This window comes from Streptomyces sp. NPDC004539 (genome assembly GCF_040610055.1).
Lineage (GTDB): Bacteria > Actinomycetota > Actinomycetes > Streptomycetales > Streptomycetaceae > Streptomyces.
On the sequence record NZ_JBEXLS010000030.1, the window covers coordinates 1 to 57,138 of the forward strand.

General features: G+C 70.6%; 52 protein-coding genes, 8 tRNA genes, 1 other RNA gene and 1 pseudogene (1 of these 62 only partly in view). 42 read left to right on the forward strand and 20 right to left on the reverse strand.

Annotation, left to right across the window (positions count from 1 at the left end; translation table 11 throughout):
• The first annotated feature begins 509 nt into the window (after nt 1-509).
• Entirely contained in the window at nt 510-962 is a 453-nt protein-coding gene (locus ABZX85_RS41290) for a GntR family transcriptional regulator (protein ID WP_355881306.1), read from the forward strand.
• Entirely contained in the window at nt 959-1,861 is a 903-nt protein-coding gene (locus ABZX85_RS41295) for an aminoglycoside phosphotransferase family protein (protein WP_355881309.1), read from the forward strand. The genes ABZX85_RS41290 and ABZX85_RS41295 overlap by 4 nt, the downstream gene beginning before the upstream one ends.
• Before the next feature lie 5 nt (nt 1,862-1,866).
• On the opposite strand, the gene ABZX85_RS41300 is transcribed toward ABZX85_RS41295, so the two are convergent.
• Nucleotides 1,867-3,237, reverse strand: coding sequence for a hypothetical protein (locus ABZX85_RS41300; protein WP_355881312.1), 1,371 nt, complete (start codon nt 3,235-3,237; stop codon nt 1,867-1,869).
• A 581-nt stretch (nt 3,238-3,818) separates the two neighbouring features.
• On the opposite strand from ABZX85_RS41300, the gene ABZX85_RS41305 reads away from it, so the two are divergent.
• From ABZX85_RS41305 to ABZX85_RS41390, 18 genes are all read left to right on the forward strand, one after another.
• Nucleotides 3,819-4,109 (forward strand): hypothetical protein, encoded by a 291-nt coding sequence (locus ABZX85_RS41305; RefSeq protein ID WP_355881692.1) that lies wholly within the window; start codon nt 3,819-3,821, stop codon nt 4,107-4,109.
• Nucleotides 4,106-4,558, forward strand: a complete 453-nt coding sequence (locus tag ABZX85_RS41310; RefSeq protein ID WP_355881315.1) for a Pycsar system effector family protein — start codon at nt 4,106-4,108, stop codon at nt 4,556-4,558. The genes ABZX85_RS41305 and ABZX85_RS41310 overlap by 4 nt, the downstream gene beginning before the upstream one ends.
• Nucleotides 4,558-4,845, forward strand: a complete 288-nt coding sequence (locus ABZX85_RS41315; RefSeq protein WP_355881318.1) for a hypothetical protein — start codon at nt 4,558-4,560, stop codon at nt 4,843-4,845. Before ABZX85_RS41310 ends, ABZX85_RS41315 begins: the two co-directional genes overlap by 1 nt.
• Nucleotides 4,842-5,108: a hypothetical protein gene (locus tag ABZX85_RS41320; protein WP_355881320.1), complete on the forward strand. Its 267-nt coding sequence runs from the start codon at nt 4,842-4,844 to the stop codon at nt 5,106-5,108. The genes ABZX85_RS41315 and ABZX85_RS41320 overlap by 4 nt, the downstream gene beginning before the upstream one ends.
• Nucleotides 5,105-5,752, forward strand: coding sequence for a GGDEF domain-containing protein (locus ABZX85_RS41325; RefSeq protein WP_355881323.1), 648 nt, complete (start codon nt 5,105-5,107; stop codon nt 5,750-5,752). The genes ABZX85_RS41320 and ABZX85_RS41325 overlap by 4 nt, the downstream gene beginning before the upstream one ends.
• Nucleotides 5,749-6,897, forward strand: coding sequence for a conjugal transfer protein (locus ABZX85_RS41330; protein WP_355881325.1), 1,149 nt, complete (start codon nt 5,749-5,751; stop codon nt 6,895-6,897). The genes ABZX85_RS41325 and ABZX85_RS41330 overlap by 4 nt, the downstream gene beginning before the upstream one ends.
• On the forward strand, nt 6,894-7,310 hold the full coding sequence (locus ABZX85_RS41335; protein WP_355881327.1) for an RRQRL motif-containing zinc-binding protein: 417 nt from the start codon (nt 6,894-6,896) through the stop codon (nt 7,308-7,310). Before ABZX85_RS41330 ends, ABZX85_RS41335 begins: the two co-directional genes overlap by 4 nt.
• Nucleotides 7,311-7,322: 12 nt before the next feature.
• Nucleotides 7,323-7,502 (forward strand): DUF6257 family protein, encoded by a 180-nt coding sequence (locus tag ABZX85_RS41340; RefSeq protein ID WP_355881330.1) that lies wholly within the window; start codon nt 7,323-7,325, stop codon nt 7,500-7,502.
• Between the two features lie 100 nt (nt 7,503-7,602).
• Entirely contained in the window at nt 7,603-9,684 is a 2,082-nt protein-coding gene (locus ABZX85_RS41345; RefSeq protein WP_355881333.1) for a cell division protein FtsK, read from the forward strand.
• A gap of 147 nt (nt 9,685-9,831) precedes the next feature.
• Complete coding sequence (locus ABZX85_RS41350) at nt 9,832-10,110, forward strand: hypothetical protein (protein ID WP_355881336.1); 279 nt, start codon at nt 9,832-9,834, stop codon at nt 10,108-10,110.
• The gene (locus ABZX85_RS41355) at nt 10,101-10,289 is read left to right on the forward strand and encodes a hypothetical protein (protein ID WP_355881339.1); all 189 of its coding nucleotides are present in this window, start codon (nt 10,101-10,103) and stop codon (nt 10,287-10,289) included. The genes ABZX85_RS41350 and ABZX85_RS41355 overlap by 10 nt, the downstream gene beginning before the upstream one ends.
• 22 nt (nt 10,290-10,311) lie before the next feature.
• A complete protein-coding gene (locus ABZX85_RS41360) occupies nt 10,312-10,812 on the forward strand; it encodes a hypothetical protein (RefSeq protein WP_355881342.1) in 501 nt (166 codons plus the stop codon).
• A gap of 13 nt (nt 10,813-10,825) precedes the next feature.
• A complete protein-coding gene (locus ABZX85_RS41365; RefSeq protein ID WP_355881345.1) occupies nt 10,826-11,116 on the forward strand; it encodes a hypothetical protein in 291 nt (96 codons plus the stop codon).
• 20 nt (nt 11,117-11,136) lie between these two features.
• Complete coding sequence (locus tag ABZX85_RS41370; RefSeq protein ID WP_355881348.1) at nt 11,137-11,367, forward strand: hypothetical protein; 231 nt, start codon at nt 11,137-11,139, stop codon at nt 11,365-11,367.
• 90 nt (nt 11,368-11,457) lie between these two features.
• Complete coding sequence (locus ABZX85_RS41375; RefSeq protein ID WP_355881351.1) at nt 11,458-12,327, forward strand: bifunctional DNA primase/polymerase; 870 nt, start codon at nt 11,458-11,460, stop codon at nt 12,325-12,327.
• Nucleotides 12,328-12,330: 3 nt separating this feature from the next.
• Entirely contained in the window at nt 12,331-13,806 is a 1,476-nt protein-coding gene (locus ABZX85_RS41380) for an ATP-binding protein (RefSeq protein ID WP_355881354.1), read from the forward strand.
• 440 nt (nt 13,807-14,246) lie between these two features.
• A complete protein-coding gene (locus ABZX85_RS41385; RefSeq protein ID WP_355881357.1) occupies nt 14,247-14,459 on the forward strand; it encodes an excisionase family DNA-binding protein in 213 nt (70 codons plus the stop codon).
• A gap of 83 nt (nt 14,460-14,542) precedes the next feature.
• The gene (locus ABZX85_RS41390) at nt 14,543-15,826 is read left to right on the forward strand and encodes a site-specific integrase (RefSeq protein ID WP_355881360.1); all 1,284 of its coding nucleotides are present in this window, start codon (nt 14,543-14,545) and stop codon (nt 15,824-15,826) included.
• Nucleotides 15,827-15,891: 65 nt separating this feature from the next.
• Here ABZX85_RS41390 and ABZX85_RS41395 read toward each other — a convergent pair.
• Nucleotides 15,892-15,976: transfer RNA gene (locus ABZX85_RS41395), tRNA-Ser, on the reverse strand.
• Nucleotides 15,977-16,083: 107 nt separating this feature from the next.
• Between ABZX85_RS41395 and ffs the strand changes: the two genes are divergently transcribed.
• From ffs to ABZX85_RS41410, 3 genes are all read left to right on the forward strand, one after another.
• Nucleotides 16,084-16,180: signal recognition particle sRNA small type (ffs, locus tag ABZX85_RS41400), an RNA gene on the forward strand.
• Between the two features lie 192 nt (nt 16,181-16,372).
• Nucleotides 16,373-16,765 (forward strand): hypothetical protein, encoded by a 393-nt coding sequence (locus ABZX85_RS41405; protein ID WP_355881363.1) that lies wholly within the window; start codon nt 16,373-16,375, stop codon nt 16,763-16,765.
• The gene (locus tag ABZX85_RS41410; RefSeq protein ID WP_355881366.1) at nt 16,766-16,900 is read left to right on the forward strand and encodes a hypothetical protein; all 135 of its coding nucleotides are present in this window, start codon (nt 16,766-16,768) and stop codon (nt 16,898-16,900) included.
• Nucleotides 16,901-17,385: 485 nt separating this feature from the next.
• Here the strand turns inward: ABZX85_RS41410 and ABZX85_RS41415 are convergent.
• Nucleotides 17,386-17,883: pseudogene (locus ABZX85_RS41415) on the reverse strand (histidine phosphatase family protein); the annotation flags it as partial.
• 203 nt (nt 17,884-18,086) lie between these two features.
• Here ABZX85_RS41415 and ABZX85_RS41420 point away from each other — a divergent pair.
• The 5 genes from ABZX85_RS41420 (at nt 18,087) to ABZX85_RS41440 (ending at nt 27,868) form a co-directional block, all read left to right on the forward strand.
• Nucleotides 18,087-20,456 carry a DNA polymerase III subunit gamma and tau gene (locus tag ABZX85_RS41420; RefSeq protein ID WP_355881369.1) on the forward strand — a complete coding sequence of 790 codons (2,370 nt, stop codon included), beginning with the start codon at nt 18,087-18,089 and terminating at the stop codon, nt 20,454-20,456.
• Between the two features lie 614 nt (nt 20,457-21,070).
• On the forward strand, nt 21,071-22,324 hold the full coding sequence (purD, locus tag ABZX85_RS41425; RefSeq protein ID WP_355881372.1) for a phosphoribosylamine--glycine ligase: 1,254 nt from the start codon (nt 21,071-21,073) through the stop codon (nt 22,322-22,324).
• A gap of 303 nt (nt 22,325-22,627) precedes the next feature.
• The gene (locus ABZX85_RS41430) at nt 22,628-25,021 is read left to right on the forward strand and encodes a hypothetical protein (protein ID WP_355881375.1); all 2,394 of its coding nucleotides are present in this window, start codon (nt 22,628-22,630) and stop codon (nt 25,019-25,021) included.
• Between the two features lie 203 nt (nt 25,022-25,224).
• A complete protein-coding gene (locus tag ABZX85_RS41435; RefSeq protein ID WP_355881378.1) occupies nt 25,225-26,886 on the forward strand; it encodes a N,N-dimethylformamidase beta subunit family domain-containing protein in 1,662 nt (553 codons plus the stop codon).
• A gap of 79 nt (nt 26,887-26,965) precedes the next feature.
• Entirely contained in the window at nt 26,966-27,868 is a 903-nt protein-coding gene (locus tag ABZX85_RS41440; RefSeq protein WP_355881381.1) for a phosphoribosylaminoimidazolesuccinocarboxamide synthase, read from the forward strand.
• 195 nt (nt 27,869-28,063) lie between these two features.
• On the opposite strand, the gene ABZX85_RS41445 is transcribed toward ABZX85_RS41440, so the two are convergent.
• The 8 genes from ABZX85_RS41445 to ABZX85_RS41480 form a co-directional block, all read right to left on the reverse strand.
• Nucleotides 28,064-28,139, reverse strand: a tRNA-Gly gene (locus ABZX85_RS41445).
• Nucleotides 28,140-28,162: 23 nt separating this feature from the next.
• The gene (locus tag ABZX85_RS41450; RefSeq protein ID WP_355881384.1) at nt 28,163-28,771 is read right to left on the reverse strand and encodes a response regulator transcription factor; all 609 of its coding nucleotides are present in this window, start codon (nt 28,769-28,771) and stop codon (nt 28,163-28,165) included.
• Complete coding sequence (locus ABZX85_RS41455; protein ID WP_355881387.1) at nt 28,768-29,970, reverse strand: histidine kinase; 1,203 nt, start codon at nt 29,968-29,970, stop codon at nt 28,768-28,770. Before ABZX85_RS41455 ends, ABZX85_RS41450 begins: the two co-directional genes overlap by 4 nt.
• Nucleotides 29,971-29,983: 13 nt before the next feature.
• Entirely contained in the window at nt 29,984-30,766 is a 783-nt protein-coding gene (locus ABZX85_RS41460) for an ABC transporter permease (protein ID WP_355881390.1), read from the reverse strand.
• On the reverse strand, nt 30,763-31,701 hold the full coding sequence (locus ABZX85_RS41465; RefSeq protein WP_355881695.1) for an ABC transporter ATP-binding protein: 939 nt from the start codon (nt 31,699-31,701) through the stop codon (nt 30,763-30,765). The genes ABZX85_RS41460 and ABZX85_RS41465 overlap by 4 nt, the downstream gene beginning before the upstream one ends.
• 137 nt (nt 31,702-31,838) lie before the next feature.
• Nucleotides 31,839-31,911: transfer RNA gene (locus ABZX85_RS41470), tRNA-Gly, on the reverse strand.
• An 80-nt stretch (nt 31,912-31,991) separates the two neighbouring features.
• A tRNA-Gly gene (locus tag ABZX85_RS41475) sits at nt 31,992-32,063 on the reverse strand.
• A gap of 135 nt (nt 32,064-32,198) precedes the next feature.
• The gene (locus ABZX85_RS41480; protein WP_355881393.1) at nt 32,199-32,516 is read right to left on the reverse strand and encodes an Lsr2 family protein; all 318 of its coding nucleotides are present in this window, start codon (nt 32,514-32,516) and stop codon (nt 32,199-32,201) included.
• A 292-nt stretch (nt 32,517-32,808) separates the two neighbouring features.
• Here ABZX85_RS41480 and purS point away from each other — a divergent pair, with 292 nt between their 5' ends.
• The 3 genes from purS to purL are packed head-to-tail and all read left to right on the forward strand — an operon-like array spanning nt 32,809 to nt 36,004.
• Nucleotides 32,809-33,072: a phosphoribosylformylglycinamidine synthase subunit PurS gene (gene purS / locus ABZX85_RS41485; protein ID WP_007383088.1), complete on the forward strand. Its 264-nt coding sequence runs from the start codon at nt 32,809-32,811 to the stop codon at nt 33,070-33,072.
• Nucleotides 33,069-33,749 (forward strand): phosphoribosylformylglycinamidine synthase subunit PurQ, encoded by a 681-nt coding sequence (purQ, locus tag ABZX85_RS41490; protein WP_355881397.1) that lies wholly within the window; start codon nt 33,069-33,071, stop codon nt 33,747-33,749. The genes purS and purQ overlap by 4 nt, the downstream gene beginning before the upstream one ends.
• Nucleotides 33,746-36,004: a phosphoribosylformylglycinamidine synthase subunit PurL gene (purL, locus tag ABZX85_RS41495; protein ID WP_355881400.1), complete on the forward strand. Its 2,259-nt coding sequence runs from the start codon at nt 33,746-33,748 to the stop codon at nt 36,002-36,004. The genes purQ and purL overlap by 4 nt, the downstream gene beginning before the upstream one ends.
• A 39-nt stretch (nt 36,005-36,043) precedes the next feature.
• Here purL and ABZX85_RS41500 read toward each other — a convergent pair whose 3' ends face one another.
• On the reverse strand, nt 36,044-36,502 hold the full coding sequence (locus ABZX85_RS41500; RefSeq protein ID WP_355881403.1) for a hypothetical protein: 459 nt from the start codon (nt 36,500-36,502) through the stop codon (nt 36,044-36,046).
• A gap of 243 nt (nt 36,503-36,745) precedes the next feature.
• On the opposite strand from ABZX85_RS41500, the gene ABZX85_RS41505 reads away from it, so the two are divergent.
• The 5 genes from ABZX85_RS41505 to purM all read left to right on the forward strand — a co-directional run bounded on the left by ABZX85_RS41505 (nt 36,746) and on the right by purM (nt 42,694).
• Nucleotides 36,746-37,081, forward strand: coding sequence for a hypothetical protein (locus ABZX85_RS41505; protein ID WP_355881406.1), 336 nt, complete (start codon nt 36,746-36,748; stop codon nt 37,079-37,081).
• Nucleotides 37,078-39,084: an esterase-like activity of phytase family protein gene (locus ABZX85_RS41510; protein ID WP_355881409.1), complete on the forward strand. Its 2,007-nt coding sequence runs from the start codon at nt 37,078-37,080 to the stop codon at nt 39,082-39,084. Before ABZX85_RS41505 ends, ABZX85_RS41510 begins: the two co-directional genes overlap by 4 nt.
• Nucleotides 39,085-39,114: 30 nt before the next feature.
• The gene (locus tag ABZX85_RS41515; RefSeq protein WP_355881411.1) at nt 39,115-39,900 is read left to right on the forward strand and encodes a sterol carrier family protein; all 786 of its coding nucleotides are present in this window, start codon (nt 39,115-39,117) and stop codon (nt 39,898-39,900) included.
• Nucleotides 39,901-40,065: 165 nt separating this feature from the next.
• Complete coding sequence (gene purF / locus ABZX85_RS41520; protein WP_355881414.1) at nt 40,066-41,595, forward strand: amidophosphoribosyltransferase; 1,530 nt, start codon at nt 40,066-40,068, stop codon at nt 41,593-41,595.
• A gap of 31 nt (nt 41,596-41,626) precedes the next feature.
• Nucleotides 41,627-42,694, forward strand: coding sequence for a phosphoribosylformylglycinamidine cyclo-ligase (gene purM / locus ABZX85_RS41525; RefSeq protein ID WP_355881417.1), 1,068 nt, complete (start codon nt 41,627-41,629; stop codon nt 42,692-42,694).
• Between the two features lie 137 nt (nt 42,695-42,831).
• On the opposite strand, the gene ABZX85_RS41530 is transcribed toward purM, so the two are convergent.
• Both ABZX85_RS41530 and ABZX85_RS41535 read right to left on the reverse strand, forming a co-directional pair.
• Nucleotides 42,832-43,095: a DUF3073 domain-containing protein gene (locus ABZX85_RS41530; RefSeq protein ID WP_355881420.1), complete on the reverse strand. Its 264-nt coding sequence runs from the start codon at nt 43,093-43,095 to the stop codon at nt 42,832-42,834.
• Between the two features lie 293 nt (nt 43,096-43,388).
• Nucleotides 43,389-44,480: a Glu/Leu/Phe/Val dehydrogenase dimerization domain-containing protein gene (locus tag ABZX85_RS41535; RefSeq protein WP_355881423.1), complete on the reverse strand. Its 1,092-nt coding sequence runs from the start codon at nt 44,478-44,480 to the stop codon at nt 43,389-43,391.
• 218 nt (nt 44,481-44,698) lie between these two features.
• On the opposite strand from ABZX85_RS41535, the gene ABZX85_RS41540 reads away from it, so the two are divergent.
• On the forward strand, nt 44,699-45,541 hold the full coding sequence (locus ABZX85_RS41540) for a hypothetical protein (protein ID WP_355881426.1): 843 nt from the start codon (nt 44,699-44,701) through the stop codon (nt 45,539-45,541).
• 547 nt (nt 45,542-46,088) lie between these two features.
• Nucleotides 46,089-46,295 carry a developmental transcriptional regulator BldC gene (gene bldC / locus ABZX85_RS41545; RefSeq protein ID WP_003949541.1) on the forward strand — a complete coding sequence of 69 codons (207 nt, stop codon included), beginning with the start codon at nt 46,089-46,091 and terminating at the stop codon, nt 46,293-46,295.
• A gap of 703 nt (nt 46,296-46,998) precedes the next feature.
• On the opposite strand, the gene ABZX85_RS41550 is transcribed toward bldC, so the two are convergent.
• The 6 genes from ABZX85_RS41550 to ABZX85_RS41575 all read right to left on the reverse strand — a co-directional run bounded on the left by ABZX85_RS41550 (nt 46,999) and on the right by ABZX85_RS41575 (nt 53,016).
• Nucleotides 46,999-47,073, reverse strand: a tRNA-Asp gene (locus ABZX85_RS41550).
• A 98-nt stretch (nt 47,074-47,171) separates the two neighbouring features.
• Nucleotides 47,172-51,149 (reverse strand): ATP-dependent RNA helicase HrpA, encoded by a 3,978-nt coding sequence (gene hrpA / locus ABZX85_RS41555; RefSeq protein ID WP_355881428.1) that lies wholly within the window; start codon nt 51,147-51,149, stop codon nt 47,172-47,174.
• A 116-nt stretch (nt 51,150-51,265) separates the two neighbouring features.
• Nucleotides 51,266-51,339: transfer RNA gene (locus ABZX85_RS41560), tRNA-Phe, on the reverse strand.
• A gap of 26 nt (nt 51,340-51,365) precedes the next feature.
• Nucleotides 51,366-51,440 (reverse strand) — tRNA-Asp (locus ABZX85_RS41565).
• Nucleotides 51,441-51,476: 36 nt separating this feature from the next.
• Nucleotides 51,477-51,549, reverse strand: a tRNA-Glu gene (locus tag ABZX85_RS41570).
• A gap of 81 nt (nt 51,550-51,630) precedes the next feature.
• A complete protein-coding gene (locus tag ABZX85_RS41575) occupies nt 51,631-53,016 on the reverse strand; it encodes a metallophosphoesterase (protein WP_355881699.1) in 1,386 nt (461 codons plus the stop codon).
• 104 nt (nt 53,017-53,120) lie between these two features.
• On the opposite strand from ABZX85_RS41575, the gene ABZX85_RS41580 reads away from it, so the two are divergent.
• The 4 genes from ABZX85_RS41580 to ABZX85_RS41595 all read left to right on the forward strand — a co-directional run.
• Nucleotides 53,121-53,471, forward strand: a complete 351-nt coding sequence (locus tag ABZX85_RS41580) for a metallopeptidase family protein (protein ID WP_355881431.1) — start codon at nt 53,121-53,123, stop codon at nt 53,469-53,471.
• Between the two features lie 124 nt (nt 53,472-53,595).
• The gene (locus ABZX85_RS41585) at nt 53,596-54,078 is read left to right on the forward strand and encodes a hypothetical protein (RefSeq protein ID WP_355881434.1); all 483 of its coding nucleotides are present in this window, start codon (nt 53,596-53,598) and stop codon (nt 54,076-54,078) included.
• 223 nt (nt 54,079-54,301) lie between these two features.
• Nucleotides 54,302-56,422 carry a DEAD/DEAH box helicase gene (locus tag ABZX85_RS41590; protein ID WP_355881437.1) on the forward strand — a complete coding sequence of 707 codons (2,121 nt, stop codon included), beginning with the start codon at nt 54,302-54,304 and terminating at the stop codon, nt 56,420-56,422.
• A gap of 195 nt (nt 56,423-56,617) precedes the next feature.
• On the forward strand, nt 56,618-57,138 hold the start of the coding sequence (locus ABZX85_RS41595) for a helix-turn-helix transcriptional regulator (protein WP_355881440.1). It continues 727 nt past the right edge of the window; 521 of the gene's 1,248 nt are visible here — the first part of the coding sequence; it begins with the start codon at nt 56,618-56,620; the stop codon falls past the right edge of the window.

The window sequence follows — 57,138 nt, forward strand, 5'->3', positions numbered from 1 at the left end:
ACAGACCACCGCCCTGCGCATACCTCATAACAGACGGCGTACCGCGAGGATCAAGCTCTGTCAGCAGCTACGACAACCCGAGTTCAAACTCAGTAGCCCCGCAACCCCCGCGCCACCCCGCCCTCTTGCCCGCCCGATGCGGCGATCTCCGCCCACCAACGTCGAAGGGCCCCACCGCGAACGGTGGGGCCCTTCGACATCGTGCCCGGTGAGGCACTGGCGGAGGATACGAGATTCGAACTCGTGAGGGGTTGCCCCCAACACGCTTTCCAACTATCCGTAGGGCCGTCCGTGGGCGTTCGTGGGGGTCCGCGCGGCAGGTCAGAGGGGGTGCGCGTACGGCGGTGAACGGTGGCGGTCGTCGGCGTACTGGACAAAGACCAGGACAACGAACGGTGGCGAACGGAGTGGTGGGAGGCGAGGCCATGTGCCGGTTTCAGGGGGCGTGGGAAGCTGGAGACAGTGAGGCGCCACTGAGACGCCGGCGAGGTCAGAGAAGGGGAGGCCACGTGCCGCAGGGCAGTCCGCGAGGTACGTACCTTGAGGTCTCGGAACGGCTCCGCGAGAAGATCAGGAAAGGGAAGATCACTGAGGCGTTGCCGTCTCAGGCGGCGCTCGTGAGCGAGTACAACGTGAGCCGCAGCACGATCGAACGGGCACTTGCCGCCCTCAGGGCTGAGGGCGTTGTCGAGTCGGTGCAGGGCGCCGGGTGGTTCGTCGCCGGCAGCGGCGACCGTCGGCCGTTGGTCGAGAAGGTGACCGACCTGTTGCGTGCCGGCGGGGTCAGCGTCGGCGACCGCTTCCCGACGGAGAAGGAGCTGTGCGAGCGCTTCGGGGCGTCGCGGACGGCCGTCCGTTCCGCCATCGCGCAGATGGAGGGGCAAGGGCTCATCGGCAAAGGCGCCGTGCGTGGGCGCGAAGTACGTGCGTTGCCGGTCGGACGGGGTACTCAGACGGCATGACGACTACTGAGCGAACCGAATTCGACGCTGACGCGGCGGGTGCCATCTTGCGTAAGGCGTGCGAGGTCGCGGACGTGGACCCGGACGGGATCGAGATGCTGCGGTTCGGCGACCATGCGGTGTTTCGTTTGGATGGCGGCCGAATCGTCTCGCGGGTCGGCCGTAGTCCCGATCGGCTTCTGTCCGTCCGCAGGGAAGTGGCTGTCGCGGAATGGCTCGAATCCGAAGGTTATCCGGCGGCACGACTCGTCACGACGGCCGAACAGCCGGTCGTCGTTGAGGGGCACCCGGTGACCTTTTGGGAATGTCTTTCCGACGGAGATACGTACGCGAGCACGGGGGAGATGGGTGTACTGCTGCGGCGACTTCACGACCTGGAGCCGCCGAATTTTTCAATTCCGCCTCTTAAGCCTTTCGAAAGAGTTGCGGAGCGTTTAAAGAGCGCTGCTATTCAGGAATCCACCCGCGCTTACCTACAGTCAATGGCCATCGATTTGGCGGCTGAGTATGAGAGCCTCCGGTTTGAGCTTCCGGCGGGGCATCTTCATGGTGACTTCAACGTGGGGAACGTCCTGCGTGATGCGGCTGGTCGTCCGAAGGTAATCGACTTGGACGGTTTCGTTACGGGGTGCCGAGAGTGGGACCTCATGCAGACTGCCATGTACTACGACAGCTTTGGTTGGCACACTGAAGCCGAGTACGCCGATTTCGTCGATGGATACGGGTTCGACGTGCGGGAATGGTCTGGGTACACGGTTCTGCGAAGCGTCCGGGAGCTTCTGATGGTCACGTGGCTTTCCCAGAATGCTGGCACCAATGCACGCGCGGCCGAAGAAGTGGAGAAGCGGGTTCGAAGCCTACGATCGGGTGGGTCCCGACGAGATTGGGCGCCGTTCTAGTAGCGTCATGCCTGTTGCCAGAGGCGGAATCCACGGGCTTGTTCCTCGAACATGTGGAACTCCGTGGCCCGCCTCATCCCGCCCGTGACGCGGCCCTGAAACTCCCGCACATACTGAATGCAGCGTGCGGACTTCAAACCTTCGCCCATTTGCAGTGCGCTCAGTGCGATTTCGAATCCACGGCCGATCTCCCCTTGATTGATGTATGTCTCGGCCTGAACCATCGTCGCGAAGAAGTCGCTTCGGTTGTTCAGGCCGTCACCGAATATGGAAACTCCTCCCCTCTGGGCAGATTCGACGGAACGTCCTAGGTCGCGAAAACAGTGGCCGATCTCCGCAGCAAGCTCGATTTCGTCGAAGTACGCGATATACGGCGGGTCACTGTCGGCCGTCCGCTGGTTGAGCTTGCGTTCCGCCTCTGCGAGGGCGAGGTCACAGCCGCGTTCATCTCCGAGTCGGGCCAGTGCCCGAGCCTCCATCGCGCGGAACTGCGCGGCCATCGTAGGGCCCAGTGCGGGACCGGGACCGGTGTACGCGGCGCGGGCGAGGGTCGCGGCGTCCTGGTACCGGCCCAAGAACGTGGCCTGATGGCTCATGGCGGACAGGATGCTTCCGCCGAGAAGCCGGTCACCAGCCGCTTGCGTCATGCGCAGTGCCTGGATGAGGTACCGCTGAGCGATGCCGTGAAGGCCGCTGTCGTATGACATCCAGCCGGCGAGTAGGAGCGCCTCCGCAACGGCTGAGTGCAGTTGCCTGCCCACGTCGTCGGAGTACTTCCCATCGAGCATGGGCCGGACATCCGTGTGCAGGTACTGAATCAGCGCCCGCCGGGCATGGCCACCGCCGAACTTGCCGTCAAGCATGCTGAACGCGTCGGCTGTTGAGCGCACCATGTCCACATCCACCGCGCCGACCGCACGAGTGCCGGACCGCGTCAGCTCCCCGTCCGGAGGGGCCACGATCCAGCGGAGGGAAGCCGTGTTCCAAGCGGCGGAATCCGGCAGGGCCCGAACCAGCGTCTCAGCGTCCGCGAGGTCGGCACGCCACAGGTCGGCCACGGTCTTGGCCGCGTACTCCGGCCTGTCCGCGAAGTCGAGTCCCAACTCCGGCTGTACGGCGGACACGGCCGCGCCGCCCATCCCGATGTCGTCGATCGTGAGGCGGCGCCCCACCTTGCGCCCGATCGCGTCGGCGATGAACTGCGGCATGTTGCCGCGCGGGATGGAGCCCTTGAGCCACCTGGTCACGTAGGTGTGGTCACAGGTGACGTCCTCACCCGACTGGGCGGCAGCGGTGACGACCGCGCGAGCAAGGGACTTGTGGGAGAAGTCGGCTTCTTGCATGAGCGCGGCCAGTCCGGCGTTCCGGTCTGCCATCGGACCCCCAAGGAGCGGGTGTAGTACCAGCTTGACTCAACGTCACTCTACGCAGGTCAGGGCGTCGGTGTGGAGGGGGTGCACATAGGAGTGCACGAGTGCACCCCCTAGTACACGCTCCCGAAGTGCTGGCTGTCTGGCGACAGTTGAACCACCACCGCACGAGACGGCCGGCGGGTCCGATTCGAAAGCCACGGGTTGACGACACGGAATCCATCTGCCAACGTGAGTGGTAGGTAATACACACCACGCAGAAATGCGGGGTGTGTACGCCGACCGTGTAGCGCACGGAGGAAAGCCCGAGGGGGTGAGTACGAAGGAAGCGCCGGTTCCTTGAGAACTCAACAGAGAGCTTTGAGAACGACGGGGTTTGACCCCGTCCCCGTGACGGCCGGGTGACGACCGTCGGTCCCGGTATCCAGCCGTGAGGGCGCGGAATCGACTTCCGTCCGGGACCACTGGCCCGCCGCTTCCTGCGGTGTTGGCCCGGATGACCGGTGCGGCGCACTCCCGGACAAGGACAACGCGCTGCTTACCGGTCTCCCCATCCCGACGAATCAGAGGAGAGACGCACCATGCGTATGCGCATGTTCGTCGCCGGCCAAGAGGCGCACGGTGACTTCGAGTTCGCGGAACTGGCGCTCGGTATCGACGCCGAGCTGTTCCGGGGTCCGCTGGAGTCCGAGACGGACGACGAGCGGGCCGCACGTGAGGACGCGGCCCGTGACGTCCTCGCCGACCTGCGGGCGGACGCGGACGCCGGTGACGAGATCGCCGGTTGGGACGCCCTTTACGCCGACGCGCTGACCCGCACGGTGCCGTTCCTGCGGTCCGTTCGTGGTCTGCGGTTGGGGACGGGGGAAGCGGCATGAGCGAGACGCTGAAGGCTGTTGAGGCCGCGCACGCCGAGGTCAAGGCGGAGATCACGCGGACGGACACGAAGACCGGGCTGTTGCTGGCGTTCGTCGGCGCGGTTCTGGCGGGTGTGTGGACGGTCGCCAAGGACATCCCCCTGAACGTCCCCGCGTACGTGGTGGGCGGGTTCGGGGTCGCGGCGCTGGTCGGGGCGGCGGGTCTGCTGCTGCGGTCGACGCGCCCGAACCTCAAGGGGCGTCACGGGTTCCCGCTGTGGGCCACGCTGACCGGTGAGGAGATCACCACCGCCCTCGCGGCGCGGGACATGGCTGCGGACGTCGCCGGTTTGTCGCGGCTGGCGGTCGTGAAGTTCACGTGCCTGCGCCGCGCGGTGGACCTGACGTTCGTCGGGTGTGTGCTGCTGGTCGTGGCGGGGGTTCTCGCCGGGGTCGGGGGTGTTGTGTGATGGGCCGCCGGTTCAAGGACATGCGGACCCCGGAGCAGCAGTGGGCCGCGCAGCAGGCGCCGCGCTTGCGGCAGATGGCGCACGAGGCCGACCGTGAGGCGCAGCGGCAGCAGATGACCGCCGACGTCTACGGGCGCCAGGGGCGTGACTACAGCGACCCGGCCAGGGCGGCCGGTGCGCAGCGGGAGGCGGACCGGCAGCGCGGGCGCCGTGACGGACTGAGGGCCACGGCCGACCGTGCGGAGCAGGCGGCCACCCCGCCGAAGAAGCGGGGGTGGCTGTGGTGAACGACGACATCCGTGAGTTCCTGGCCGCTGTGCTGGAGGCGATCCGGCTTCCCGCCCCGGCCACGGCCGGCGAGCGTGAGGCGTACCGGCTGCTGCTGGAGGACCGGGCGTTGGACGCGGTCGTGGCCCTGACCGGTGCCCTGGGTGAGCCGCCGTCCGCCGACTGGGGACTCGGCTGGCACACCGCGTACCTGCGCAAGCGGCTCGCGACGAAGCCGCCCACCACCTACCGCCACCACGGCACGGACGGGGGCGCGGCATGAGTGAGGTTCTGTTCGCTGCTGTCGCTGGTCTGCCGTTGGCGGCCGGCTGGTCGGTGCACGCGCTGTTGCTGGGCCGCAAGGTAGAGGCGGCGCGGCACGATCCGTTGACCGGGCTGTGGACGCGGGACGCGTTCGAGGACCGCGCCCACAAACTCCTCGCCAGGGGCGAGGGGCGGGCGGTTCTGCTGCTGGACCTGGACGGGTTCAAGGAGATCAACGACACGTTCGGGCATGCGGCCGGTGACGCGGTGATCCGCACGGTCGGCATGCGGCTGGGCGCGTGGGCCGCCGGGTACGGCGGGGTGGCGGGTCGGCTGGGCGGTGACGAGTTCGCCGCCGTCGTCGACGCCGGTGAGGGGCTGGGCGGCCATGTGCTGGAGCTGGTTGGCAGCATCGAGCGGCCGGTCCTGTCCCAGGGCCGTCCGGTCGACGTGTCCGTGTCGGTCGGCGTCGCCCGGCACACCGGCCGTGGCGGGGACCTGTCCGCGCTGCTGCGGGTGGCCGACGAGCGGATGTACCGGATCAAGCGCGAGGGCGGGGGCGCGAGCATCGCCCCCGACGGCGCGACGCTGCCCGTGCTGCCGACGGTCCACGGCCGTCGCTTCGGCCGGCCCGGCACCACCGGCAGGGAGGCGGTCCGATGACCTCCCCCAAGCCTCTGACGCGTGTTCAGATCGGTGTGTTGTCGGCCGCGTTTGTGCCGATGCTGGCCACGGGTGTGGTCGGTGGGATCGGCACGTACAGCAACATCGGCCACGCCTACGGACGCGGTACCGCCCTCGGTGCCCTGGGTGCCGGTGAGGGCGCGACCGCCGTCCTCGCCCTGGTCCTGCTGGGCTTGACGATGCTGGGCCAGTCCTCGCCGCGCATCGTCCGCGCCGGCCTGTGGGCGCTGCCGGCCGCCGCCGCCGTCATGGGCGCCATGGCCGCGCCGGACGCGGGGCGGACGGTCGTCTACGCGCTCACCCCGATGGGCATGTCCGTCTCCGCCGAGGGCATGGCGTTCCTCGCCCGCCGCATCGTCGTCCACACCGACGGCCGCGACGCGGAGAACGAGCGCCGCACCGCCGACGTCGTGCAGGCCCTCGCCTACCACCGCGCCCGCGCCGCCAACCACCCCGACCCCAAGGTCCGCAAGCGATCCGACCGGACGTCGTGGCGCCTCGCGCGCAAGGTCGGGATCGGGGACGCGGAACTCGGATCGAGGCTGCTCGATGTGCAGCGCGAGCGGATCACCGCCGGCGCGGACGCCTCCCTCGGCTCGATGTTCGGGGGCGTCACCCCCGATCCGGCACCCAATCCCACCTCGATCGCGAATGCGGAGGAATCGACCGATCCCGTGAGGAATCGGTCTATGGCTGACCTGCGGGAATCGACCCCCGCGCCGTCGGTCACGTTGACTCGATTCTCGGTGCCCGATCCGGTCGCGATCGATCTGGGCAAGTCGATTCCCCCGCTGAAGCCGTTCACCTCTGTACCGACCCCGATCGCCCCGCCCCCGCCTCCCCTGCCGGTTCCGGCGGTGCGGGCGGTTCCGGCGGCATCGAGCCGGACGCGTCGGGCGACCGGACGCGTCCCCCAGGTCGCCCGATCGCCGCGTCCCCGGCGTACGGCGGATCAGTTGCTCGCCGAAGCACGGAAGCTGACGAACGGCTGGGCGGACGACCGGATCACCGGTGAGGGCATCCGCCGGGAACTGCACACCTCGCCGGCGAACGCCCGGCTGCTGCGGGACACGATCCTCGCGGAACGCGCCACCGCCACCGCCGCCGGCGCCGTCGCCCCGTGAACCGGCGGTTGACGCTTGCCGACTGCTTCGACCCGGCCGGCGAGCGCTTCGGCATCCCCACCTACCCGTGGCGCATGGCGCCGGACGGGTACGCCACCCGCCGACAGCTGCGCGTACGCGGACTGCGCCCCGGCGGACAGTGCGTCGCAGGTCAGGTTCTGCGCCCGCGTCGCCGGCGTGAGCCGCTGACGGCGTACCTGTACCGGGTCGACCTCGCCCGCCCCGTGCGGCCGATGAGCGAGGGCATGTGGCGGGCGCATCACGCGATGATGCGCGCCCGCCGCACCTGCCCCGACTGCCGGCGCGACGCCGGATACGTCATCCCGCCGTCGCTCGGGGCGTGCGTGCCCTGCGCTTTCCCCGACACCGCTCACACCCCGAACCCCCGCTTTCCCGAGCACGACCGACTGTAAGGACTGCTGACCATGGCCGACGACATCAGGTTCTCCGACTTCACGACCGGCGAGAAGGTGCGCATCGCCGCCCTCACCGCCCGGATGGCCAAGCGGGGCATCGCCGGTGACGGCGTCGACCTCTCCGACCTGAAGCGCCGCATCGAGCGCATCGAGAAGACCGCCGCGCGCCGCCGCGACGGCAAGAAGTAGCAACGCCCCGGGGGCGGTCGTCCCGGCCAAGGAAACAAGGCCGCCCCCGGGTTTTCGCCCCGCCACCCCGATTTCCGCGAAGCAGCAGGGAGTACCCAGCATGACGGACACCACGACGGGCCCGCACCTGCATCCCGTGCCCGAAACCCGCCCCGACGACGACACCCCCGCCCCGCCTGTGGCGGTGGACAATCCGGCGCTGCCGGAACCGGGCGTGCGGATCGACAAGCGCAAGCCGGTGCTTGCCGGATGGCTCACCAACCGGCGTGACTTCCTCGCCACCGCCCGGCACGCCGGCGCGAACGCCGGATACGCCGCCCTCTACCACGGGGTCCGTGTCCCGGTGTATGCCGGACGCCTCGCCCTGATGTCCCCGCGGGGCGCCTGCCGGTTCGTCTCGTCCACCAACCGGTGGGTGTGGGACCGCGAGGCCGCCCCGCTGCGGGACTTCGCGGTCCGCACCGAGGACGTAGAGGAATACATGCGCCTGTCCCGGCTGCGCGCGGGACGCATCCGGCTGCGGGGCCTGGTCACGCTGGTCGCGGCCGTGTTCGGCCTCGGCTTCGCCCTCTACCTCTACGTTCTCGCGCCCGAGTTCCTGTACGCGTTCGCGTGCGGCGGGGTGCTGCTGCTCGGCATGGGCGGGCAGCAGCCCGACGCCCCGGTCGTCGGTCCGGCGGTGCTGAAGACCGAGGTGCAGAAGCTCACCGGCTCGATCGTCCTGCGCGGTCTCGACTCGATCGGGAACACGAAGGTCACCGCCGCCATCAAGAAGGGCGGGGACATGAACGGGCTGCGGTTCGTCTCGGAGATCGTCCGTGACGGGCCCGGCTACCGCGCCGATCTCGATCTCCCCTACGGGGTGACGCCCGAGGACATCATGGAGGCCCGTAAGCCGCTCGCGTCCGGCCTGCGGCGCAAGACCGGCTGTGTGTGGCCCGCCCCCGACCCCGAGCAGCACGAGGGACGGCTTGTGCTGTGGGTGGGGGACAAGCCGATGAACGAGACCACCAAACCCGCCTGGCCCCTGGCCAAGTCCGGCACGGTCGATCTGTTCAGGCCGGTGGTGTTCGGCAATGACCAGCGCATGCGCGACGTGTCCGTCACCCTCATGTTCGCGTCCGTCGTCGTCGGCTCGATCCCCCGCATGGGCAAGACGTTCCTCATGCGGCTGCTCCTGCTGATCGCCGCTCTCGATCCGCGCGCGGACCTCTACGCGTTCGACTTCAAGGGCACCGGCGACTTCGGCGCCCTGGAACCGGTCTGCCACCGCTACCGCGCCGGCGAGGAGGACGACGACATCGCCTATGTCGTCGATTCGCTGCGGGAGCTGAAAGACGAGTTGCGGCGGCGGGCGAAGGTCATCAAGTCCCTGCCCCGTACGCGCTGCCCGGAGTCGAAGGTGACGCCGGAGCTGGCCGGTGACAAGAGTCTGGGGCTGCACCCGATTGTGGTCGGCTTCGACGAGTGCCAGGTGCCGTTCGAGCACGAGGAGCACGGCAAGGAGATCGAGGCGATCTGCACCGACCTGACCAAGCGCGGTCCCGCGCTGGGGATCGTGGCCATGTTCGGCACCCAGCGGCCCGACGCGAAGTCCCTGCCCACCGGCATCAGCGCGAACGCCGTCCTGCGGTTCTGCCTCAAGGTCATGGGCCAGCCCGCCAACGACATGGTGCTCGGCACGTCGATGTACAAGTCCGGGTACCGGGCAACGATGTTCTCCCGCTCCGACCGGGGCATCTGCTGGATGGCCGGCGAGGGCGACGACCCCCGCATCGTCGCGTCCGCGTTCGTCGACGCGGTCGCCGCCGAACGCGTCGTCGCCCGCGCCCGCACCGCCCGTGAGGCGTACGGCAACGTCACCGGCCACGCCGTCGGCAAGGGCCCGGAGAACACGACGACCGGGTCGGACATCCTCGCCGACGTCCTGGACGTCATCGCGGACGACGAGAAGGCCGTGTGGTGCGAGCGCATCGCGGTCCGCCTCACCGCCTCCGACCCCGCCACGTACGCCGGGTGGCAGGGCGAAAACGTCACCGCCGCCCTCAAGCCCTGGGGGGTCAAACCGGGCCAGGTGTGGGGCACCACCGACGACGGCGAGGGCGCCAACCGGCGCGGCATCAAGCGCGCCGACATCACCGCCGCGATTACACGGCGTAACGCCGATCGGGCCGCCGCCTAGCCCGAGCACCGCTGCTAGACCTAGCGGCTTCCGCTGCTAGGTCTAGCACGTCTACTAGCACCCCGCAGGGCCGCTGATCAGCTCACTAGCGTCTAGCGGCCCACCTGCGGAAACACCCCGGAACTACCCTGAGAGGGGATGTGAGCCGTGCTGGCTCTCGCTAGCCTCGCCGTCTTCCTGACCGCCGCCGGTTACGCAGTGTTGTGTTTCGTGCAGCCGTTCGCCCCGTGCCGGAAGTGCTCCGGCACCGGCATCCGCCAGGCCCGCCGCACGGTCAAACTCTGCCGCCGCTGCCACGGACACCGCTACCGCCTCCGCACCGGCCGCCGTCTGCTCAACACCGGCCGCGCCGTCCACCACGACGGCACCCGACCCCACCGCCCCCGCCACCGCGACACCGACCCGGAGTACCCCACATGGCCGTGACCCTCTCCCTCGTCCTCCTCTTCGGACTCGTCCTGTTCTTCCTCTTGCGCGGCCACAGCCTCACCCCCGGCGCCGCGTTCATCGCCGTCATGTTCGGGTTCTTCCTCGCCGCCACCGGCGCCGCCGAACCCATCAACAGCCTCACCACCGCCGTCATCCACGCCATCCCCAACCCCTGACCCCAGGAACGAGGTTCCCGTCATGCCGCCCGACACCACCCCCACCCCGGCCGGCGCCGCGCTGAGCGAGGCCGCAGCCGAAGCCGAGGCCGCGCGGATCATCGCCGACGCCTACCGCCCCGCCCCTGCCGTCCCGACCTCCTACCGGGACACCAGCCCCCTCCCGGCTCACGGCGACACCCCGCCCGTGGCTCAGCCGGGCATCCCGCCGATGTCTCAGCGGGCGGTCGACGCGTCCCGGCTCATGCTGACCGCCGGACTGGCCACCGTCCCCCCGGGGCTGGTCGCGATCGGCATCCTGGTCGCCTCCCGGCAGGCCGACCCCACCGTCATCGGCATGATCTGCGCCGCCCCCGCCGCCGTCGCCGTGCCCGTCCTCGCCCTCGCCCGACTCTTCACCCGCGCCCGCGAGGCCGCCCCGGACACGCACCACCACCACTACGACGGACCCGTCTACCAGGACCAGCGCACCACCCACACCCGGACCGCCGGCGTGTGGGCCAAGACCGACAACCACGGCTAGGAGACCCCCGCCCATGCTCCGACTCCGCCTCAAGGTCGTCTGCGCGACCCACCGCGCCCTGGCCCTCACCGACACACCCCGCCCCCACTGCCCCGACTGCCAGGGCGAGGGCGGTCACCACCACGACTACGGCGACCACAACGGCGAGTACGCCGGCACCGAATGGATTCCCTGCGACTGCTGGAACCCCAACCGGTGCACGGTCCTGCTGCCCCTCCCCCGCCGCCCCCGATTCCTGCGTCGCCGCGACACCGCCCGCGACCCCTGGGGTTCCGGCGGCTACAGCGACGAACCCCCCTTCTGAGCAGAGGAGCCGACGGACCCATGCACCACCGCGCCAACGACCCCGTCTCGGACGGACCCCTCGACACCGCACCGTTCGGCTACCTCCCGCACGCCGCCCAACGCGATGTGCTGCTCGCCGAACTCGACCGCGCGGGTGTCGAACTGGGCGCCTACGACCGGCTGATCGTCGACTGGATCGCCGGATGGGACTACCCCACCGTGGCCACCATCGCGAGCCTCATCCGCCGCGCCGGCCACACCCCGCAGTAGCTACGCCCGAGGGCGGCGGCTCCCGGACAAGGACAACACGCCGCCCTCGGTCTCCCCATCCCGACTGAACAGAATCAGGAGACCTACAGCATGACCCAACCCATGCCCTTCCCGCGAGTAGGCGTGACGCCCCTGAGTACCGCCCTCGCCCTCGCGGCGGCCGGTGTCCCCGTGCTGCCCCTGCGGGCGGGCAAAGTCCCGTTCGGCAACTGCCGGACCTGCAAGGACAACGCGTGCGGCGGGCGCTCGAACATGAAGACGCCGGGCCCCTGCGCGTGCGCGCTGCCGTGCCACGCGTGGGCCGCCGCAACCACCAACCCGTGTGTCCTCGCATCGCCCGCATGGGCGCCGGCATGGCGGGAAGCCGCAGCGGTCGCGTACCACCCCGGCGGCGCCGGACTCACCGTCGTCGACCTCGACGACGAGGCGGCCGTCACGTGGGCCCGTGCCACCCTGCCCGCGACGCGGACCGTGCCGACGACGCGCGGCGAGCACTGGATCTACCAGGGCACCATGCCGTCCTCGAACGCCGTCCGGCCCGGCGTCGACATCAAGTCCCTTATGGCATACGCCCGTTGGCTCGGACCCGGCACCGGCCCCACAGCCGTTCTCCCGCCCGTTGTCCGTGCGCTGGCAGTAAAGGAAGCATCCCCGGCCCCCAGGGCGCCACAACGGCTCTCAGTGCCTCTGAGGGGCCACGGGGGCGAATGCCCGCACCGCATGCCCGCCTATCTGGAACGCGGGATCGCCATGGCGGAACAGCGGATCAGCGACGCCCGCAGCGCGGTGCACGCCACCGTCTACCGGACGTTCCTCGCCGTGCTGGCCGCACACGGGGCATGCGGCTGCCTCACCGACACCCACGTCAACCGGCTGTTCACCGCCGCACAGGCCAAGGGTGAAACCCCCCGGCACTGCACCGACGCATGGGCCAACGCCCTCGCCCGACTGGGGATGTGACCCGTGGCGGACGACGACAAGAACCCCGCACGCGAGGTCATCACCGACTACGCGCAGTCCCACTTCCGGTACTTCCGCACCCCCGACGGGACCGTGTACGCGCAGCGCAACGGCCACCCCGTGGCCCGCCCGATCCGCTCCCAGGGAACGGCCGGCAGCCACCGGCAGGAACTCATGGTCGGCCTCTTCCGCGACGGGATCGGCGTGTTCAACGGGACCGCGCTGAAGGAAGCGCTGGACTTGATCGAGGCGCTCGCGATGACAGACGACGTGCAGCCCGTGCACATCCGCGTCGCCCCCGGGTCCGACGGGGCCACCTGGCTGGACCTCGGGCGCGACGACGGGCAGTCCGTGCGCATCCACCCCACCGGGTGGGAGATCACCGTTCCCGACCCGCAGGAAGTGTGCTGGCGGCGCACCCAGCTCACCGGCGAACTCCCCCTCCCGGCCCGGGACACCGACGGCAAGGGCATCGACCTCCTATTGGGCCTGTGCAACTTCGCCAACGCGGCGACCGAGTGCCTGGCGATCGCCTGGCTGATCGGCTGCCTCGCGCCGTCCATCCCCGTCCCCGCCCCGTTCCTCACCGGCCCCCAGGGCGCCGGCAAGTCGACCGGCGGGCGGATGCTCGTACGCATCATCGAGGGCATGAGCGGCGACCTGCGCCGCGCCCCGAAGGACGAGGAGAACCTGATCACGGCCGTCGCCGCCGGATGGGTCACCGCGCTGGACAACCTCTCCCACATGACACCGGAACTCTCCGACGCCATGTGCTGCATCGTCACCGGCGCCGAGAACGTCAAACGCGCCCTGTTCACCGACGGCGACGTCTTCCGCGTCGGCTACCGCCGCCCCCTGCTCATGACCGGCATCGACGTCGGCGTCATCCGCCCCGACCTCGCCGAACGCCTCCTCCCCCTGCGCCTGGAACGCCCCCGCGTCCGGCGCACGGAGACAGAGTTGTGGACCGACTACGCGGAAGCGCTGCCGGTCGTCCTCGGATCGCTGCTCGACCTTACGGTCAAGGTCCGCGCGGTCGACGCGCAGACCCCGACGGACCTGCGCATGGCCGACTTCGCGCACCTGTGCGCCCAGCTCGACGCAGCCACCGGCCTAGGAGCGCTCCCCGCGTACCGGGCCAGTCTCGACGACCTCAACGACGACGTCATCGAGGGCGACCTGTTGGCGCAGACGGTTCTCGCGCACGCCGCGAGCATCGAGCCGGGGGGAGCGCAGCGGATGACGTCGTCGGAGTGGCTGCACTGCCTCTCCCGCCAGTACACCGGCGACGACTTCCGCCCCCTGCCCAAGGGCTGGCCGACCACCGGCAAGGTCCTCTCGGACCGCCTCAAGCGGCTTCAGCCGACCCTCGCCGCGAGGGGTGTCGTCATCGACTCCGGCCGCAACTACGCGGGCCGGTACATCGAGATGAGCCGCGTACCCGGCCCGCCTCTGCCCGAGCAGCAGCCCGCGTTCTGAACCGGCACCGCCGCGACCGCTCACAAGCAAGAAGAGCACCACCGGCCAGGCGTGCTCTTCTTGCTGTTCGGCGCTCGCGCCGCCCAAAGACGCGCCGCCGCGCGGCTCCTTCTTCACGCCCTGAGCCGCACCGCACCACCACAGACACCCCCTCTTTTTCCTAAGTAGGGGAACGCTGCGTCATGTGCGTCATACGGACGGCAAAACGGCCCCCGGCCTGCACGAACGACCATGACGCAGACGGCCGAACCTGCGTCATCCCTGCGTCATGTACGTCATGCCATGACGCACCCCCATGACGAACCATGACGCAGACCCGAACCCCTGCGTCATGCAAAACCCCAGCTCAAAGCCACCGCATGACGCACATGACGCAATGACGCAGAAATCCGAACCTCGGACACACACGCCCCCTCCTGAACCGAAGGAGTGCCCCGCCCATGGAAACGGCCCACCCCGCCGAAGACGCGACCCTCGTACTCCTCAAGGTCGAAGAAGCCGCCCGCCGACTCCGCATCGGCCGAACCCTCTGCTTCGAACTCATCCGCACCGGAGAACTGGAGTCCGTCATGGTCGGCCGACTCCGCCGCGTTCCCGCCGACGCGCCCGCCGCCTACGCGGCCCGTCTCCGAACCGCCCAACGCGCCGCTTGACGACGCCGGGGCGGCGGCTCCCGGACAGGACAACCCGCCGCCCCGGTCCCAATCCCGACACGCACGAAAGCAGGAGCCTGCCTGTGGCAGAGGAAAAGAAGCGGACCCGCCGCGCCAACGGCGAAACGGCGATCTACCTCGGGGCGGACGGCCGTTGGCACGCCCGCGTCCCGATGGGCTACAAGGACGACGGGGAGCCCTACCGCAGGCACATCACCCGCACCACGGAAGACGCCCTGAAAGAAGAGGTCAAGCGGCTGGAGAAGCAGCGTGACCAGGGCACGGCCCAACAGCCCGGAAAGCTGTGGACGGTCGGAAAATGGCTGCTCCACTGGGTCGAGAACATCGCCAAACCGACCGTCAGCGAGAACACGTACGACGGCTACGAGGTCGCCGTCCGCGTCCACCTCGTTCCCGGCGTCGGCAAGCACCGCCTTGACCGCTTGCAGCCCGAACACCTGGAAAGCCTGTACCGCCGGATGCAGGCCAACGGGGAGCGTAAGGCCGGTACGGCTCACCAGGTCCACCGCACCGCGCGAACCGCGTTGGGGGAGGCGGTACGGCGTGGCTACGCGGCGAAGAACGCCGGGTCGTTGGCGAAGCCGCCCCGGATGGAAGAGGACGAGAACGAGGTAGAGCCCTACTCCGTCGAAGAAGTCCAGTGCCTGTTGCTCGAAGCCAACAAGCGCCGGAACAGCGCCCGTTGGGTGCTGGCACTCGCGCTCGGTCTGCGTCAGGGCGAGACCCTTGGACTGCGTTGGGTGGATGTCGACCTGGATAACGAGTACCTCAAGCTCCGCCGGAACCGCCTGCGCCCTCGGTACAAGCACGGGTGCCCGGAGTCCTCGCCGTGCGGCAGGAAGGCGGGGTACTGCCCGAGCAGGGAGCAGACCCGCCGCGAGACCAAGAACACCAAGTCCCGCGCCGGCCGTCGCGCCGTCCCCCTGCCTGGCCCGCTGGTCGCCATGCTCCGCGCACACGCCGAGATCCAGAAGCGCGAGCGCCAGGCGGCCGGTGACCTGTGGACCGAATCGGACTACGTGTTCACCAAGCCCCTGGGCGGCCCGCTCAGCCCGAACACGGACTACCACGACTGGAAGCGCCTGTTGGACGACGCCGGCGTCCGGGATGCCCGGCTGCACGATGCCCGGCACACGGCCGCCACCGTGCTCATGCTGCTCGGTGTCCCGGACCGCGTCATCGACCAGATCATGGGATGGGAGCCGGGCACTTCCGTGAGCATGCGGGCGCGCTACCTGCACGTGCCGGACGCCATGCTCAAGGACGTCGCCCGGAAGATCGCCGAAGCGATCTGGGGACCCCCGGAAACGCCCCCTGTGGACAAAAACCAGAACAACGAGGGCTAAGGACAACGACGAGGGGTCCCGCTGCAAACCAGCGGGACCCCTCGTTTTGCCTGTTCAGGCAAGTGCGGAGGATACGAGATTCGAACTCGTGAGGGGTTGCCCCCAACACGCTTTCCAAGCGTGCGCCCTAGGCCACTAGGCGAATCCTCCGGTCGGAACATTACATGACGTCGGAGGGTGGTTGCGAACTCGTTCGGGGAGGGGGAGAGGGGGAGGGAGGCGGGAAGGAAGGGGGTGGGGGATCGGGTAGGCTGGGGGGTAGCCCCTCACGCGGCGCTATCTGACTGAACTCCCCCAGGGCCGGAAGGCAGCAAGGGTAGGTCGGCTCTGGCGGGTGCGTGGGGGGTCTTACGTTGCCCCGAAGCCGAAGCCGAAGCCGAAGCCGAAGCCGAAGCGCCGGTGAGCGGGGTCGAGGCGGACACCCCCCTGTGATGCGCCCAGAGGAACACGCGCTCGTCCGCGTAGATCCCCAGGAAGAAGACGAGGGCGACCCCCAACCCCACGACCGAAGGATGCCGCCCCGTACTGGGCGCCACCACCGCCGTCATGGCGAGCCAGAGGAAGACGTTGGGCGTGCTCTGGGTGATGAACAGGTCACGTCCGACCCCCGAACCCCGCGGACCCGACAGCCCCGCCCCCCACGGCCCCGACCCCGACGACCGGCGCAGGAACAGCACCGCCAGCAGCCGCAACCCCACGAGCCCGACCCCCGTCACCAGGATGGCCAGCGCCAGGCTCCGCACCAGCGCCCAGTCCCACCCCGCCCCCGCCCCCGGCGTCAGGGCGAACGTCGCCACCCCCGCCAACGGCACCAGAGCGAACCCCCCGACCCACCCCCAGTTCGTACTCAACGCCCCGGCCCGGATCGGGTCCCGCCCCCGCAGCACCCGCGCCCCCACCCCCGGCACGACGAGCGCCGACACCAGCACCCCGCCATAGGTGAGCAACGCCGGCCACAACGCCGAGATCTCCACGACGCCCCCACCGAACAGCGCGGGAACGGCGAGCCCGGCCAGCAGCACCGCGGGCAGCGCGAGCGACGCCGCCACGGTGTGCCGTACCGCGAAGAAGTAGTCGCCGCCCCACAGCAGGGACAGTGTCGGCGCGATGAGGGCGGGCGGCAGGAGGAGGAACAGCCCGGCCAGCCGGAGCAGCACGCTCCCGTGGTCCGACCACAGCAGCACGAGCCCGAGGACGACCCGAGGCACCAGCAACGGCCACGCCGTACGCAGACTCCCGACCGGATCGCGCAGCGTCCCCGGCGCCACCCGCAGCATCGCGAAGAACGACCCCACGGCGAGCAGCCCCGTGAGGACCACGGCGAACACCACCGGGGGAACGCGTACGCCGACGGCGAGCTGAACGGCGACCCCGGCGACGGCCGCGCACGCGACCAGCAGCGGGAGGCGGATCTCGACGACCTCGCCGAGGTCGTTGAGGAGGCCCGTCGCGGCGGGAGCGGCGACCGCGCGCCGCAGATTCGCCTCGGACAGCGGACGGGCGTTGGGGATCTTGAAGTCGCGGTACTCCCGAGGCGAGGCCCCCGCGACGACCAGCGCGAACATCTCGACGACGTACTTGTGGGCGACGACCAGAATCGTGCGCCCCGCGCGCGAGGCGGGCAGCAGCACCTCCCGGTAGTAGGCGTCCACGCGCGCGTGCATGTCCGCCCAGTCCTCGCCCCCGGGAGGCCGCCCGGTCGGCGAGTGGAACGCCTCGGTGTAGCCGGCGAAGCCGATCGTCTTCTTGACGAGGCTCTTGTTGTGCCCGCTGAAGACCCCGAAGTCGCGCTCGGTGAGCGCCTCGTCGGCGGTCACCCGGGAGGGCGGCCGAGGCAGCCGCGCGACGACCGTCCGGGCGGTGTCCCGGGCGCGGCGAAGGGTGGAGGTGTGTACCTCGTCGATGTGTACGCCGCCTGCCGCGAGGGCGGCGACGCGGTCGGCGGCCTGGGCGGCCTGGCGGTGGCCGAGGGAGGTGAGGGGGGTGTCCAGACGTCCAGCGAATCGATTCTGCTCGTTGGCCTCGGACTCGCCGTGCCGGAGGAAGTAGAGGGGCATGGGGGCTCCTCGCGCGTGGGGGAGTGGGGTTCCCGCGACGGTGGGGGGAGGGGAGCGGGGAGTCCCGCGGCGATGGGGGAGCGCTCCCAAGACGCTTGAGGTTTCAGATAAGCATGAGAACCGCGAGATCTCCGTGAGCTGGATCTCACCCCCCGCCCCGCTCGCGGTCCGCGTTGTCAGTGGGCGCCTATAACCTCGTAGGCGTGTCGTCTCTCGCGCTGTACCGCCGTTATCGCCCGGAGTCGTTCGCCGAGGTCATCGGGCAGGAGCATGTGACAGACCCGTTGCAGCAGGCGCTGCGCAACAACCGGGTCAATCACGCGTACCTGTTCAGCGGCCCGCGCGGCTGCGGGAAGACGACGAGCGCGCGCATCCTCGCGAGGTGCCTGAACTGCGAGCAGGGGCCGACGCCGACGCCGTGCGGGGAGTGCGAGTCCTGCAAGGACCTCGCGCGCAACGGCCCGGGGTCGATCGACGTCATCGAGATCGACGCCGCGTCCCACGGCGGCGTGGACGACGCGCGTGACCTACGCGAGAAAGCGTTCTTCGGCCCCGCCCGCAGCCGCTACAAGATCTACATCATCGACGAGGCCCACATGGTCACGTCGGCCGGTTTCAACGCGCTGCTGAAGGTCGTCGAGGAGCCCCCGGAGCACCTGAAGTTCATCTTCGCGACGACGGAGCCCGAGAAGGTCATCGGCACGATCCGTTCGCGTACGCATCACTACCCCTTCCGCCTGGTCCCGCCGGGCACCCTGCGCGACTACCTCGGTCAGGTGTGCCAGAAGGAGGCCATCCCCGTCGAGGAGGGCGTCCTGCCGCTCGTCGTGCGCTCGGGCGCCGGTTCCGTGCGGGACTCGATGTCGGTGATGGACCAGCTCCTCGCGGGCGCCACCGCCGAGGGCGTGACGTACACGATGGCGACCTCCCTCCTCGGGTACACGGAGAGCTCGCTGCTCGACTCCGTCGTCGAGTCGTTCGCCACGGGCGACGGCGCGGCGGCCTTCGAGGTCGTCGACCGAGTCATCGAGGGGGGCAACGACCCGCGCCGCTTCGTCGCCGACCTCCTGGAGCGGCTGCGCGACCTCGTCATCCTCGCGGCCGTGCCGGACGCCGCGGAGAAGGGCCTCATCGACGCCCCGGCGGACGTCGTCGAGCGCATGCAGGCCCAGGCCGGCGTCTTCGGCGCGGCCGAGCTCAGCCGCGCCGCCGACCTGGTCAACGAGGGGTTGACCGAGATGCGCGGCGCGACCTCCCCGCGCCTCCAGCTGGAGCTGATCTGCGCGCGCGTGCTCCTGCCCGCCGCCTACACCGACGAACGCTCCCTGATGGCCCGCCTCGACCGCGTCGAACGCGGCGTGAGCAACGCCGCCGCGAGCGTCCCCGCCGGCATCCCCGTCTCCTACGCCCCCGCCTCCGACGCCCACATGCCGGCCCCCCAGGGCGGCGGCGCGGCAGCGGCCCGAGCAGCGGTCCGCGGCGGCCCGGCCCCGGCGGGCCCCGGCATGGGTACGTCCCCGGCGGGCTTCGGCGCGGGCACGCCCGGTACGACACCGGGGGCCCCCGGCATGGGTACGACGCCGGCGGGCCCCGGCGCGGGCCTGCCCCCGGCCGGTACGGCCCCGGCTCCGGCACCCGGCGCGACGGGCACGCCGCAGACGCCGACGTCGTACACCCCTCCCGCCCCGGCCCAGACGCCCGCGTACGCCCCACCGGCCCAGCCCGCCGGGTACGCCCCGCCCGCCGAGCAGCCGTCCGCACCCCCCGCCCCCGAAGCCCCCGGCGCCTGGCCCACCCCCGCGCCCACCGGTGCCGGCCGCAAGCCCGGTGGCTGGCCGACGGCGGCGCCGCCCGGCAGCGCGGCCCGCGCGGCCCAGCCCCCGGGACAGCCCGGCGCTCCGGCGCCCGCGCACGGCGGACCCGCGTACGCCCCCGGCCCCCCGGCCGACCAGGGCGGCGCCTACGCCCCTCCGGCCGGCGGCATCGACCCCCGCATGCTCTGGCCCGACATCCTCGAAGCCGTCAAGACGCGCCGCCGCTTCGCCTGGATTCTCCTCAGCCAGAACGCGCAGGTCGCGGGCTTCGACGGCTCGACGCTCCAGCTCGGCTTCGTCAACGCCGGCGCCCGCGACAAGTTCACCAGCAGCGGCAGCGAGGAGGCCCTCAAGCAGGCGCTGGCGGAGCAGTTCAACGTCCAGTGGAAGATCGACGCGGTGGTCGACCCCACGGGCGGAGGCGGCGCCCCCATGAGCGGCGCCATGGGCGGTCCCATGGGCGGCCCCCCGCAGGGCTACGCCCCCCCGCCCCCGGCGTACCAGCCCCCGCCCCCCGCCGCCCCCGCCTACCAGTCGGCCCCCCCGACCCCCACCCCCCAGCCGACCCCACAACCCACCCCCCGCCCCACGGCCCCCACCCCGCCCCCACCACCCCCGGCCCACCACGACATCGTCGCCCCCGAGGACGACACCCCCGAGGACGACGACCCCGACCTCAACGAATCAGCCCTCTCCGGCCACGAACTGATCGTGCGGGAGCTGGGGGCGACGGTGATGGAGGAGTTCACGAACGAGTAGGGGAGGGCGTGCGGGGCTCGGGGGCCGGAACCTCCGGGTCTGAGGTTCCGGAGACTCCGAGCCGGGGTTTCGAGCCGGGGCTTCGAATCGGCCGGTGCTCGGAATCAGCCCTGACCGCGAAGCTCTGGTACCTCCGAATGCCGGGACCCCGAACCCTCCCGGGCTTCGAAGCTTCCGGAACCGCGAATCCTTGGGGCACCTCCGACCTCCGGTGACTGCGAATCCCCCCGGACTTCCGAAGCTCCGGGCCCTCGAATCCGACGGGGCTCTGAGTCCGCCGACATCCCGAGCCCCGCGGCACCCCGAGTCCTGGTACCCCAAATCCCCGAAGCCGCCCCAGAACCCCCGGGCCGACGGCCTCGGAACCCTCTGCCCATCCTCTGCCCAACCCCTCCTCCCCCACCCCCTGCCACCCATCCAGCCCGTCCGGCGTTTGAGGACAAGGCCCGTTCAGGGCCGGAGCGGGGGCCGGGGGGCGCAGCCCCCAGGGGTGGGTGCCTCGGAGGCGAGGTGTGGTCGGCCTCCCCGAACCCGACCCCCGCCCTCCACCCCCCTCCCTTTGGAGGAACCTCCACCCAATCCGACCCCCCGCGCTCAGCGGTTACGCTGACCCCGTGAACGTCCTCGTCATCGGAACCGGCGCCCGCGAACACGCCCTGTGCCGTTCCCTGTCCCTCGACCCCGCCGTGACGGCGCTGCACTGCGCCCCCGGCAACGCCGGCATCGCCGAGGTGGCGGAGTTGCACCCGGTGGACGCCCTGGACGGCGCGGCGGTGGCGGCGCTGGCGAAGGCGCTGGACGCGCAGCTGGTCGTCGTGGGGCCGGAGGCGCCGCTGGTGGCGGGCGTCGCCGACGCCGTGCGCGAGGCGGGGATTCCGGTGTTCGGCCCGTCCGGCGAGGCCGCCCAGCTGGAGGGCTCGAAGGCGTTCGCGAAGGAGATCATGGCGGGGGCGGGCGTCCCGACGGCCCGTTCCTACGTGTGCACGACCCCGGAGGAGGCCGCCGAGGCGCTGGACGCGTTCGGCGCCCCGTACGTCGTGAAGGACGACGGTCTCGCGGCCGGCAAGGGCGTCGTCGTCACCGACGACCTGGCCGCGGCCAAGGAGCACGCGGCGGCCTGCGAACGCGTCGTCATCGAGGAGTTCCTGGACGGCCCCGAGGTCTCCCTCTTCGCGATCACCGACGGCGAGACGGTCGTCCCCCTCCAGCCCGCCCAGGACTTCAAGCGCGCGCTGGACGGCGACGAGGGCCCCAACACCGGCGGCATGGGCGCGTACTCCCCCCTCCCGTGGGCGGACCCGAAGCTGGTGGACGAGGTCCTGGAGAGCGTCCTCCAGCCGACGGTCGACGAGATGCGCCGCCGCGGCACCCCCTTCTCGGGCCTGCTCTACGCCGGCCTGGCGATCACGAGCCGGGGCGTACGGGTCATCGAGTTCAACGCCCGTTTCGGCGACCCGGAGACCCAGGTCGTCCTGGCCCGCCTGAAGACCCCGCTGGCCGGCGTCCTGCTCGCCGCCGCGAACGGCACCCTCGCCGACCTGCCCGCCCTGCGCTGGAGCGAGGAGGCCGCCGTCACCGTCGTCGTCGCCTCCCACAACTACCCCGGCACCCCCCGCACCGGCGACCCGATCACCGGCCTCGACGAGGTCACCGCCGAGGACGCCCCGCACGCGTACGTCCTGCACGCGGGCACCCGGCGCGAGGGCGCGGACGTGCTCAGCGCCGGCGGCCGGGTCCTCTCCGTCACCGCCACCGGCGACACCCTCACCCACGCCCGCGCCCGCGCCTACACGGCCGTCTCCCGCATCACCCTCGACGGCTCCCAGCACCGCACGGACATCGCGGCGAAGGCGGCGGCGGAGGCGTGACGACGCCCTGAAGTGAACCCGGAAGGCCCCGCGTCCGTCTCAGGATGCGGGGCCCTTTCTTTTCCTGATCCCCCGCGCTTCCGTCAGCCACCTCTCCCCAAAGCCATTCCATCGAGTGACCGTCGCGCCATCCGGCTGACGGGGCTGTCCGCCCCAACTAGGGTGCGGCCCATGTGTTCAGGCGCCTGGCGCGGTTCCGGCACTTGGCCCACCGGCATTGCGATGTCAGTGGTGGGTGCCACAGTGGGGGAGTGAGCAGAGGCAGGCGGAAGCGAGCGAGCCGGGAGGGGGAGTGATGCGGGCATGAGCGGCGGTTCGGTCGGTGTGGAGGCGGGTGCGCAGGCCGCGCGCGCCCGGGCTCTCGCGGTGCTGCGGATGCGCGGGCGCGCGCTGGGCGCGGCGCTGCTGCCGGCGGCTGCGGCCGTGATCCTGCTGGCCGGGGGAGCGACGGACCATCTGGTCGGCCCCGGCTGGGATCTGGCCCGCTGGATCGTCTCCGGTGTCGCCGTCGTCGTCCTGCTGGCCACCGCCGCGATCGCGCTCCTCGTCGCCCGCGCGCGTCCGGCCCTGAGCCCGACGGTTCCGGTGCCGGAGTCCGCCGCCCCCGACCTCTACCGCCTGGTCCGCGACCTCGCCGACCGGCTCGACGTCCCCGCGCCCTCCGCGATAGCCCTGACGCCGGACTGCGACAGCTGGCTGGAGGACCGCACGCACCGGGCGCACGGCACGCCGCCGCCCCCCGCTCGTGACGAGGTGGCGGGCGCGGGCGCCGACCACCCGAGGCGGACGCCGACGGCGCCGGTCCTCGTCATCGGCTCCCCCTTCCTGTGGTGGATGCGGGTCGGCGAGCTGCGCGCGGTCCTCGCCCCGGTCGTCGCCGGTACGGGCCCCTCTGCCCACCCGGACATAGCCGCCGCCCGCCGCTTCGTGCGCGGGCTCGACGCGGCGGTCGCGGTCACCGCCGACCGCTCCCCCCGCCTGCTGTTCGCGGGCGTGGGCCATGCCGTACGACTCCTGCTGCGCGGCTGCCGGGTGCATGCGGCGGAGATGGAGCGGGGGGTCGCCGCAGCCGCCGCCGAGCGGGCGCAGACGGTGGACTACGGGCTGCGGATCGTCGCCCAGGAGCAGGTCGGTCTCGCCTACGCGGGCTGGGACCGCCTCCTGACCCGGGTCGCGCTCCCTGCCTGGCGCATGGGCCGCTGGCCCTCCCGGCTCGACGCGGGCGTGGTCGCCGCCCTGACGGAGCTCTCCCGCCGCGACCGCCTCGCCGAAGGGTTCGCCTCCCGCCTCGGTGAGCGCCCCGCCTGCGACCTCCTCGAAGAGCCCGGCACGATCGACGAAGCGGCCTCTCTCCTCGCCGCCCGCCTCTTCCACGGCGGTCCCGCCGAACCCGGCCCCGACTGGTCCCCGGTGACCTGGCAGGACTACCCGGACGAGGTGGTCGACCGCACCTGGCGCACGAACGCGTCCCGCCTCCACCGCACCCTCGACGCCCTCGGCGTCCGCCGCTCCCGCCCGACCGAGGGCGACACCCACGCACCCACGCTGGCCCGGGTACTGGAGCATCTGACGGAGGGCGAGGACAGCAGCCGAGAGGGGACCGAGGAGCTCCAGAGCTTCGAGAACACCGGGGCCCACCGGGGTTCCGAAGAGGCCGAGGGGGCACGCGGGTTCGGGAGCGCCGGGGAGACCGGCGAGCCCGGGGACGCGGAAGGTTCGGAGGAGTTCGACAGGGCTGGGGCCTCCGGGGGGTCCGGAGACACGGAGGGACTGGAAGCCGCCGGGGACCTGGCGGGTGCCGAGGGCTCCGAGGGCGCGGAAGACTCAGCGGGCTTCGGCAAGTCCGGCTCCCGGCGCTCCGGCGAGGCCGAGGGCTCGGGGGAGTTCGAGGGGGCTGGAGTCTCCGGGCGTTCCGGCGGGTCCGGGGACGCGGAGGGTCCGGAAGTCGCCGCGGACCTGGCGGGTGCCGAGGGCTCTGAGGGCGCGGAGGCCGCCCGGGACTTCGCGGGTGTTGGGGACTCCGGGAGTGGTGAGGGTTCCGTGGATGCCAGGAGCTCCGGAGGGGGCCGGGCGGGGAGTGCGGCCGGTGGTCTCGCCGAGGGCTTCGTGGACGGCGTCCCGGTGGCCGGCCCCGGGCGGGTGCTCGGCGCCGGGGGCCGGGAGGTCGAAGGCGGCGAGTTCCCTCGTACCGAACTTCCCGTTCCGCTTCTCGGCGAGGCGGAGGCGGAGATCGGCGTGGATGTGGACGCCCTCTACCTCGGTGACGCGGACCTGTACCCCGAGGAACCCCCCGCCCTCTCCCCCCGCACCTCAGCCCTGGCCGCCCGGCTCAGTGCCGAGGTGGCGCGGGACGAGGCGGTGGCGCCCCGCTCGTCCGCCCCCGGTGCCGCCGCCGGCCCCGATACGGCCCTGTGGGACGACGCGCTGCCTCTCTTCCCGCTCCAACCCCCGCGCACGGAGCGGGAGTTGCTGGCGGATCACGTCATCGCGATGGTCTGCTGCGCGGCGATGGACACGGCAGGCGCGACCCCGGGCCTGGACTGGCTGGACGGCCCGGTGCTGCTGATCGGCGGCGAACGCGCGCCCGACCTCACCCCCCGGGTCCTGAGCCTCGTGGAGGACGGCGACCCGGACCCCCTCCGCGTCTGGCTCGTGGAGCTGGGCATACGCCCGGAGAAACCCCTCCGCCTGGTCTGAACCACCGCCACGCTGAAGAGAACCCACCTCATCCGTACCGGAGTTGTGCATTCCTCTTCAAGCCAATTCGCAACGAATAGTGACTACCTGCGCGCGTTATGTGATGTGCTGGGACCGATCGGAGCCCATGGCAAGGGCCCCCGACATAGGACAAGAACACCGCAAGAGGCGCGAGCACGGGGGCGAGCGGGAGGGGAGCGACGATGGCGGAGAACCCGGAGAAGGAACGCGCACCCGAAGAACCACCGCGACCACCCACGAACCTCAGGGGCGCGGGGAACCGCGCGAAAACCCCCGACGCACCCGCCCCCGACAACGCACCCGCCCCCGAGGACGACCCCCTCACAGAACCCCCTCCACCCCCCGGCACCCCCACCCCCCGCTGGCAGTCCGGCGCCCTCGCCCACGCCGTCACGGACCCCTTCGCCCTCGGCCCCCTCCCCTGGCTCAGAGGCAGCGAGACCTACTTCGACACGGGCCGCATCGTCCCCTGGTACGCCGACCCCCGCATCGGCGCCCCCCGCGCCCCCCACACCCCCCGCATCCCCGCCCCCAGGGACCAGACGTTCCCCACCGGCGCCCCCCGCTCCGCGGACGACGTCCACCGCCAGATCAAGGGCTTCACCTCCCAGGGCGCGGTCGCCCCCGGCGAGGCCGTCGACTTCCACATCACGGTCGACCCGCCCCAGCAGTTCACGGTCGACGTCTACCGCATCGGCCACTACAACGGCGAGGGCGCCGCCAAGATCACCACCAGCCCCCGCCTCTCCGGCATCGTCCAGCTCCCGCCCCTCACCGCCGACCGCACGGTCTCCTGCCACCACTGGTGGCTCAGCTGGCGCCTCCAGGTCCCCTCGTACTGGAACGTCGGCGCGTACGTCGCGGTCCTCACGACCGTCGACGGCTACCGCTCGCACATCCCGTTCACGGTCCGGGACCACCGCCCGGCGGACCTCCTGCTCCTCCTCCCGGACATCACGTGGCAGGCGTACAACCTCTACCCGGAGGACGGCAGAACCGGCGCGAGCCTCTACCACGCGTGGGACGCCGAGGGCCGCCTCCTCGGCGAGGCCGACGCCGCGACGACCGTCTCCTTCGACCGCCCCTACGCCGGCGCCGGCTTACCCCTGCACGTCGGCCACGCGTACGACGTCATCCGCTGGGCCGAGCGCTACGGCTACGACCTCGCCTACGCCGACGCACGTGACCTGCACGCGGGGAACGTCGACCCCACCCGCTACCGCGGCCTCGTCTTCCCGGGCCACGACGAGTACTGGTCCGCGAACATGCGCCGCACGGCCGAGCTGGCCCGCGACAGCGGCACCTCCCTTGTCTTCCTCTCCGCGAACACCATGTACTGGCAGGTCGAGCTGGGCCCGTCCCCCTCCGGCGCCCCCGCCCGCCTGCTGACCTGCCGCAAACGCAAGGGCCCCGGCAAGTCCCTGCTGTGGCGCGAGATCGACCGCCCCGAACAGCAGCTCCTCGGCATCCAGTACGCGGGCCGCGTCCCCACCCCCAGCCCGATGACCGTCCGCAACGCCCACCACTGGCTCTGGGAGGCCACCGGCGCCCACGAGGGCGACGAGATCGAGGGCCTGGTCGCCGGCGAGGCCGACCGCTACTTCCCCCGCACCCCCCTCCCGGAGCACGAGGAGCGCGTCCTGCTCGCCCACTCCCCGTACGACGACGCCGCGGGCGTCCGCCGCCACCAGGAGACGTCCCTGTACCGCGCCCCCTCCGGCGCCCTCGTCTTCGCCTCCGGCACGTTCGCCTGGTCCCCGGCGCTGGACCGCCCCGGCCACGTCGACGCCCGGGTCCAGCGGGCGACCGCGAACCTCCTCGACCGCATCTGCAAGCGCGACTGACCGCGACCGGCCCGGTGAGCGGACCGAAAACCGTATACGGGAGAATCGAGGCACCTGTACAGATCCACGGGGAGGAACCGTGCCCGGATTCGTAGTAAAGCCCGAACCCCTTGAGGTCCCGGGCCTGGTGCACCTGCACACCGGAAAGGTGCGTGAGCTGTACCGCAACGAGGCGGGCGACCTCGTGATGGTCGCCAGTGACCGCCTCTCGGCGTACGACTGGGTCCTGCCCAGCGAGATCCCCGACAAGGGCCGCGTCCTCACGCAGCTCTCCCTGTGGTGGTTCGACCAGCTCGCGGACCTCGTCCCGAGCCACGTGATCAGCACGGACCTCCCCGAGGGCGCCCCCGAGGACTGGCAGGGCCGCACCCTGATCTGCAAGTCCCTCGACATGCTCCCCGTCGAGTGCGTCGCCCGCGGCTACCTCACCGGCTCCGGCCTCGTGGAGTACAACGCCTCCCGCACGGTCTGCGGTCTGGCCCTCCCCGAGGGCCTGGTGGACGGCAGCGAACTCCCGGCCCCCATCTTCACCCCGGCCACGAAAGCCGCCGTGGGCGACCACGACGAGAACGTCTCCTACGAGGAGGTCGCCCGCGAAGTCGGCGCCGAAACGGCCGCCCAACTCCGCCAGGCCACCCTCGCCGTCTACGGCCGGGCCCGCGACATCGCCCGCGACCGAGGCATCATCCTGGCGGACACCAAGTTCGAGTTCGGCCACGACAAGAACGGCACCCTCATCCTCGCGGACGAGGTCCTCACCCCCGACTCCTCCCGCTTCTGGCCGGCCGCCGACTGGCACCCGGGCCGCCCCCAACACCCCTACGACAAACAGTTCGTACGGGACTGGCTGACATCCCCGCAATCAGCCTGGGACAAGAACGGCACCCAGCCCCCGCCCCCACTGCCGCCCGAGATCATCGAGGCGACGAGGACGAAGTACGTGGAGGCGTACGAACGCCTGACGGGCCAGACCTGGAAGTAGACGGGGCAGGCTTTGAAGTAGACGGGACAAGCTCTCCGGAACATCTCAACGCCGGGGAGCTGTGTCTTTTGTCTTTCAGGGGCGCGGGGCTGTATCGATATGCGGCTCCGCCGCGTGGGCGCGACCAGCCCCCACCGGCCCGCACCCGAAACACAACGCAAAAACCCCGACCCAAAACCGGGCCGGGGTTTCAACTGGAGCGGACGACGAGGCTCGAACTCGCGACCTCAACCTTGGCAAGGTTGCGCTCTACCAACTGAGCTACGTCCGCATCACGCCGAAGCGCAACGCCAACTATACCCAACCCCGCTCCCGAGCGATCCGCACAGCCGCATGCCGATTCTCCACCCCCAACTTCGACACGGCGGACGACAGATAGTTCCGCACGGTCCCCTGCGACAACGACGCCCGCTCCGCGATCTCCGCCACCGGCGCCCCATCCGCCGCCAACTCCAACACCTCCGCCTCCCGAGACGTCAACGGCGAATCCCCGGAGGAAATCGCATCGGCCGCCAACTCCGGGTCCACGTACCGATTCCCGGCATGCACGGTCCGAATGATCTCGGCGAGCCGCCGCGCACTCACCGTCTTCGGCACGAACCCCCGCACCCCCGCCGCCAGCGCCCGCTTCAGATGCCCCGGCCGCCCATGACTCGTCACGATCAGCACCCGGCACTCGGGCAGCTCCGTCCGCAGGGATGTGGCGACCTTCACACCGTCCGCCCCCGGCATCTGGAGATCGAGGACGGCGACGTCCGGCTCATGGGCCCGCGCCATCGCCAGCGCCTCGGGCCCGCTCGCCGCCTCCGCGACGATGACGAGGTCGTCCTCCAGCGAGAGCAGCGCGGCGAGCGCCCCCCGGATCAGATGCTCGTCGTCGGCCAGCAGTACCCGCACGCTCATGAAGTGACCCCACTCACAGAAACCGGCACATCGGCCACGACCCGGAACACCCCGCCCCGCACGAGCCCCGCCTCCAGTGTCCCCTCGACGACGGCGAGCCGCTCCCGCAGCCCCGCGAGCCCGGACCCGCCCTCGCCCGCGCTCCCGGCGGCCCCGTCGTTCTCGACGGTCAGCACGACCCGCCCGTCGGCCACCCGCAGCCGTACGGCGCACCGCTGCGCGTCCCCGTGCCGCAGCACGTTGGTGGTGGCCTCCCGGACGACCCACCCCAGCACCGACTGCACCTCCCCCGGCAGCTCCCCGGCGTCCCCACGGACCTCGCACTCGATCCCGGCCGCTCTCAACACCCCCTGCGCGCCGAGGAGTTCGACCCCGAGGTCGACCTCCCGATACCCCCGCACGACCTCCCGCACCTCCCGCTGCGACTCCTGCGCGATCCGCTGCACCTCGATCATCTGCTCCACCGCCTCCTCCCGCCCCCGCCGCGCGAGCTGCACGGCCAGCTCGCTCTTGAGGGCGATGACGGCGAGGTTGCGGCCCATCACGTCGTGCAGATCCCGCCCGAACCTGAGCCGCTCCTCGGCGACGGCGAGCCGCGCCTGCGCCTCGCGGGCGGCGTCGAGTTCGTAGACGGCGTTGGTGATCCAGATGGAGAAGACGCCGACGGCCGCGCAGACGGAGGCGGTGGCGAACACGACCACGGCGACGACCAGCGCGGCGACCCAGGGTTTGCCGAAGGCGAGCATCGCCACCGCCGTACCGACGCTGAACCCGCCCACGACGGCGTACATGTGCAGGCGTTCCCGCAGGCCGAAGCAGAGGACACCGGTGCCCAGGACCATGACGATGCCGTAGGTGACGCCGGCCGCGCTGCCGACGTCCTCGCCGCGCGGCCCGTGGGCCTCGATCGCGAGGGACAGGACACCGATGACGGCGGTGAGCGCGCCGAACCCGTACAGCAGCCGTACGGGCTGGTCGCGCACCCCCCGATGCCAGTCCATGGCCCACGAGACGACCACCATGATGGCCACCCCGTGCAGCACGACCAGCGCCATCAGCACCCCGCCGAGCCCCGGCCCCAGCGCCCCGAGAGCCGGCAGCACCCCGCACGCCTCGATCACCCCGAACGAGCCGATCGACCACCGCGTGTACGTGTCGAACTTCTCCGGCGTGCTCTTCTTCCCCCACCAGCCCCGCATGATCTCCAGTCCCTCAGCGCCGGGGTTCCCACTTGAACCACCGCTGCACAGCAAACACGGCGAGCACGGTCCAGGCCAGCCCGGTCAGTACGGCCCCCAGCGCGTCGTACGCGGACAGCTCCCCGGTCCACCCGCCCCGGATCAGCTCGATCGCCGGGGAGAGCGGCAGCAGCCCCAGCACGGAGGCGGCCCGGTCGGGGAACGCCTCCAGCGGCACGGCGACCCCGGACATGATCATCGACACGAAGGTGAACGGCATCGGCGTGACCTGGGCGCTCTCCGCGGTCTTCGTCACCCCGGACGTCACCGCGGCCAGCGCCGCACACACCGAGAACCCCAGCACCACGCCCAGCACGGCGAGATGGGGCGCCTTCGGCAGCCCGACGTCGACCAGGACCATGGACCCGACGACGAGGACGACGGTCTGGAGCAGCCCCGTCGCGATCATCGGCAGCGCGGTCCCGACGAGGATCTCGCCGTCCCGCAGCTCCCCGGTCCGCAGCCGCTTCAGCACGAGCTCCTCGCGCCGCATCGTGTAGATCGCGGCGAGCGTCGAGTACACCCCGAACAGCATCGCGAACCCGATCCCGGCGGGCAGCAGCACCTGCCCGATGTCGAGCCCCATCTCCTTCAGCATCTTGTCGTCCGTGAACGACGCGATGCTGAACGGCAGCAGCAGCGGCACCAGCGCCGCCGTGACGAGCGTGCTCCGGCTGCGCACCAGCAGTGTGAACTCGGCCCGCGCGAGCGCCCGCATCCGCCCCGCCGGCGTCGTCGTCATCACGACCCCGCTCATACCGACACCCCTTCCTTGCGCTCCGAGGCGATCCCGAGGAACGCCTCCTCCAACGAGGCCGACCGCACGTCCAGCCGCCCCAGCTCCACCCCGGCGGTCCGCGCCCACACGAGCACCTCGGTGGCCGTCCGCTGCAAGTCGTGCGTCCGCAGCCGTACGAGGCCCCCCTCGACGGAGTGCTCGGTCACCCCGAGTTCCCCGAGCGGCGGCAGGTCCCCGACGAAGTACCCCGGGGGCAGCTCGAAGGAGATCCGGGACGGCCGCGAGGCGGTCACCTCGGCCGGCGTCCCCGAGACGGCGATGCTCCCGGCGTGCATGATCGCGAGCCGGTCCGCGAGCCCCTCGGCCTCCTCCAGGTAGTGCGTGGTGAGCAGCACGGTCGTCCCGGAGTCCCGTAGCGCCCGCACCAACTCCCAGGTGTCGCGCCGCCCTTCGACGTCCAGCCCGGTCGTCGGCTCGTCGAGGAACAGCACCTCGGGGTCGCCGAGCAGGGCGAGCGCGAGGTCGAGGCGCCGCCGCTCCCCGCCGGACAACTGCTTGACCCGGACGCGGTGTTTGCCGCCGAGCCCCACCAACTCCAGTGCCTCGCCGATGGGTCGGGCGCCGCTGACGCAGCCCGACCACATCTTCGCGGTCTCGGTGACCGTCAACTCCGAGGGGAATCCGCCCTCTTGGAGCATGACCCCGGTCCTGGGCCGGACGGCGGCCCGCTCGGCGTACGGATCGTGCCCGAGCACGCGCACCCGCCCCCCGCTCGGCTGCGCGAGCCCCTCCAGCAGCTCGACCGTCGACGTCTTGCCGGCCCCGTTGGTGCCGAGCAGCGCGAAGACCTCGCCGCGCCCGACCTGGAAGCTCACCCCGCGGACCGCCTCGAATCCGCCCCCGTACACACGCCGGAGGTCCTCGACCTCGATCACGTGTTCTTTCGTCCCCATGGCGTTCATGCATTCAGCGTCCCCCGCGCCGGCAGGGCGCAGCAGTGCGCGATGTCATCGGCCGGCATGACAAATGTCAGATGCCTGAACGGCACACGAAAAAGGCCCGGTTCCGAAGAACCGGGCCTTTGACCCTGAGCGGACGACGAGGCTCGAACTCGCGACCTCAACCTTGGCAAGGTTGCGCTCTACCAACTGAGCTACGTCCGCACTGCATCCGACCGGCTCCCACCGATCGGCGCGAGCACCACCCTACCTGATCCACAAGCCAGACCGGTACGACGATGCAGAGCGGGTGACAGGAATTGCACACTGCGCCTTCCCCCTGGAAGGGGGATGTTCTGCTACTGAACTACACCCGCACAACCTGCCTGGCCTGGGTTTTTCTCCCGTGCCCGGCGGCGTGCTCCAGACATTAGCCGATCAGCGGGGGGGTAACGCAAGTCGGCTGCCCCCGGGCCCTCCTGAGGGCCTGCCGGGGGCAGCCGCGCCCGCCGCTACTGCGCCTCGGCGAACGCCTCGTAGACCTTCTTGGGGATACGGCCGCGGGCCGGCACGTCCATCTTGTTGGCCAGGGCCCAGGCCCGGACGGCGGACGGGTCGGGGGCGACCTCCGTCTGCTTGTACGCCTTGCCGGAGCGCGACCGCTTACGGCCGGCGTCCACGTACGGCGCGAGCGCCTTACGCAGTTTCTTGGCATTGGCTTCATTCAGGTCGATCTCGTACGACTTGCCGTCGAGCCCGAACGCGATCGTTTCCGCCGCTTCCGAGCCGTCGATGTCGTCAAAGAGAGTGACCACGACCTTCTGCGCCACGAATATCGGTCCCTTCGGCTGAAAATGCCAATTTTTTTGTACGGTACAGCGCTCACTAATAAAAAGTGAAGCCGACTAAATCTCCCCGCGTGTCAGGTGCGCAATACCTGCCGGGGGTCGATCGAGGATCTTTCCCGTAACTTTTCCCGAACGCCCCCGTCCGATACCGGATCGTGATGGCGGTCACGTAGCTTCCTACAACTCTACGCGGGTAGAAATTTTGTCCGGGTAGTCTGAAGCCACCTGCCGGAACAGCCGCAGGAACCCAAGCACCACACCACCGGGAGTGCCCGTGGCACGCGTCGTAGTCGACGTCATGCTCAAGCCGGAGATCCTCGACCCCCAGGGCCAGGCGGTGCAGCGCGCACTGCCGCGTCTGGGTTTCGACGGGATCTCGGATGTCCGTCAGGGAAAGCGATTCGAACTGGAAGTTGACGGACCCGTGGACGAGGCCGCCCTCGCCCGCATCCACGATCTCGCGGAATCCTTCCTCGCCAACACGGTGATCGAGGACTTCACGGTCAAGGTCGAAGAAGTCGCGGAGGCGGCCAAGTGACCGCTCGTATTGGCGTCGTCACTTTCCCCGGGAGTCTCGACGACCGTGACACCCAGCGCGCGATCCGCCTCGCCGGTGCCGAACCCGTCGCTCTCTGGCACAAGGACAAGGATCTCCACCAGGTCGACGCCGTCGTCCTTCCCGGCGGTTTCTCCTACGGCGACTATCTCCGCGCCGGCGCCATCTCCCGTTTCTCTCCCGTGATGGAGACGGTCATCGAGCAGGCGAAGGCCGGTATGCCGGTCCTCGGCATCTGCAACGGCTTCCAGGTCCTCACCGAGGCCCACCTCCTGCCCGGCGCGATGCTCGGCAACAACCACCTGCACTTCATCTGCCGCGACCAGAAGCTGCGGGTGGAGAACGCGGACACGGCCTGGACGTCCGACTACGAGGCGGGCCAGGAGATCCACATCCCGCTGAAGAACATGGACGGCCGCTACGTCGCCGACGAGTACACGCTCGACAAGCTGGAGGCCGAGGGCCGGGTCGCGTTCCGCTACCTGGACCTGAACCCCAACGGCTCCCTGCGCGACATCGCGGGCATCACGAACGAGGCCGGCAACGTCGTGGGCCTCATGCCGCACCCCGAGCACGCGGTCGAGCCGCTCGTCGGCACCGGCCGCACCGACGGCCTCCCCTTCTTCACCTCGATCCTCAAGAAGCTGGTCAACGCATGAGCCGCACGCCTCTGGACACGGTCGAGCACGCGGCCTCCACTCCCGATGTCGCGCTGCCCTGGGCCGAACTCGGCCTGAAGAAGGACGAGTACGAGCGCGTCGTCGAGATCCTCGGCCGCCGCCCGACCGGCGCCGAACTCGCCATGTACTCCGTCATGTGGTCCGAGCACTGCTCGTACAAGTCCTCCAAGGTCCACCTCCGCCAGTTCGGCGAGAAGGCCCCGCACTCCGACGCGCTGCTCGTGGGCATCGGGGAGAACGCGGGCGTGGTCGACGTCGGCCAGGGCTACGCGGTCACCTTCAAGGTCGAGTCGCACAACCACCCCTCGTACGTGGAGCCTTACCAGGGCGCGGCCACCGGTGTCGGCGGCATCGTCCGCGACATCATCGCGATGGGCGCCCGCCCGGTCGCGGTCGTGGACCCGCTGCGCTTCGGCGCGGCCGACCACCCCGACACCAAGCGCGTCCTGCCCGGCGTCGTCGCGGGCATCGGCGGCTACGGCAACTGCCTGGGCCTGCCCAACATCGGCGGCGAGGTCGTCTTCGACGCCTGCTACCAGGGCAACCCGCTGGTCAACGCCGGTGCCATCGGCGTCATGCGGCACGAGGACATCCACCTCGCGAAGGCGTCCGGCGCGGGCAACAAGGTCATCCTGTACGGGGCCCGCACCGGCGGCGACGGCATCGGAGGGGCCTCGATCCTCGCCTCCGAGACCTTCGACGACGCGAAGCCCTCGAAGCGCCCGGCGGTCCAGGTCGGCGACCCCTTCCAGGAGAAGCTGCTCATCGAGTGCACGCTCGAAGCCTTCGCCGAGAAGCTGGTCGTCGGCATCCAGGACCTCGGCGCGGCCGGACTCTCCTGCGCCACCAGCGAGTTGGCGTCCAACGGCTCCGGCGGCATGCGCGTCACGCTGGACGACGTCCCGCTGCGCGACTCCACGCTCTCGCCCGAGGAGATCCTCATGAGCGAGTCGCAGGAACGCATGTGCGCGGTCGTGGAGCCGTCCAAGGTCGACCGCTTCCTCGCGATCTGCGAGAAGTGGGACGTCATCGCCACCGTCATCGGTGAGGTCACCGACGGCGACCGGCTGGAGATCTTCTGGCACGGCGGCAAGATCGTCGACGTCGACCCGCGCACGGTCGCGCACGACGGCCCGGTGTACGAGCGCCCCTACGCCCGCCCCTCCTGGCAGGACGCCCTCCAGGCGGACGGCGCGGAGAAGCTGGCACGCCCGTCTTCCGGTGATGAACTCCGCGCCCAGGTACTCCAGTTGGTGTCCTCCCCCAACCAGGCGTCCAAGAGCTGGATCACCTCCCAGTACGACCACTTCGTGCAGGGCAACACGGTGCTGGCGCAGCCCGAGGACTCCGGGATGATCCGCATCGACGAGGAGAGCGGCCTCGGCGTCGCGATCGCCACGGACGGCAACGGCCGCTTCGCGAAGCTGGACCCTTACACGGGCGCGCAGTTGGCGCTCGCGGAGGCGTACCGGAACGTCGCGACGACCGGGGCGAAGCCGCTCGCGGTCTCCGACTGCCTGAACTTCGGTTCGCCCGAAGACCCCGCCGTCATGTGGCAGTTCGCCGAAGCGGTGCGTGGACTGGCCGACGCCTGCCAGCAGTTGGGGACGCCGGTCACCGGCGGCAACGTCTCCCTGTACAACCAGACCGGCGAGGCCGCGATCCACCCGACGCCGGTGGTCGCGGTGTTGGGCGTCATCGACGACGTCGCCCGCCGCACGCCGGTCGCCTTCCAGGAAGAGGGCCAGCTCCTCTATCTCCTCGGCGACACCCGCGAGGAGTTCAGCGGTTCGGCGTGGAGCCAGGTCGTCCACGACCACCTGGGCGGCCTTCCCCCCAAGGTCGACCTGGAGCGCGAGCGTCTCCTGGCGGACATCCTCATCTCCGCCTCCCGCGACGGCATGATCGACTCCGCCCACGACCTCTCGGACGGCGGCCTCATCCAGGCGGTCGTGGAGTCGTCCCTGCTCAGCGGCTTCGGCGCCCGCCTCGTCGTCCCCGACGGCCTGGACGCCTTCACCTTCCTCTTCTCGGAATCGGCAGGCCGAGCCGTCGTCTCCGTCCCCCGCTCCGAGGAACTCCGCTTCAACGACATGTGCGGCGCGAGGGGCCTCCCGACGACGCGCATCGGCGTCGTGGACGGCGAAGAGGTGGAACTCCAGGGCGAGTTCACCCTCCCCCTCACGGAACTCCGCGAGGCCCACGAGGCGACGATCCCGGCCCTCCTCGCATAACCCCTCCGGGCAGCTACGACGACGAGGTCCCGTCCGCGTTCAGGACGGGACCTCGCCGTGTCCCAGCCCGGCCGCCCGCGCCCACCCGCGCAGGTCCCCGCAGGTCGGGTCGGTGGCCGCGGACCGGCCGGTGATCGTGTGCAGGGCGTGCGGCAAGTACCGCCGCAGGACGCGGAGCCCAGGAGAACGGACGTACACGCACAGCCGCAGCGCCAGTACGGCGGTCTCCTCCTCGTCGTCCGTGCACGCGCCCGGCACGCCCACCAGAAACGCGTAGTCGGCCCCGTCGCGCACCACGCGCACGACGGCCTTCAGCGGAACGGCGTACAGCGTCCCGACGGACAGCGAACTCCCCTCGGCCACGGCGTCCTTGACCGCCGCGTGCAACACGACCCCCGCGAAGACCCCGAACAGATACTCCCCCCGCTCCACCCCCATCCCCCGGAACTCCTCCCGCCTGCTGTCCCGCCGCCACCCCTCCACATCCACCAACGGCAACAGACACCTCCCCAACCACAAACACTCCGCCCAAACCCCGTCCTCCGCCCCCACCACCGTCAGCCCACCTCCCCCCTCCCCATTCTCCGACCCCGGATTCCTCCCTCAAGAACACTTCCCGCCAAGCTGCCTATCCCTTTCCAGGGCGCCGGATGAGACGCTGAAAGTAAGCAACACGCCTGATTCCCAAGCGAGTTGTGCCGACTGGCGGTTGGTGGGGCACCACCGGAGGGCGGGGGACCGATGGAGATCAGATTCGATGCGGAGGGTCCGGACCTGGAGCGTGAACTCCGCTCCCTGCACGGCTGGCTGGCCGACGACCTGGCCCTGCGCGGACACGTCCGCCTGAACAAGGTCGTCACCGATGAACCGGGCCGCATGTCACCGGGGCTCGCCGCCGTCCTCGCGATCGTCTCCACGACCGCCGGACTCGCACAGCTCCCCTTCTCCTACCTCGCCTGGAGACAAGGCATCCGGCCCCGAAGGCCCCGGATCACCATCAACATCGTCAACGCCGACCCGGCGGAGGTGGAGGAGATCCTGCGCCGCTTCCGGACCGAGGACGAGGGCGACAGGTGAGCGGGGAGGCCGCGCCGGACACCCGGATCGACCCTCAGCGCTCGGCCTGCGTCCTGATCGGCGTCGACCAGTACACCCGCCTGGACAAGCTGCCCAGCGTCCGCCTCAACCTCAGCCGACTGAGTGCCGCACTCATGAAGAGCGAGATCTGGGGTATCCCGAAAGAGCGTGTCCGTGAGGTTCGCAACCCCAGGCTGGCCACTGACCTCACCGACCCGATCCGAGATGCCGGCAAGCTGGCCGAGGACGCGCTGATCGTCTACTACGCGGGCCACGGCCTCATCGACCCGGAAGGCAAGGACGGACGCGGTCTCCTCCTCACCCTGACGGGCTCTGTCGACGGTCAGAAGGAGACGAGCGTGCGCTCCGCCGATCTGAGCGCCGCGATGAAAGGTGTCGGCAACGTCCGCCACCGCATCCTCATCCTCGACTGTTGTTACAGCGGCCGGATGCTGGGGGAGATGGCCGGTGCCGGCAAGGCCGCCGAGCAGGCGCTGAAGAGCGTCCAGGGTTCGTACATCATGGCGTCCGCACCATCGGACCGTCCCTCCCACTCACTCGGCCCCGGCCAGTGCACCGTCTTCACCGGCGCCCTCCTCGACGTCATGGAGAAGGGCGTACCCGACGGGTTGCCGCTGCTCAGCCTCGACCACCTCTTCGACGCCGTGAAGCGGCACATCACAACCCTCAGGCTGCAACACCCCCAGGACCCGCAGAACCAGGACCGCAACAACACCGGCAGCGTCGACTTCATCCACAACGTCGCCGTCCGCCCACCTCTCGTCACCCCCGCTCCCCCCGCCTCTCCCCGCCGCACCCTCGCCTGGTCCCTCGCCGCCGGTGCCCTGGGCCTCACCCTCGGCCTGGGCACGCAACCCGCCGTCGACTGGTTGCAGAGCCACCCCGTCCCCGCCACGGGCTCCTGCGGAAACCCGGCGGCAGCCGGGGAACCCGCGCGCGCCCATCTCCTCGACCACTCCGACGCCCTCGACAAGAAGAACGTCAGCTACACCGAGGTCAAGGGCCTCTCCGGCCTCGCTCTCCTCCCAGAGACCGGCACCGAGACCGGCACCGGCACCTCGGGCCAGGACGTCCGTGCCCTCGCCGTCGCCGACAACTCCCCCGGCCTGCTCTTCCCCCTCACCCTCGGCACCCCCACCAGCCTCGGCCCCACCGTCGGCACCCCGCGCGCCCTGCGCGACCCGAACGGCGCCGACTTGCCTGACTGGTACGACGCCGAAGCACTCGTCGTCGAGAAAGGCGCGCGCACCGTCCTGATCGGCTCCGAGTCCGGGCCGACCGTCCGCCGCTTCGACATAGCCACCGGCCGGCAGCTCGGTCCCGACTTCGCGGTACCCAAGAACCTGCACTACTGGCCCGAGGGAGGCGCTCAGACCGGCCGCTCCATCGAGTCCCTCGCCCTGAGCCCCGACGGCCGCCACCTCTACGCGGGCTGGGAAGCACCTCTCGCCAGTGACGGAGACCGGCGCGGCCGGGGCATCATCCGCATCCAGCGCTACACCGGCACCCCCGGCGGCACGTACACCCCGGACGCCCAGTACGCCTACCTCGCCGGTGACGGCATGTACCTGGTCGAACTCGCCGCCATCGACGACAAGGGCGGCCTCCTCGCACTGGAACGCCAGCACGTGGGCGGCCTCGGCACGGCGATCCGCGTGGTCCAGCTCTCCGTGGCGGACGCCCAGGACGTCACGGACGAGAAATCCCTCTACGGCCTTCCCGTCGACCTCTACGCGGACCAGACCGCCCTCTTCGACCTGGAGGACTGCCCGGCGGGCAGCCCCGGTGCCCTCGCCACCCCGGCCTCCGCACCGAACACCCCCCTCGTGGACAACGTCGAGGGAATGGCCCTCGGCGCCTCTTGGGCCACCGGCCCCCACAAAGGCTGGCGTCCTCTCTACCTGATCTCCGACGACAACGGCAGCGCCGACCAGATCACCCGCCTCTACTCCCTGCGTGTGCGCCTGTACGACAAGCTGTGAGCTTCGGCCGTCAGTAAGTAGGCTCCGGCCATGCCGCCCAGAAAACGCCCCCGCACCTACGACCCCACCAGAATCCGCACCGCGATCCTCACCCAGCTCACCCACCTCGACACCGCCGCCCGGTCCCTCACGGAGGCCGGCCTCGCCCGCCCCACCAGACTCGGCGACTGGACCGTGCGGGAGCTGGTCGCGCACATCGGGATGGCGGTCACCGCGGTGGGCCGGGCGCTGGAGCTTGCGGAGCCGGTCAAGCAGGACGCGACTCTCCTCGACTGGCCCTTCGCGACCGCCGCGAACGCGGGGGCGATCGACGGGTTCACGCGCAGGCTCGCCCAGGAGGGGGCGACGGACCTCGCGGCGACCGCCCGCACCCTCGCCGAGCAGCTCGACGCCCACCCCGGGACGAGGCTCCTCCAGACCAACGTCGGCGCGATGCCCCTCGCCGAGTACCTGGTGACCCGTACGGTCGAGCTGGTCGTGCACACGGACGACCTGAACGCGGCCCTCCCCGAGGCGGAGGTCCCGTACGACAGGCAGGCGCTCGCCGCCGCCACCCGCCTCCTCGCCGACGCCCTCGCCGAGAAGGCCCCCGGCGGGTCCACGGAGGTGCGTGTCCCGCCGTTCGCGGTGGTGCAGTGCGTCCAGGGGCCGAGGCACACCCGCGGCACCCCGCCGAACGTCGTCGAGACGGACCCGCTGACCTGGATCAGACTGGCGACAGGGCGGATGACCTGGGGAAACGCCCTGGAGGAAGCCACCCTCACCGCCAGCGGCGAACGCGCCGACCTCACCCCCTACCTCCCCCTCATGTCGTAAGCCACAAAGACCCGAATGATGTGCGACACCTCACTCACCAGTACGGCAAACCGGACCCCCTGAATCCGACCGCACCTCGCTGACCAGCGGAAACGCAGAAGTAACCGACTACTGACCGGTATCCCCAATTCGGACCAGTGCTCGGCCTCGCCTACACTCGGAGCCGTGCCACGTGGTGACGGTCGACTCAGTCATGATCTGCTCCCCGGTGAGAAGGGCCCCCAGGACGCCTGCGGCGTCTTCGGAGTCTGGGCTCCCGGCGAAGAGGTCGCCAAACTCACTTACTTCGGGCTGTACGCCCTCCAGCATCGGGGCCAGGAATCCGCGGGAATCGCGGTCAGCAACGGCTCCCAGATCCTCGTCTTCAAGGACATGGGGCTCGTCTCCCAGGTCTTCGACGAGACCTCCCTCGGTTCGCTCCAGGGTCATATCGCGGTCGGTCACGCCCGCTACTCGACCACCGGCGCCTCCACCTGGGAGAACGCCCAGCCGACGTTCCGCGCCACCGCGCACGGCTCGATCGCGCTCGGCCACAACGGCAACCTGGTCAACACCGCGCAGCTCGCGGAGATGGTCGCGGACCTGCCCAAGCAGGAAGGCGGCCGTACGCCCCGCGTCGCGGCCACCAACGACACCGACCTGCTGACGGCGCTGCTCGCCGCCCAGCGGGACGCGGAGGGCACCCCCCTGACCATCGAGGAGGCCGCCCACGCGATCCTCCCGAAGGTCCGCGGCGCCTTCAGCCTCGTCTTCATGGACCAGCACACCCTCTACGCCGCCCGCGACCCGCAGGGCATCCGCCCGCTGGTCCTCGGCCGGCTGGAGCGCGGCTGGGTCGTCGCCTCGGAGTCCGCCGCCCTCGACATCTGCGGCGCCAGCTTCGTCCGCGAGATCGAGCCCGGCGAGTTCATCGCGATCGACGAGAACGGTCTGCGCACCTCCCGATTCGCGGATGCGAAGCCCAAGGGCTGTGTCTTCGAGTACGTCTACCTCGCCCGCCCCGACACCGACATCGCCGGCCGGAACGTCTACGCGTCCCGCGTCGAGATGGGCCGGAAACTGGCGAAGGAGGCCCCCGCCGAGGCCGATCTCGTCATAGCGACCCCGGAATCCGGCACCCCCGCCGCGATCGGGTACGCCGAGGCGTCCGGCATCCCCTTCGGCAACGGCCTGGTGAAGAACGCGTACGTCGGCCGGACCTTCATCCAGCCCTCGCAGACCATCCGCCAGCTCGGCATCCGGCTCAAGCTGAACCCCCTCAAGGACGTCATCAAGGGCAAGCGCCTGGTCGTCGTCGACGACTCGATCGTCCGCGGCAACACCCAGCGCGCCCTGGTCCGCATGCTCCGCGAGGCGGGCGCCGCCGAGGTCCACATCCGGATCTCCTCCCCGCCGGTGAAGTGGCCCTGCTTCTTCGGCATCGACTTCGCGACCCGCGCCGAACTCATCGCCAACGGCATGACCGTCGACGAGATCGGTACGTCACTCGGCGCCGACTCCCTGGCGTACATCTCCATCGACGGCATGATCGAGGCGACCACCATCGCCAAGCCGAACCTCTGCCGCGCCTGCTTCGACGGCGAGTACCCGATGGACCTCCCGGACCCCGAACTGCTCGGCAAGCAGCTCCTGGAGACCGAGCTGGCGGCAGGCACGGCCGCCCCGGCTGCCGTCGACGCGATCCGTCGCCCGTAAGCCTCCGCAGTACGACAGGAAAGTCACAGTCATGTCTGAGACCACCGGTGCCAGCTACGCCGCGGCCGGCGTCGACATCGAGGCGGGCGACCGCGCCGTAGAACTCATGAAGGAGTGGGTGAGGAAGACGCAGCGCCCCGAGGTCCTCGGCGGCCTCGGCGGCTTCGCCGGCCTCTTCGACGCCTCCACCCTCAAGGGGTACGACCGTCCCCTGCTCGCCTCCGCCACGGACGGCGTCGGCACGAAGGTCGACGTCGCCCGCCGCCTCGGCGTGTACGACACGATCGGCCACGACCTCGTCGCCATGGTCATGGACGACATCGTGGTCTGCGGCGCCGAGCCCCTCTTCATGACCGACTACATCTGTGTCGGCAAGGTGCATCCCGAGCGTGTCGCCGCGATCGTGAAGGGCATCGCCGAGGGCTGTGTCCTGGCCGGCTGCGCGCTGGTCGGCGGCGAGACGGCCGAGCACCCCGGCCTGCTGGGCCCGGACGACTTCGACGTCGCCGGCGCGGGCACCGGCGTGGTGGAGGCCGACCGCCTCCTCGGCGCCGAGCGCATCCGCGAGGGCGACACGGTCATCGCGATGGCCGCGTCCGGCCTCCACTCCAACGGCTACTCCCTGGTCCGCCACGTCCTCCTGGACCAGGCGAAGCTGTCGCTGGAGGCGGAGATCGCCGAGCTGGGCCGCACGCTGGGCGCCGAACTCCTGGAGCCCACCAAGATCTACTCCCTGGACTGCCTCGCGCTCACCCGCACGACGGACGTCCACGCCTACTCCCACATCACCGGCGGCGGCCTCGCGGCCAACCTCGCCCGTGTGATCCCCGACACCCTCCACGCCGTGGTCGACCGCTCCACCTGGACGCCGGCCCCGATCTTCGACCTCGTCGGCCGCACCGGCAAGGTCGAACGCCTGGAGCTGGAGAAGACCCTCAACATGGGCGTCGGCATGATCGCCATCGTCCCCGAGGAGGCCACTGACGTGGCCCTGACGACCTTGGCGGACCGTGGGGTGGAGGCGTGGGTCGCGGGCGAGATCGAGGCGCGTGGAGGCCACGAGGCAGGCGCGGAGCTGGTTGGAGATTACGCGAGCTGAAACGGACCTAGGGGCGCGGGGAACTGCGCGACCAGCCACAGCGGACCCGCACCCGAAATCCGGCCAAAAAATGGACAGCACAAAACCCGGTCCGATGATCCCCGGACCGGGTCGGGTGCGGCCAAACCGTCGGAGACCTACGCCCCGCGACGATGTTGGTGTTGGGATGACGGCGACTCATCGTCGTCGTCATCGTCCCCGTACAGCTCGGCGTACCGTGCGTACGGGTCATCCTGCCCATCATCATCGTCGTCGTCCTCGAACGGCTCAGCGTTCGGCGGAACACTCGATGGCGATGCGCCCAGCTCACTGGCCAGGCGTGAGAGATCCGTCCCGCCGCTGTTGTACTTCAGCTGGCGGGCGACCTTCGCTTGCTTGGCCTTGGCCCGGCCGCGCCCCATGGCTCGACCCCCTCAATGACGGGGCTCGACGGCCCCAGAGTCTTGACACGCGTTCATGATCCAGAACGGACTCTCCGTGGAGAGGCCGTCCGTAGGGCTCCCACGGTACCTGAGCCCGCACCCATACGGTACGTCGCCCGTGGCGGGCGCGTGCGCCCGGCCTCGGTGAGACATGCCGTCATGGCTGGTCAGTGGCGATTTTAACCACTTATTGGCGGCCGACCCGCCGGGAAGAGTGAGAGTTCTCTCCAACTTTCCTCCCGGCGGTACCGCGAGCACGGATCTGCGGGCGGTCACCAGCCCCGCGCGAGAGCCCCCTCGTGCATCCGCTGCTCGGCGATCCGGTCGGCCGCGGCGGCCGGCGGAATCCCGTCGGACTTCGCACGTGCGAATATGGCGAGCGTCGTGTCGTAGATGCCCGCCGCCTTCGCCCGGCACCGCTCGAAGTCGAAGCCGTGCAGCTCGTCGGCGACCTGGATGACCCCGCCCGCGTTCACGACGTAGTCCGGCGCGTAGAGGATGCCCCGGTCGGCGAGGTCCTTCTCGACGCCGGGGTGGGCCAGCTGGTTGTTGGCGGCGCCGCACACCACGCTCGCGGTCAGCGCCGGCACGCTCGCGTCGTCCAGCGCCCCGCCGAGCGCGCACGGCGCGTACACGTCGAGCCCCTCGACCCGGATCAGCGCCTCGGTGTCCTCGACGGCCCGGACCTCCGGATGCAGGTCGAGAACCCGGCGTACGGCGTCGTCGCGCACGTCCGTGACGACGACCTCGGCGCCCTCCGCGAGGAGGTGGCCGACGAGGTGGTGGCCGACCTTGCCGACCCCGGCGATACCGACCCGGCGGCCGGCGAGGGAGGGGTCGCCCCAGAGGTGCTCGGCGCTGGCGCGCATCCCCTGGTAGACGCCGAACGCGGTGAGGATCGAGGAGTCGCCGGCGCCGCCGTTCTCGGGGGAGCGCCCGGTCGTCCAGCGGCACTCGCGCGCGACGACGTCCATGTCCGCGACGTACGTGCCGACGTCGCACGCGGTGACGTACCGCCCGCCCAGCGAGGCCACGAACCGGCCGTAGGCGAGCAGGAGTTCCTCGGTCTTGTCGCGCTGCGGGTCGCCGATGATCACGGCCTTCCCGCCACCGTGGCCGAGCCCGGCCATGGCGTTCTTGTACGACATCCCGCGCGCGAGGTTCAGCGCGTCGGCGACGGCCGCCTCCTCGGAGGCGTAGGGGTAGAACCTGGTCCCGCCGAGCCCGGGGCCCAGCGCGGTGGAGTGCAGGGCGATGACGGCCCTGAGGCCGGTCCTGCGGTCCTGGCAGAGCACGACTTGCTCATGGCCACCCTGGTCGGAGTGGAACAGGGTGTGCAGGATGCCGTTGGATACGTCGGTCACTGTGGTGACTCCCAAGTAACTGGCGGCGGTTGGGGTCGGACCCCGTACAGGTGGCGGGGCCTGTCCGCACGAGCGTAGAGCTTTTCGGCCACCGGATGCGCTGTGTGAGGGATCACCTCCGTGAGGTGTACGCACGTGCGACGATTTGCACGGCTTTCGGGTTCGTTCATGACCGGTCGGGCAGGTTTTCCGACCGGCGGGCTGGGGAGGGAGCAGGCGTGCCCAAGGTGTCCTCGGTGACCGTCCCGTACGCGGCCTACCTGCGTGTGTACGAGCCCCTGGCCGCCTTCCCCGAGCCGGAGCGCGCGCACTGGGCGCGCTACGCCCGGCGCCGCCGCCGGCCGTCGTACCAGGACGAACTGCGCCGCTCGCTCGCCGACCTGCTGCCGACGCCGCCGGTCGCGGTGCCGGTGCACGAGAGCACCGACGCGTTCGTGATCGAGGCGAACGGCGTGCTGTGCGTGTGCCCCTGGCGGACCCGGCTGCGCGGCTGGCAGGCGCTCGGCGAGCTGGGCGGGCTGCTGCCGCCGCCGGTCCTCGACGCGGTGCTCCCCGAGGTCGTACGGCGCCAGGCGGCCCAGGACTACGACCGCTGGCGGGAGCGCAACCCGGACGCCCGGCCCTGGATCAGGACGGCGACCTGGCAGATCCCGCTGAACTGGTTCGTGCTCGTCTCGGACGAGGAGCGGCGCTACGACAAGGGCACCGCCGACGAGCCGCCCACCCTGCGCTACCGGACGCCGATGGTGCAGGCCAGGCGGCGGGTCGCCCGGGGGCTGAAGGCGCTGCGGAACGCGATCGACGAGGGGCCGCTGATCGACGGGCTCGTGGACGTCGGGCGGTGGCTGGAGGAGTTCCATCCGCGCTCGCTCGTCGAACTCGACTACGGCGGTCTCGTGCACGCGCTGCCGGCCGGGGAGCTGGAGGTCGACCGGTCCGCCGCGGACGTCGCCGAGGGGATCGAGGCGCTGCGGCGCGAGGACGGCGAGGCGGCCGGGGAGGCGTACGGGCGGCTCGTGGAGCGGTGGCGGGCGGTGCGGGATCGCAGGTCCGCGAACTGACCGGTCGGTTAACGGGACGTTGCAAGTAACTGATCCGTCATCACATGTGACGCAGGTCACGGCTCGAACGTTGTCGAACAGCGTACGGTCTGCCGTACTTCGTCCTGAGGTTCGGAAACTGATGGGACGTTGGTCCCGATCCGGGCTTTTGTGTCAAGCGTGACAGACCGCACGTAACTGACCCTTGCGTCCCTCGCCGTTCCTCGTGCCAAAATAGGACAAGGAGCCCGGGGGAGGCTCTGTCTCAGCATTACATGCTTTGGGGGGTCTTGTGACTCCTGATCGCCGCTGTGACTGATCGTCACAGTGGTGTGACTGTCCGCTATGGCATGGTCCATCGGCTTCCGCGGCTGATGACTACCTGGGAGGGCAATTCCATCGGTTTGGCCGACGCGGCTGGACAGATGGTGTAGTTGTAGTGCCGAGGACAAGCCGTTCGTCCTATAACCGACTCGACTCGCGTCCGCCCATTTCGGGCAACGCGGGTCAAGGTGCAGAATTTAGAGGAAAGAACCGAGAAGGTTCGGTTCTCCCGAGGAGGCCGCTCATGACCGCTCGCACCCCTGATGCTGAGCCGCTGCTGACCCCGGCTGAGGTCGCCACCATGTTCCGCGTCGACCCCAAGACGGTCACGCGGTGGGCGAAGGCCGGGAAGCTCACGTCCATCCGTACGCTCGGCGGGCACCGCCGTTACCGCGAGGCCGAGGTTCGCGCACTGCTGGCGGGCATCCCTCAGCAGCGTAGCGAAGCCTGAAAGCCGACTGACCGGGCATTTCGGCGGTTCCCCCATCAGCCGGGATGCTCACACGTTTCACCGCTCGACCGCATGACTGTTTGACCGCGTGACCGTTTGACCGCATGACCGCTTTGCCGCACCAACAGCTCCACACGGCGCGGGCCCTGCCCCAACAGGCCCCTGGCCCATCTCGGGTGTGTCGTCGATCGCGCTGGACTCCGCCGGGTCCAGCGCGATCTTTTTTGTGCGTCTGGAGTCTGTCTACCGGGTGGCTCTGTGAGCGACCTTGTCGTCCCCTGAGCGTCTCTGTCGGATCACCCGTGAGGACCCTCCCGGAGTGGTGCAATTGCACATATTAAATTGACCCCTTGTAGGAGGCTGGTAAGAACCCTCCTCCCACAAACAAACCCCGTGACACCCATCACACCCACACCCTCTTGCCCCCAACCCCCCACTCCCGTAGGGGACTTCTCCCCTCCCCCGTATACCTACCCGCGGAGACGCCGCTAGCCACCTCGACTTCGGGGGGTGCGGGGAGATCGCCTGGAGGCGCATATGCGGGCCTGCGAGGCCGGCCGCGGGGTCTGGGTCCACCCGGGGCGCCGCGAACGCCTTGAGGGGCCCCTGGAGGGCCCCGGATCTGACGGACGTACAGAACCTGACGCAAACACGAAGAAGGCCCGCACCCCGATGGGGCACGAGCCTTCTTACTTACCTAATGCGGTCCTGACGGGATTTGAACCCGCGGCCTCCACCTTGACAGGGTGGCGAGCACTCCAAACTGCTCCACAGGACCTTGCTTGCGGCTGGGGGAGTTTGTGCTCCCTTGGCTGCGAACAGGACTGTACAGGAGGGGGAGTGGTCAGGTCGAACTCACCCTGGGTGAGGGGGTGATCACGGGGCTTCCGTGTCGATCGCCTTCACGATCCGCTTGTCCGAGACGGGGTAGGCCGTGCCCAGGGCGTGGGCGAAGTAGCTGACGCGCAGCTCCTCGATCATCCAGCGGATCTCCAGGACGGAGGAGGGCACCGGGCGGCCCTGGGGGAGCTGCTCCAGGAGCCAGGCGTACTCGTCCTGCATCTCGTGGACCTTCTCCATACGGGTCGTGTCCCGCTGGACGTTGGTCGGCATCTGCTGGAGCCGCCGGTCGACGGCGACCAGGTACCGCATCAGGTCGGGCAGCCGGCGGATACCCGCCTGCGTCACGAACCCGGGCCGCACCAGCCCGTCCAACTGCGCCCGCACGTCCCGCAGGTTCGCGAGCAGCGCCGGGCTCCCCACGGCCTTCAGACGCCGTTCGGCGGCCTGCCAGGCGGCGAGGACCTGCTGCACCGCCCCGACGGTCCTCACGGTCGTGTCGACGATCTCCGCCCGCACCTTGTCGTACAGCTTCCGGTACGACGACTCGTCCCAGGCCGGCCCCCCGAAGTCCCGGATCAGCTTGTCGGCGGCGGCCATCGCGCAGTCGTCGAACAGCGCCTGGATCGTCCCGTGCGGATTCGCGGACAGCGCCAGCTTCTGCGCGTTGGTCAGCTTCTCGGAAGCGAACTTTGCGGGGTTGACCGGAATGTTGCGCAGAATCAGCCGCCGGGTCCCCTTCCACATCGCCGCCTGCTGCTCCGCCTCCGTGTCGAAGAGCCGCACCGACACCGTGTCCCCGTCGTCCACCAGCGCCGGATACGCCTTGACCGGCTGCCCCCCGCGCCGCGTCTCGAAGACCCGGGTCAGGGAACCGATGCTCCAGTCCGTGAGCCCCTTGCGCTCCAGGGACTCCCCGCCCTCCCGCTCGGCGGTGACCGCGGCGACCTTGGACAGCGCCTGCCGCGCCTTCGGCTTCAGCCGGAGCCGCAGCGCCTCAAGGTCCTTGTCCTCGGCCAGGTTGCGCCGCCGCTCGTCCACGATCCGGAACGTGATCCGCAGATGCTCCGGAACCCGCGACCAGTCGAAGTCGTCCGCCTCGAACGGCACCCCGACCATCCGCTTCAACTCCCGCGCCATGGCGGTCGTCAGCGGACCCTGAAGAGGCACCGCCGCGTCCAGGAACCGCTTCGCGAAGTTCGGCGCCGGCACGTAGTTGCGGCGGATCGGCTTCGGCAGGGAGCGGATCAGCTCCGTCACCAACTCCTCGCGCAGGCCCGGGATCTGCCAGTCGAACCCGTCGTCCGTGACCTGGTTGAGGACCTGGAGCGGGACATGGACGGTCACGCCGTCCGCGTCCGCGCCGGGCTCGAACTGGTACGTCACCCGGAACTTGAGCTGGCCCTGGCGCCAACTGTCGGGATAGTCCGCCTTGGTGACCGCCTCCGCGGACTCCCGGATGAGCATCTCCCGCTCGAAGTCCAGGAACTCCGGCTGCTCGTGCCGCTTGTGCTTCCACCAGGAGTCGAAGTGGGCGCCGGAGACGACGTGTTCGGGCACCCGGGCGTCGTAGAAGTCGAAGAGCGTGTCGTCGTCGACGACGATGTCCCGGCGCCGGGCGCGGTGCTCCAACTCCTCGACCTCGCTGAGGAGTCGGCGGTTGTCCGCGAAGAACTTGTGGTGCGTGCGCCAGTCGCCCTCGACGAGCGCGTTGCGGATGAACAGCTCGCGGCTGACCTCGGCGTCGATCCGCCCGTAGTTGACCTTGCGCTGGGCGACGAGCGGGACGCCGTACAGCGTGACCTTCTCGTAGGCCATCACCGCCGCGAGGTCCTTCTCCCAGTGTGGTTCGGAGTACGTCCGCTTCAGGAGGTGCTCGGCGAGCGGCTCGACCCACTCGGGCTCGATGCGGGCGTTGACGCGGGCCCAGAGCCGGGAGGTCTCCACCAGCTCCGCCGACATCACGAACCGCGGGGGCTTCTTGAAGAGGGCCGAGCCCGGGAAGATCGCGAACTTGGCGTTGCGGGCGCCGAGATACTCGTTCCGGCCGCCCTCCTTGCGGGGGTTGGCGGTGGCGTCCTTCGTCTCCTTCACGTCCTTCATCCCGACGTGGGAGAGGAGACCGGCGAGGAGGGAGACGTGGATGCGGTCGGCGTCGGCGTCCTGCTCGTTGAGCTCGATGCCCATCTGCTTGGCGACCGTACGGAGTTGGGTGTAGATGTCCTGCCACTCGCGGATGCGCAGGAAGTTCAGGTACTCCTGCTTGCACATCCGGCGGAAGGAGCTGGAGCCCCGCTCGCGCTGCTGCTCGCGGACGTACCGCCACAGGTTCAGGAAGGCCAGGAAGTCGCTGGTCTCGTCCTTGAAGCGGGCGTGCTGCTGGTCGGCCTGGGCCTGTTTGTCGGAGGGGCGTTCGCGCGGGTCCTGGATGGAGAGCGCGGCGGCTATCACCATGACCTCGCGGGCGCAGCCGTTCTTGTCGGCCTCCAGGACCATCCGGGCGAGCCGGGGGTCGACCGGGAGCTGGGCCAGTTTGCGGCCGGTCTGCGTGAGCCGGCTGCGGGGGTCCTTCTCCGTCGGGTCCAGGGCGTTGAGCTCCTGGAGGAGTTGGACGCCGTCGCGGATGTTGCGGTGGTCCGGCGGGTCGATGAACGGGAACTTCTCGATGTCGCCGAGGCCGGCCGCGGTCATCTGGAGGATGACGGAGGCGAGGTTCGTGCGCAGGATCTCCGCGTCCGTGAACTCCGGGCGGGTGAGGAAGTCGTCCTCGCTGTACAGGCGGATGCAGACGCCGTCCGACGTACGGCCGCAGCGGCCCTTGCGCTGGTTGGCGCTGGCCTGGCTGACCGCCTCGATGGGCAGGCGCTGGACCTTCGTGCGGTGGCTGTAGCGGCTGATGCGGGCGAAGCCGGGGTCGATGACGTACTTGATGCCGGGGACGGTGAGGGAGGTCTCGGCGACGTTGGTCGCGAGGACGATCCGGCGGCCGGTGTGCTGCTGGAAGACGCGGTGCTGTTCGGCGTGCGAGAGGCGGGCGTAGAGCGGGAGTACCTCGGTGAACCGGTACTTCTTCTTCTCCAGCGCGTCGGCGGTGTCCCGGATCTCCCGTTCCCCCGAGAGGAAGACGAGGATGTCGCCGGGGCCCTCGCCCTGGAGCTCCTCGACGGCGTCGCAGATCGCGGTGATCTGGTCGCGGTCGGAGTCGTCCGAGTCGTCCTCCAGGAGCGGCCGGTACCGGACTTCCACCGGGTACGTACGGCCGCTGACCTCGATGATCGGGGCGTCGCCGAAGTGGCGGGAGAAGCGTTCCGGGTCGATCGTCGCGGAGGTGATGACGACCTTGAGGTCGGGGCGGCGGGGGAGGAGCTGGGCGAGGTAGCCGAGGAGGAAGTCGATGTTGAGGGAGCGTTCGTGGGCCTCGTCAATGATGATCGTGTCGTAGGCGCGCAGCTCGCGGTCCGTCTGGATCTCCGCGAGGAGGATGCCGTCCGTCATCAGCTTGACGAAGGTGGCTTCCGGGTCGACCTGGTCCGTGAACCGCACCTTCCAGCCGACGGCCGCGCCGAGGGGGGTGCGCAGCTCTTCGGCGACCCGTTCCGCGACGGTTCGCGCCGCGATCCGCCTGGGCTGGGTGTGGCCGATCATCCCTCTGACGCCGCGGCCCAGCTCAAGACAGATCTTGGGGATCTGCGTCGTCTTCCCGGAACCGGTCTCGCCGGCCACGATGACGACCTGGTGGTCGCGGATGGCCGCCGCGATGTCGTCCTTCTTCTGGCTGACGGGGAGCTGCTCGGGGTACGAGACGGCGGGCACCCGCCCGGCCCGCACACTCATCCGCTCGGCACACCGCTCCACCTCCTCGCCGATCTCGGCGAGCACCGCGGCCCGCGCCTCCGGTTTCCGGATCTTCCGCGCACCCTCCATCCGTCGCCCGAGCCGCTGCGCATCACGCAACGACAGCTCGACGAGGCGGGAAGCGAGGTTCCCGAGGGCGGGGGCAGGCTGTGTAGACATACGGAACCCAGGATCTCATCCCTACGAAATTCCTGGCGAACCCTTTTGTCCGGGTGGGGTGAGTGATCAAGGGGGCATACAACAAGACCCCGGTCCGAGGACCAGGGTCTGTGCTGTGGCTGGGGCCGGGGTCGAACCGGCGACCTACCGCTTTTCAGGCGGTCGCTCGTACCAACTGAGCTACCCAGCCGAGGAGATCCCCGGGGGGAACTCCAGCGGTCCTGACGGGATTTGAACCCGCGGCCTCCACCTTGACAGGGTGGCGAGCACTCCAAACTGCTCCACAGGACCTTGCGTTGTGCGAACAGTGTCGCACAGGGTGTTGCGTGCCCCCAACGGGATTCGAACCCGTGCTACCGCCTTGAAAGGGCGGCGTCCTAGGCCGCTAGACGATGAGGGCTATCGGCCCGCCTGGGCGCTTCGTCAGCGCGTCGGGGACGTCCAAAGCATATGGGATGGCGGGGGCGATCGCCAAAACGGTTTACGAGGGGGCCGGAGAGGGGAGCGGCCGGGGCTTGTTCTCGGGCGCGAGATGGCGGCTGACCTCGGCCGTCGTCTCCCCGAGCCCGCCGAGCCGGATCTCGTCCCACGCCTGGAGGCGCCGGCTGTCCCGGTCGAAGTAGAGGATCGACGCCTCGATGGGGTCGGGGTGCTTGCCCTCGACGGCACGCAGCCCGCTCCCACCCGTGGACCCCTCGACCTTCAGCCGCGTACCCCGCTTCATCACCTCCGTCCTGCGGTGATGGAGATGCCCCGACAGGACCAGCGGGACGGCCCCGTCGACCTCCCGCGCGGCGGCCGGCTCGTGCACGACCGCCACATCCGCCGCCGGCCCCAGCCGCAGCGCCCCCGCGAGCTGCCGCCCGGCCGCCTCCTGGACGCCCGCCACCCGCGGCGCCGTCCGGTCCGGTGTGAACTGGGGGTCCCCGATCCCCGCGAACCGCAGCCCCGCGAGGGTCACCGCCCGGCCCTCGTCCAGGACGTGCGCGTTCCGCGTCCGCTCCAGGTACCGCTGCGTGCCGAGGGAGTCGTGGTTGCCGCGCACCCAGACGTACGGCGCCCCGAGGTCGGCGACCGGGTCGAGGAACGCGTTCTCGGCGGCCGACCCGTGGTCCGTCGTGTCGCCGGTATCGACGACGACGTCCACGTCGTACTGCTCGACCAGCGACGCGACGATCTTCCAGCTCGCCGGGTTGAGATGGATGTCGGAGACGTGCAGGACCCGGACGGTCGTGGGGTCCGGCTGGTAGACGGGCAGCGTCGAGGTGACGTCGTACAGCTTGGTCACGTTCGTCACCAGGCGGGCCAGTTCCTGCTGGTAGACGTCGAAGTCGCTGACGATGCCGCGCGCGCTGCCGACGAGGGAGGGGGCGGAGGACAGGAGCCCGGAGAAGCGGGGTTCGAGGACGGACTCGGGTTTCCAGGTCGCGACGGCGGTGGCGCCGGAGGCGGTCAGCAGGGCGAGGGCGAGACCGCCGGCGAGCAGGGCCCGGCGCGGGCGCCGGTAGACCGCGAGCCCCAGTGCCGTCGCCCCCGTCACGACCGCCGCGCAGGAGCGGACCGCGAGGTCGAGGGTGCCGTGGGAGACGTCGCGGGCGACCTCGTCCTGGAGGCCGGAGAGGCGTTCGGGGTGGTCGACGAGTGCCTGGGAGCGGACCGGGTCCAGCTGGTCGACGTTGACGTCGAGGCGGACGGGCGCGGTGTGGGTGTCGAGGGAGAGCGCGCCGAGCGGGGAGACGTTGATCTTCGTGCCGCCGGTGAGGGACGGCCGCAGCGTCATCGTCGTGTCCATCGGGCCGACCGGCGTGCGGACGTCGCCCACGACCAGCAGGCCCAGCCAGGCGCCCGCGAGGACGACGGCGACCATGCCGAGGGCGGCCCGCCAGCGGATCAGGGACTCCTGGACGCGCGACACCTGGGCCGTATGCCCGGGGGCGTGTGCGGATATGTGTCGTACCGGAGAATGGGGGTGTGCTGGAGATGACGCGCGAGGAGTTCGAGGAGCTGGTCGCCGAGTCGCTCGACCGGATTCCCCCGGAGCTGACGCGGCTCATGGACAACGTGGCGGTGTTCGTCGAGGACGAACCACCCGCCGACGACCCGGAGTTGCTCGGTCTGTACGAGGGGACGCCGCTCACCGACCGGGGCGAGTGGTACGCCGGTGTGCTGCCCGACCGGATCACGATCTACCGGGGGCCGACGCTGCGGATGTGCGCGACGCGCGAGGAGGTCGTCGCGGAGACGGAGGTGACCGTCGTCCACGAGATCGCGCACCACTTCGGGATCGACGACGAACGGCTGCACGCCCTCGGCTACGGGTGAGGCGCGGGGGCTGAGGCGCGGGGCCGGCTTCGGGTGCGGGTCCTCGAAACGCGGCGCCCCGCGTGTCCTCTTGCGGGCGGCGGGAGTTGGGGAGGGTGACTCTTCCCCACCTCCGGAGGCTCCCGTGCGCTCCTGTTCCGTTTCCGTCCGGCTGGCCGCCTCGCTGCTGGCCGTCGCCGCCGCCTCCGGCTGCATGAGCGTCGGGGACGGTGACGGCGCCGGCGGGGCGAAGCCGTCGCGGTCGGCGGGGCAGCCGGGGGGCGCCGCGCCGGACGGCGGGAAGGCGGGCTCGGGCCGGTACGTGAACGGCTCGCCGCGCGACGGCGACGACAAGGGCGCCCACGACGGGCACGCGGACGACGCCGGCGACCCGTCCGCCTCGCCGTCCGCGTCGGTCTCGGCGGGCGCCTCGCCGTCCGCGCCCGTTCCCGGGCCGGGCGGCAAGCCGGGTCCCGGCAAACCGACGCCGACCCGGTCGGCCGTACCGGAGCCGCCGCAGCCGACGCCGGAGCAGCCGACGCCGTCCCCGGAGCCGCCGTCGGCCTCGCCTGACCCGTCGCCGGTCGAGCCGTCGCCGTCCGCGCAGGAACCGGCTCCAGGGGGCTGACCTGCGGGAACCTCAGGGCCGGGCGGCGGGATTTGCCTACCGGGGGGTGAGGTGCGTATGGTGGTAGATCGTTTGATCCCATTTGCCCGGCGCCAACGCAGAGCGCGCCGTGTGGCGCGTAATCCTTTCTAGCCGTGGCGGACCGCATAGAGGCGGTCGTATTGCAGAAATCACGGAGTTGACGGGCGCGTGCCGACGAGACTCCGGAAGGTTTCGCATACGCATGTCCATTTCCAGTTCTGATCAGGTCGCCGAGTCGGTCGTCGTCGAGTCCGAGGACGTTGTGGAGGCCGCCCCGGCCGCCGTCTCCGAAGAGGCTCCCGAGATCACCTTCGCCGACCTCGGTCTCCCCGAGGGTGTCGTGCGCAAGCTCGCGCAGAACGGCGTCACGACCCCCTTCCCGATCCAGGCCGCGACCATCCCGGACGCGCTCGACGGCAAGGACATCCTGGGCCGTGGCCGCACCGGCTCCGGCAAGACCCTCTCCTTCGGCCTGCCGACGCTGGCGCGTCTCGCCGGCGGCCAGACCGAGAAGAAGCGCCCCCGCGCCGTCATCCTCACCCCGACCCGCGAGCTCGCGATGCAGGTCGCGGACGCCCTCCAGCCGTACGGCGACGTCGTCGGCCTGAAGATGAAGGTCGTCTGCGGCGGTACGTCGATGGGCAACCAGATCTACGCCCTGGAGCGCGGCGTCGACATCCTCGTCGCCACCCCGGGCCGGCTGCGCGACATCATCAACCGCGGCGCCTGCTCCCTGGAGGACGTCGAGGTCGCCGTTCTCGACGAGGCCGACCAGATGTCCGACCTGGGCTTCCTGCCCGAGGTCACCGAGCTGCTCGACCAGGTTCCGGCGGGCGGCCAGCGGATGCTGTTCTCCGCGACGATGGAGAACGAGATCTCCACGCTGGTCAAGCGCTACCTCGTCGACCCCGTCTCGCACGAGGTGGACGCGGCGCAGGGCGCGGTGACGACCATGTCGCACCACATCCTCATCGTGAAGCCCAAGGACAAGGCGCCGGTCACCTCTGCGATCGCCTCCCGCAAGGGCCGCACCATCATCTTCGTCCGCACCCAGCTCGGCGCCGACCGCGTCGCGGAGCAGCTGCGCGAGTCCGGCGTGAAGGCCGACGCGCTGCACGGCGGCATGACCCAGGGCGCGCGCACCCGGACGCTGGCGGACTTCAAGGAGGGCTACGTCAACGTCCTCGTCGCCACCGACGTCGCGGCGCGCGGTATCCACGTCGACGGCATCGACCTCGTCCTGAACGTGGACCCGGCCGGTGACCACAAGGACTACCTGCACCGGGCCGGCCGTACCGCCCGCGCGGGCCGCACCGGGACCGTCGTCTCCCTCTCCCTGCCGCACCAGCGGCGCCAGATCTTCCGGCTCATGGAGGACGCGGGCGTCGACGCCGGGCGGCACATCATCCAGGGCGGGTCGGCGTTCGAGCCCGAGGTCGCGGAGATCACCGGCGCCCGGTCGATGACCGAGGTCCAGGCCGAGTCCGCCGGGAACGCCGCTCAGCAGGCCGAGCGTGAGGTCGCCCAGCTGACCAAGCAGCTGGAGCGGGCGCAGAAGCGTGCCGCCGAGCTGCGTGACGAGGCCGACCGCCTCGTCGCCCGCGTCGCCCGTGACCGTGGCGAGGACCCCGAGGCCGCTGTCGCCGAGGCGCAGGAGCAGGCTGTCGCCGAGGTCGCCGCGGCGGTCGAGGAGGCGGCTGCGGCCGAGGCGCGCGAGGCGCGGCGCGAGCGTGAGCGGGACGACCGTGGCGGGCGGGGCTTCGAGCGCCGTGAGGGCGGTTTCCGCCGCGACCGCGAGGACCGTCCGTTCAACCGTGACCGTCGTGACGACCGTGGTGGCCGTGGGTTCGAGCGCCGCGAGGGTGGCTTCGAGCGTCGCGACAACGACCGTGGTGGCTTCGAGCGCCGCGAGGGCGGGTTCCGCCGCGACCGCGACGACCGTCCCGTCAACCGTGACCGTCGTGACGACCGTGGTGGCCGTGGGTTCGAGCGCCGCGAGGGTGGCTTCGAGCGTCGCGACAACGACCGTGGCGGGTTCGAGCGCCGTGACAACAACGAGCGCGGTGGCTTCGAGCGCCGTGACAACGACCGTGGTGGCTTCGAGCGCCGCGAGGGTGGCTTCCGCCGCGACCGCGACGACCGTTCCGGTCACCGTGGCAGCGACCGCCCCTTCAACCGCGACCGCCGCGACGACCGCCCCGGCTTCCGCTCCGGCGGCCACGACCGCCCCTCCTTCCGCCGCGACGACCACCGCGGCACGGGGTCGGGCACGGGTTCGTCCTTCCGCCGCGACGACAAGCCGCGCTGGAAGCGCAACGGCTGAGCGAACCCTGGCCGTGGCCAGGAGCTGAACGAGACGCCCGACCGGGATTTCCCGGTCGGGCGTCCTGCGTGCGGTGGATGTCGGGCTCAGGAGCGGAGGGGCGTCGCGGGACGGAATCCGTTCGTCCGGCGTACGAGGAGAACCTCGCCCCATACCCTGGCGGTGCGACCTGTACAGAGTGATAGGGGTGAAACCGTGTCATCTGCTGCCCCGGACCCGACCGTCGACCCACTCCGCTTCGGCCAGCGTGTGCAGATCCTTCGCGAGCGCCGGGGGATGACCCGTCGGCAGCTCGCCGACTTTCTCGGTGTCTCCCCGCACACCCTCAAGAAGATCGAGAACGGGCAGCAGCGAGCCCCCGGCCTCGACATGGTGCTACGGGTGGCCGAGGCCCTCAGGGTCCGGGACCTCGCCGACCTGACCGGCCTCCCGGAGACACACGTGGACCTCTTCACCGGCCCCGGACATCCCCGCCTCGCCGCCGTGCGGGCCGCTGTCGACGACCTCGCGATCGACGTCGGCGTCGAACCGCCGCCGATCGCGCACCTGGAGGCCCGGCTGCACGCCGCGTGGCAGGCCCGGCACCGCTCGGAGAACCATCGTGAGGTGATCGGGAAGCTGCTGCCCCACCTGATCCGGGACGCCCAGGCCCTGGTGCGGCACGCCGACTCGGCGAACGACCGGCGCCATGGGCAGGCCCTCCTCGCGGAGGTGTA

Coding starts and splice junctions, on each gene's coding strand:
- ABZX85_RS41450 (WP_355881384.1), bottom strand. CDS start 28,771: ATGAGCGTGCGGGTACTGCTGGCCGACGACGAGCATCTGATCCGGGGG.
- hrpA (WP_355881428.1), bottom strand. CDS start 51,149: ATGTCTACACAGCCTGCCCCCGCCCTCGGGAACCTCGCTTCCCGCCTC.
- ABZX85_RS41340 (WP_355881330.1), top strand. CDS start 7,323: ATGGCCGACGACATCAGGTTCTCCGACTTCACGACCGGCGAGAAGGTG.
- ABZX85_RS41505 (WP_355881406.1), top strand. CDS start 36,746: ATGGAGATCAGATTCGATGCGGAGGGTCCGGACCTGGAGCGTGAACTC.
- ABZX85_RS41370 (WP_355881348.1), top strand. CDS start 11,137: ATGCACCACCGCGCCAACGACCCCGTCTCGGACGGACCCCTCGACACC.
- ABZX85_RS41575 (WP_355881699.1), bottom strand. CDS start 53,016: ATGGTCGCCGTCGTCCTCGCGGGCGCCTGGCTGGGCCTGCTGGTCGTG.
- purM (WP_355881417.1), top strand. CDS start 41,627: ATGTCTGAGACCACCGGTGCCAGCTACGCCGCGGCCGGCGTCGACATC.
- ABZX85_RS41590 (WP_355881437.1), top strand. CDS start 54,302: ATGTCCATTTCCAGTTCTGATCAGGTCGCCGAGTCGGTCGTCGTCGAG.
- ABZX85_RS41360 (WP_355881342.1), top strand. CDS start 10,312: ATGCCGCCCGACACCACCCCCACCCCGGCCGGCGCCGCGCTGAGCGAG.
- ABZX85_RS41365 (WP_355881345.1), top strand. CDS start 10,826: ATGCTCCGACTCCGCCTCAAGGTCGTCTGCGCGACCCACCGCGCCCTG.
- ABZX85_RS41325 (WP_355881323.1), top strand. CDS start 5,105: ATGAGTGAGGTTCTGTTCGCTGCTGTCGCTGGTCTGCCGTTGGCGGCC.
- ABZX85_RS41315 (WP_355881318.1), top strand. CDS start 4,558: ATGGGCCGCCGGTTCAAGGACATGCGGACCCCGGAGCAGCAGTGGGCC.
- purL (WP_355881400.1), top strand. CDS start 33,746: ATGAGCCGCACGCCTCTGGACACGGTCGAGCACGCGGCCTCCACTCCC.
- ABZX85_RS41530 (WP_355881420.1), bottom strand. CDS start 43,095: ATGGGGCGCGGCCGGGCCAAGGCCAAGCAAGCGAAGGTCGCCCGCCAG.
- ABZX85_RS41460 (WP_355881390.1), bottom strand. CDS start 30,766: ATGAGCGGGGTCGTGATGACGACGACGCCGGCGGGGCGGATGCGGGCG.
- ABZX85_RS41305 (WP_355881692.1), top strand. CDS start 3,819: ATGCGCATGTTCGTCGCCGGCCAAGAGGCGCACGGTGACTTCGAGTTC.
- ABZX85_RS41405 (WP_355881363.1), top strand. CDS start 16,373: ATGGCGAGCCAGAGGAAGACGTTGGGCGTGCTCTGGGTGATGAACAGG.
- ABZX85_RS41300 (WP_355881312.1), bottom strand. CDS start 3,237: ATGGCAGACCGGAACGCCGGACTGGCCGCGCTCATGCAAGAAGCCGAC.
- ABZX85_RS41375 (WP_355881351.1), top strand. CDS start 11,458: ATGACCCAACCCATGCCCTTCCCGCGAGTAGGCGTGACGCCCCTGAGT.
- ABZX85_RS41295 (WP_355881309.1), top strand. CDS start 959: ATGACGACTACTGAGCGAACCGAATTCGACGCTGACGCGGCGGGTGCC.
- ABZX85_RS41515 (WP_355881411.1), top strand. CDS start 39,115: ATGCCGCCCAGAAAACGCCCCCGCACCTACGACCCCACCAGAATCCGC.
- ABZX85_RS41465 (WP_355881695.1), bottom strand. CDS start 31,701: ATGGGGACGAAAGAACACGTGATCGAGGTCGAGGACCTCCGGCGTGTG.
- ABZX85_RS41345 (WP_355881333.1), top strand. CDS start 7,603: ATGACGGACACCACGACGGGCCCGCACCTGCATCCCGTGCCCGAAACC.
- ABZX85_RS41430 (WP_355881375.1), top strand. CDS start 22,628: ATGAGCGGCGGTTCGGTCGGTGTGGAGGCGGGTGCGCAGGCCGCGCGC.
- ABZX85_RS41435 (WP_355881378.1), top strand. CDS start 25,225: ATGGCGGAGAACCCGGAGAAGGAACGCGCACCCGAAGAACCACCGCGA.
- ABZX85_RS41310 (WP_355881315.1), top strand. CDS start 4,106: ATGAGCGAGACGCTGAAGGCTGTTGAGGCCGCGCACGCCGAGGTCAAG.
- ABZX85_RS41455 (WP_355881387.1), bottom strand. CDS start 29,970: ATGCGGGGCTGGTGGGGGAAGAAGAGCACGCCGGAGAAGTTCGACACG.
- ABZX85_RS41355 (WP_355881339.1), top strand. CDS start 10,101: ATGGCCGTGACCCTCTCCCTCGTCCTCCTCTTCGGACTCGTCCTGTTC.
- bldC (WP_003949541.1), top strand. CDS start 46,089: ATGACCGCTCGCACCCCTGATGCTGAGCCGCTGCTGACCCCGGCTGAG.
- ABZX85_RS41385 (WP_355881357.1), top strand. CDS start 14,247: ATGGAAACGGCCCACCCCGCCGAAGACGCGACCCTCGTACTCCTCAAG.
- ABZX85_RS41330 (WP_355881325.1), top strand. CDS start 5,749: ATGACCTCCCCCAAGCCTCTGACGCGTGTTCAGATCGGTGTGTTGTCG.